Source organism: Colwellia aquaemaris (assembly GCF_057548755.1).
The window spans coordinates 1-57,671 of record NZ_BAAJLV010000011.1; the positions used below are offsets into that span (position 1 = coordinate 1).

General features: G+C 37.7%; 54 protein-coding genes, 1 pseudogene and 1 riboswitch (1 of these 56 running past the window's edge). Of the genes and pseudogenes, 37 read left to right on the top strand and 18 right to left on the bottom strand.

Annotation, left to right across the window (positions count from 1 at the left end):
* Positions 1-110: 110 nt before the first annotated feature.
* The 7 genes and pseudogenes from AC27HL_RS18500 (at position 111) to AC27HL_RS18530 (ending at position 3,853) form a co-directional block, all read left to right on the top strand.
* Positions 111-497, top strand: a complete 387-nt coding sequence (locus AC27HL_RS18500; protein ID WP_487082539.1) for a hypothetical protein — start codon at positions 111-113, stop codon at positions 495-497.
* A gap of 110 nt (positions 498-607) precedes the next feature.
* Positions 608-1,189, top strand: a complete 582-nt coding sequence (locus tag AC27HL_RS18505; RefSeq protein WP_487082540.1) for a hypothetical protein — start codon at positions 608-610, stop codon at positions 1,187-1,189.
* A gap of 119 nt (positions 1,190-1,308) precedes the next feature.
* The gene (locus AC27HL_RS18510) at positions 1,309-1,776 is read left to right on the top strand and encodes a hypothetical protein (protein ID WP_487082541.1); all 468 of its coding nucleotides are present in this window, start codon (positions 1,309-1,311) and stop codon (positions 1,774-1,776) included.
* A gap of 83 nt (positions 1,777-1,859) precedes the next feature.
* The gene (locus AC27HL_RS18515) at positions 1,860-2,489 is read left to right on the top strand and encodes a hypothetical protein (protein ID WP_487082542.1); all 630 of its coding nucleotides are present in this window, start codon (positions 1,860-1,862) and stop codon (positions 2,487-2,489) included.
* Positions 2,490-2,599: 110 nt separating this feature from the next.
* Complete coding sequence (locus tag AC27HL_RS18520) at positions 2,600-2,803, top strand: hypothetical protein (protein ID WP_487082543.1); 204 nt, start codon at positions 2,600-2,602, stop codon at positions 2,801-2,803.
* Between the two features lie 80 nt (positions 2,804-2,883).
* Positions 2,884-3,186, top strand: a pseudogene (locus tag AC27HL_RS18525) (transposase); the annotation flags it as partial.
* A 154-nt stretch (positions 3,187-3,340) separates the two neighbouring features.
* Positions 3,341-3,853: a GNAT family N-acetyltransferase gene (locus tag AC27HL_RS18530; protein WP_487082544.1), complete on the top strand. Its 513-nt coding sequence runs from the start codon at positions 3,341-3,343 to the stop codon at positions 3,851-3,853.
* A 148-nt stretch (positions 3,854-4,001) separates the two neighbouring features.
* Here the strand turns inward: AC27HL_RS18530 and AC27HL_RS18535 are convergent, their stop codons facing one another.
* The 5 genes from AC27HL_RS18535 to AC27HL_RS18555 form a co-directional block, all read right to left on the bottom strand.
* A complete protein-coding gene (locus AC27HL_RS18535) occupies positions 4,002-4,871 on the bottom strand; it encodes a cobalamin-binding protein (protein WP_487082545.1) in 870 nt (289 codons plus the stop codon).
* A gap of 49 nt (positions 4,872-4,920) precedes the next feature.
* Complete coding sequence (cobO, locus tag AC27HL_RS18540) at positions 4,921-5,526, bottom strand: cob(I)yrinic acid a,c-diamide adenosyltransferase (protein ID WP_487082546.1); 606 nt, start codon at positions 5,524-5,526, stop codon at positions 4,921-4,923.
* 6 nt (positions 5,527-5,532) lie between these two features.
* Positions 5,533-6,540 (bottom strand): FecCD family ABC transporter permease, encoded by a 1,008-nt coding sequence (locus AC27HL_RS18545; protein ID WP_487082547.1) that lies wholly within the window; start codon positions 6,538-6,540, stop codon positions 5,533-5,535.
* Positions 6,540-7,382, bottom strand: a complete 843-nt coding sequence (locus tag AC27HL_RS18550) for an ABC transporter ATP-binding protein (protein ID WP_487082548.1) — start codon at positions 7,380-7,382, stop codon at positions 6,540-6,542. Before AC27HL_RS18550 ends, AC27HL_RS18545 begins: the two co-directional genes overlap by 1 nt.
* A 249-nt stretch (positions 7,383-7,631) precedes the next feature.
* Positions 7,632-7,779, bottom strand: a riboswitch (cobalamin riboswitch).
* A 140-nt stretch (positions 7,780-7,919) separates the two neighbouring features.
* Positions 7,920-9,989 carry a M13 family metallopeptidase gene (locus tag AC27HL_RS18555; protein ID WP_487082549.1) on the bottom strand — a complete coding sequence of 690 codons (2,070 nt, stop codon included), beginning with the start codon at positions 9,987-9,989 and terminating at the stop codon, positions 7,920-7,922.
* Between the two features lie 349 nt (positions 9,990-10,338).
* On the opposite strand from AC27HL_RS18555, the gene AC27HL_RS18560 reads away from it, so the two are divergent.
* The 3 genes from AC27HL_RS18560 (at position 10,339) to lolE (ending at position 13,705) form a co-directional block, all read left to right on the top strand.
* Positions 10,339-11,616: a lipoprotein-releasing ABC transporter permease subunit gene (locus AC27HL_RS18560; protein ID WP_487082550.1), complete on the top strand. Its 1,278-nt coding sequence runs from the start codon at positions 10,339-10,341 to the stop codon at positions 11,614-11,616.
* Positions 11,617-11,716: 100 nt separating this feature from the next.
* Positions 11,717-12,436, top strand: a complete 720-nt coding sequence (gene lolD, locus AC27HL_RS18565; protein WP_487082605.1) for a lipoprotein-releasing ABC transporter ATP-binding protein LolD — start codon at positions 11,717-11,719, stop codon at positions 12,434-12,436.
* Positions 12,437-13,705 carry a lipoprotein-releasing ABC transporter permease subunit LolE gene (lolE, locus tag AC27HL_RS18570; RefSeq protein WP_487082551.1) on the top strand — a complete coding sequence of 423 codons (1,269 nt, stop codon included), beginning with the start codon at positions 12,437-12,439 and terminating at the stop codon, positions 13,703-13,705.
* Between the two features lie 79 nt (positions 13,706-13,784).
* Here the strand turns inward: lolE and AC27HL_RS18575 are convergent, their stop codons facing one another.
* On the bottom strand, positions 13,785-14,300 hold the full coding sequence (locus AC27HL_RS18575) for a DUF2062 domain-containing protein (RefSeq protein ID WP_487082552.1): 516 nt from the start codon (positions 14,298-14,300) through the stop codon (positions 13,785-13,787).
* Positions 14,301-14,342: 42 nt separating this feature from the next.
* Between AC27HL_RS18575 and AC27HL_RS18580 the strand changes: the two genes are divergently transcribed.
* The 5 genes from AC27HL_RS18580 to kdsB all read left to right on the top strand — a co-directional run bounded on the left by AC27HL_RS18580 (position 14,343) and on the right by kdsB (position 20,819).
* Positions 14,343-16,787, top strand: a complete 2,445-nt coding sequence (locus tag AC27HL_RS18580) for a DNA internalization-related competence protein ComEC/Rec2 (RefSeq protein ID WP_487082553.1) — start codon at positions 14,343-14,345, stop codon at positions 16,785-16,787.
* A 139-nt stretch (positions 16,788-16,926) separates the two neighbouring features.
* Positions 16,927-18,690: a lipid A export permease/ATP-binding protein MsbA gene (gene msbA / locus AC27HL_RS18585; protein WP_487082554.1), complete on the top strand. Its 1,764-nt coding sequence runs from the start codon at positions 16,927-16,929 to the stop codon at positions 18,688-18,690.
* Between the two features lie 50 nt (positions 18,691-18,740).
* Positions 18,741-19,790, top strand: a complete 1,050-nt coding sequence (gene lpxK / locus AC27HL_RS18590) for a tetraacyldisaccharide 4'-kinase (RefSeq protein WP_487082555.1) — start codon at positions 18,741-18,743, stop codon at positions 19,788-19,790.
* A 36-nt stretch (positions 19,791-19,826) separates the two neighbouring features.
* The gene (locus AC27HL_RS18595) at positions 19,827-20,009 is read left to right on the top strand and encodes a Trm112 family protein (RefSeq protein WP_487082556.1); all 183 of its coding nucleotides are present in this window, start codon (positions 19,827-19,829) and stop codon (positions 20,007-20,009) included.
* A 45-nt stretch (positions 20,010-20,054) separates the two neighbouring features.
* Positions 20,055-20,819, top strand: a complete 765-nt coding sequence (gene kdsB, locus AC27HL_RS18600; RefSeq protein ID WP_487082557.1) for a 3-deoxy-manno-octulosonate cytidylyltransferase — start codon at positions 20,055-20,057, stop codon at positions 20,817-20,819.
* A gap of 96 nt (positions 20,820-20,915) precedes the next feature.
* Here kdsB and AC27HL_RS18605 read toward each other — a convergent pair whose 3' ends face one another.
* Positions 20,916-21,473 carry a hypothetical protein gene (locus AC27HL_RS18605; protein ID WP_487082558.1) on the bottom strand — a complete coding sequence of 186 codons (558 nt, stop codon included), beginning with the start codon at positions 21,471-21,473 and terminating at the stop codon, positions 20,916-20,918.
* Positions 21,474-21,624: 151 nt separating this feature from the next.
* On the opposite strand from AC27HL_RS18605, the gene AC27HL_RS18610 reads away from it, so the two are divergent.
* From AC27HL_RS18610 to AC27HL_RS18620, 3 genes are all read left to right on the top strand, one after another.
* Positions 21,625-22,350: an AzlC family ABC transporter permease gene (locus AC27HL_RS18610; RefSeq protein WP_487082559.1), complete on the top strand. Its 726-nt coding sequence runs from the start codon at positions 21,625-21,627 to the stop codon at positions 22,348-22,350.
* The gene (locus tag AC27HL_RS18615) at positions 22,347-22,655 is read left to right on the top strand and encodes an AzlD domain-containing protein (protein WP_487082560.1); all 309 of its coding nucleotides are present in this window, start codon (positions 22,347-22,349) and stop codon (positions 22,653-22,655) included. Before AC27HL_RS18610 ends, AC27HL_RS18615 begins: the two co-directional genes overlap by 4 nt.
* 137 nt (positions 22,656-22,792) lie before the next feature.
* Positions 22,793-24,232: a zinc-binding metallopeptidase family protein gene (locus AC27HL_RS18620; protein WP_487082561.1), complete on the top strand. Its 1,440-nt coding sequence runs from the start codon at positions 22,793-22,795 to the stop codon at positions 24,230-24,232.
* A 63-nt stretch (positions 24,233-24,295) separates the two neighbouring features.
* Here the strand turns inward: AC27HL_RS18620 and AC27HL_RS18625 are convergent, their stop codons facing one another.
* Complete coding sequence (locus AC27HL_RS18625; protein WP_487082562.1) at positions 24,296-25,393, bottom strand: 1-acyl-sn-glycerol-3-phosphate acyltransferase; 1,098 nt, start codon at positions 25,391-25,393, stop codon at positions 24,296-24,298.
* A 557-nt stretch (positions 25,394-25,950) separates the two neighbouring features.
* Between AC27HL_RS18625 and hpf the strand changes: the two genes are divergently transcribed.
* From hpf to nudC, 4 genes are all read left to right on the top strand, one after another.
* Positions 25,951-26,307 (top strand): ribosome hibernation-promoting factor, HPF/YfiA family, encoded by a 357-nt coding sequence (gene hpf / locus AC27HL_RS18630; RefSeq protein ID WP_487082563.1) that lies wholly within the window; start codon positions 25,951-25,953, stop codon positions 26,305-26,307.
* A 263-nt stretch (positions 26,308-26,570) separates the two neighbouring features.
* The gene (arfB, locus tag AC27HL_RS18635; protein ID WP_487082564.1) at positions 26,571-26,984 is read left to right on the top strand and encodes an alternative ribosome rescue aminoacyl-tRNA hydrolase ArfB; all 414 of its coding nucleotides are present in this window, start codon (positions 26,571-26,573) and stop codon (positions 26,982-26,984) included.
* A gap of 131 nt (positions 26,985-27,115) precedes the next feature.
* On the top strand, positions 27,116-27,475 hold the full coding sequence (locus AC27HL_RS18640) for a winged helix-turn-helix transcriptional regulator (RefSeq protein WP_487082565.1): 360 nt from the start codon (positions 27,116-27,118) through the stop codon (positions 27,473-27,475).
* Entirely contained in the window at positions 27,468-28,466 is a 999-nt protein-coding gene (gene nudC / locus AC27HL_RS18645) for an NAD(+) diphosphatase (protein ID WP_487082566.1), read from the top strand. Before AC27HL_RS18640 ends, nudC begins: the two co-directional genes overlap by 8 nt.
* Positions 28,467-28,536: 70 nt before the next feature.
* Here the strand turns inward: nudC and AC27HL_RS18650 are convergent, their stop codons facing one another.
* Positions 28,537-29,316: a peptidylprolyl isomerase gene (locus tag AC27HL_RS18650; RefSeq protein ID WP_487082567.1), complete on the bottom strand. Its 780-nt coding sequence runs from the start codon at positions 29,314-29,316 to the stop codon at positions 28,537-28,539.
* Between the two features lie 264 nt (positions 29,317-29,580).
* Here AC27HL_RS18650 and AC27HL_RS18655 point away from each other — a divergent pair, with 264 nt between their 5' ends.
* Entirely contained in the window at positions 29,581-31,362 is a 1,782-nt protein-coding gene (locus AC27HL_RS18655) for a thiamine pyrophosphate-dependent enzyme (protein WP_487082568.1), read from the top strand.
* A 64-nt stretch (positions 31,363-31,426) separates the two neighbouring features.
* On the opposite strand, the gene lepB is transcribed toward AC27HL_RS18655, so the two are convergent.
* Positions 31,427-32,092, bottom strand: a complete 666-nt coding sequence (gene lepB / locus AC27HL_RS18660; RefSeq protein WP_487082569.1) for a signal peptidase I — start codon at positions 32,090-32,092, stop codon at positions 31,427-31,429.
* Between the two features lie 154 nt (positions 32,093-32,246).
* Positions 32,247-32,861, bottom strand: coding sequence for a hypothetical protein (locus AC27HL_RS18665; RefSeq protein WP_487082570.1), 615 nt, complete (start codon positions 32,859-32,861; stop codon positions 32,247-32,249).
* Between the two features lie 179 nt (positions 32,862-33,040).
* On the opposite strand from AC27HL_RS18665, the gene AC27HL_RS18670 reads away from it, so the two are divergent.
* The 6 genes from AC27HL_RS18670 to AC27HL_RS18695 all read left to right on the top strand — a co-directional run bounded on the left by AC27HL_RS18670 (position 33,041) and on the right by AC27HL_RS18695 (position 37,784).
* Entirely contained in the window at positions 33,041-33,553 is a 513-nt protein-coding gene (locus AC27HL_RS18670; RefSeq protein ID WP_487082571.1) for an RNA methyltransferase, read from the top strand.
* 296 nt (positions 33,554-33,849) lie between these two features.
* Positions 33,850-34,059: a cold-shock protein gene (locus AC27HL_RS18675; RefSeq protein WP_487082572.1), complete on the top strand. Its 210-nt coding sequence runs from the start codon at positions 33,850-33,852 to the stop codon at positions 34,057-34,059.
* Between the two features lie 96 nt (positions 34,060-34,155).
* On the top strand, positions 34,156-35,310 hold the full coding sequence (gene zapE, locus AC27HL_RS18680; protein WP_487082573.1) for a cell division protein ZapE: 1,155 nt from the start codon (positions 34,156-34,158) through the stop codon (positions 35,308-35,310).
* Between the two features lie 199 nt (positions 35,311-35,509).
* Entirely contained in the window at positions 35,510-36,313 is an 804-nt protein-coding gene (locus tag AC27HL_RS18685; RefSeq protein ID WP_487082574.1) for a DUF2884 family protein, read from the top strand.
* A 156-nt stretch (positions 36,314-36,469) separates the two neighbouring features.
* Positions 36,470-37,246: a tRNA-uridine aminocarboxypropyltransferase gene (locus AC27HL_RS18690; protein ID WP_487082575.1), complete on the top strand. Its 777-nt coding sequence runs from the start codon at positions 36,470-36,472 to the stop codon at positions 37,244-37,246.
* Between the two features lie 100 nt (positions 37,247-37,346).
* A complete protein-coding gene (locus tag AC27HL_RS18695; RefSeq protein WP_487082576.1) occupies positions 37,347-37,784 on the top strand; it encodes a DUF3010 family protein in 438 nt (145 codons plus the stop codon).
* 71 nt (positions 37,785-37,855) lie between these two features.
* Here the strand turns inward: AC27HL_RS18695 and AC27HL_RS18700 are convergent, their stop codons facing one another.
* Positions 37,856-40,006 carry a M3 family metallopeptidase gene (locus tag AC27HL_RS18700; RefSeq protein WP_487082577.1) on the bottom strand — a complete coding sequence of 717 codons (2,151 nt, stop codon included), beginning with the start codon at positions 40,004-40,006 and terminating at the stop codon, positions 37,856-37,858.
* A gap of 377 nt (positions 40,007-40,383) precedes the next feature.
* Between AC27HL_RS18700 and AC27HL_RS18705 the strand changes: the two genes are divergently transcribed.
* On the top strand, positions 40,384-41,532 hold the full coding sequence (locus AC27HL_RS18705) for a tetratricopeptide repeat protein (RefSeq protein ID WP_487082578.1): 1,149 nt from the start codon (positions 40,384-40,386) through the stop codon (positions 41,530-41,532).
* Here the strand turns inward: AC27HL_RS18705 and AC27HL_RS18710 are convergent.
* From AC27HL_RS18710 to rpsT, 6 genes are all read right to left on the bottom strand, one after another.
* Positions 41,525-42,061: a TlpA family protein disulfide reductase gene (locus AC27HL_RS18710; RefSeq protein WP_487082579.1), complete on the bottom strand. Its 537-nt coding sequence runs from the start codon at positions 42,059-42,061 to the stop codon at positions 41,525-41,527. The genes AC27HL_RS18705 and AC27HL_RS18710 overlap by 8 nt on opposite strands.
* A 91-nt stretch (positions 42,062-42,152) precedes the next feature.
* Positions 42,153-43,760, bottom strand: a complete 1,608-nt coding sequence (locus tag AC27HL_RS18715; protein WP_487082580.1) for a GMC family oxidoreductase — start codon at positions 43,758-43,760, stop codon at positions 42,153-42,155.
* A 93-nt stretch (positions 43,761-43,853) separates the two neighbouring features.
* Entirely contained in the window at positions 43,854-45,242 is a 1,389-nt protein-coding gene (locus AC27HL_RS18720) for a M16 family metallopeptidase (protein WP_487082581.1), read from the bottom strand.
* The gene (locus tag AC27HL_RS18725) at positions 45,229-46,569 is read right to left on the bottom strand and encodes a M16 family metallopeptidase (protein WP_487082606.1); all 1,341 of its coding nucleotides are present in this window, start codon (positions 46,567-46,569) and stop codon (positions 45,229-45,231) included. The genes AC27HL_RS18720 and AC27HL_RS18725 overlap by 14 nt, the downstream gene beginning before the upstream one ends.
* 250 nt (positions 46,570-46,819) lie before the next feature.
* The gene (locus AC27HL_RS18730) at positions 46,820-48,475 is read right to left on the bottom strand and encodes a dipeptidyl-peptidase 3 family protein (protein WP_487082582.1); all 1,656 of its coding nucleotides are present in this window, start codon (positions 48,473-48,475) and stop codon (positions 46,820-46,822) included.
* A 143-nt stretch (positions 48,476-48,618) separates the two neighbouring features.
* A complete protein-coding gene (rpsT, locus tag AC27HL_RS18735) occupies positions 48,619-48,879 on the bottom strand; it encodes a 30S ribosomal protein S20 (protein WP_487082583.1) in 261 nt (86 codons plus the stop codon).
* Between the two features lie 560 nt (positions 48,880-49,439).
* On the opposite strand from rpsT, the gene murJ reads away from it, so the two are divergent.
* From murJ to pilV, 7 genes are all read left to right on the top strand, one after another.
* Positions 49,440-51,014 (top strand): murein biosynthesis integral membrane protein MurJ, encoded by a 1,575-nt coding sequence (murJ, locus tag AC27HL_RS18740; protein ID WP_487082584.1) that lies wholly within the window; start codon positions 49,440-49,442, stop codon positions 51,012-51,014.
* 108 nt (positions 51,015-51,122) lie between these two features.
* A complete protein-coding gene (gene ribF / locus AC27HL_RS18745; RefSeq protein WP_487082585.1) occupies positions 51,123-52,064 on the top strand; it encodes a bifunctional riboflavin kinase/FAD synthetase in 942 nt (313 codons plus the stop codon).
* A 66-nt stretch (positions 52,065-52,130) separates the two neighbouring features.
* Positions 52,131-54,968: an isoleucine--tRNA ligase gene (ileS, locus tag AC27HL_RS18750; protein ID WP_487082586.1), complete on the top strand. Its 2,838-nt coding sequence runs from the start codon at positions 52,131-52,133 to the stop codon at positions 54,966-54,968.
* 123 nt (positions 54,969-55,091) lie between these two features.
* A complete protein-coding gene (lspA, locus tag AC27HL_RS18755; protein ID WP_487082607.1) occupies positions 55,092-55,604 on the top strand; it encodes a signal peptidase II in 513 nt (170 codons plus the stop codon).
* Positions 55,605-55,614: 10 nt separating this feature from the next.
* Positions 55,615-56,046 carry an FKBP-type peptidyl-prolyl cis-trans isomerase gene (gene fkpB / locus AC27HL_RS18760; RefSeq protein ID WP_487082587.1) on the top strand — a complete coding sequence of 144 codons (432 nt, stop codon included), beginning with the start codon at positions 55,615-55,617 and terminating at the stop codon, positions 56,044-56,046.
* A gap of 20 nt (positions 56,047-56,066) precedes the next feature.
* Positions 56,067-56,996: a 4-hydroxy-3-methylbut-2-enyl diphosphate reductase gene (ispH, locus tag AC27HL_RS18765; RefSeq protein ID WP_487082588.1), complete on the top strand. Its 930-nt coding sequence runs from the start codon at positions 56,067-56,069 to the stop codon at positions 56,994-56,996.
* Positions 56,997-57,327: 331 nt separating this feature from the next.
* Positions 57,328-57,671, top strand: the 5' portion of a protein-coding gene (gene pilV / locus AC27HL_RS18770) for a type IV pilus modification protein PilV (RefSeq protein WP_487082589.1). It continues 220 nt past the right edge of the window; the window shows 344 of its 564 coding nt (coding positions 1-344); the start codon lies at positions 57,328-57,330; the stop codon falls past the right edge of the window.

Sequence of the window (57,671 nt, forward strand, 5' to 3'; positions counted from 1 at the left end):
CCTTATAACAAGGCACTAAAGCAGGACAAATAACAGTTGGCTGTTTGCTCCTTCGTCGCTTATTTTAGCCAACCATTATTTGCCTCTTAGTGAGGCGTTAGGTTTCGCACATGTTTGGTAGTATTTTTCTAGCAAGTATTATTCAATTTGGTGAAGTGAAAGGATGTTCAGATCCCAGCATTGAGCTATTAGAAGAGTTTAAAACTGAAATTGTGTATTTAGAAAATACTCCTGAGCTATTTCCTAAAGGTACGATCAAAATTGCTGCTTCTATGCCACCAATCTGTCAAGTTGTTAACTCGCAGGTTGAAGTTGAGTTTGATATAGATAACCAAGGTCACATTGTTAATTATAAGGTTATATCTAACATTCCTAAGCGAGTTCACTCCAAGGCAATTAAAAAAGAACTCATGCGTACACCTGTGTATAAATCAGCTTGGGGCTTAAAGAATAACAAGGTACTTGTTAATTACATTCAGTATAAAAGCAAAACTTAGTATCAACTTTGAAGTGCGACAAATAACAGTTGGCTGGTTCCGCTTCGCTACACATTTTGGCAAACTATTAAAAAGCCCCTTAATTGGGCGTTAGGTTTTTAGGAGAAGTAGTGGAGCTTTATCTTGTAGGTATAATAATTATTTTAATAACTATTGGAAGACACACTATTCCAATTTTAAGAAATAAGTTTTATTTTAAAAAAATAGAAAAAGAGTTTAATAGTTCTCGTTTAAACATAGTAGAAGATAACTTTAAGATTTTAACCTTTGATTATATTAATGAAAACTCTCCAGAAGTTAGATTATTTGATCATGGAATCAATATTAATATTGTAGGTGATAAATCTACATTTTTTGAGTTTGAATACCAATTGAGTTTTAATTTCAAAGGTAAATGCTATCAAGTCGAACATAGTGCTGTTTTAGCAGATAATTTAACTAACAGTAAAATCTATGCTGATTACTTTAATTCTCAGGGCAATATTACGTATCAGGCTAGCGAAGATTGCAGGTCATTTTTTGATAATTATTTAGTCCTAATTAGATATATGGTTTTGAATAAGCTAGCTCATGAAATCACTAAAGTAACCAAAAGTTATCGTTTAACATCACATATAGTAGTTGGAAGGCATATTGAGCAATTATATGAATATCTCGGCACATTCGCAGAACTAAATTATCTTGATGTATAAAAACCTAACAAGTTACTCAAAAGGACAAATAACAGTTGGCTTTTGCTCCTTCGTCGCTTATTTTAGCCAACAATTATTCGCCTCTTAGTAAGGCGTTAGGTATACACGGAAGTCCGAGAATGATTCGAACATTGCCTTTCACATTGATTATTTTATCTTTTTCATTATTTGCAGATGAAGATGTTTTTGATATTGAAGTTTTCGATAGAAAAATATCATTACCAAAATCATGCCTATGGCAATTAAAAGATACTGTGGAACACGAAGAAACTGCGGTATTTAAATGTGACAAAGGTTTTGATCATGAAGTCAGTATAGTTATCCAGCCATTTGTATATGAAGATATTATGCACGTTAAAAATGCAATAGAAGTAACTTCAAATACCGAACATAAAATTGGAAACATTACTCATTTCCATATAGAGGCATCAATTGATACATCTCGTGGAGTCAGTAAAAACTTTATTGACGCATTTTGCGACCCAAAATACTGTTTATTAACACTAGGAGAAAATGGCTCTATTGGTCAAAACATCTTAGTTCAGTTAAAAAGTATACCTAACAAGGCGTTAAAGTCGGATTCGTAACAGTTGGCTCGGTTTCGCTCCGCTACACATTTTAGCCAACAATTTTTTGCCGCTTAGCGTGGCGTTAGCTTTCTTGGAGATATATGGATTATTCGAAGTATTCAGTCAATGAATTAATGGATTGCCTCAATAATATAGATAAAGATGCACATCCGGAAAATTATAAAAAATTATTGTTGGAAGTTGAAAACAGAAAGTCTGAAATTGAAGTTGCTCAAAAACAAGACCAAGAAGAATTTACTTTTTCAACTGAAAACAGGGTCAAACTATTGAGTTGGCTGCAAATAGCAACATGTGCTGGTTTTACTATTGTCTTTGTTAATGTGCTATTTGGTTCTAAGGAGTTACTAGACTTAATTGTTTATGGAGTCATTGCTGTTTTTAATGGGGTTGCCGGCTATAAACTCTTAAAAAGATCACGCTATGGATATGAGCTCTCATATCTTAATCAAATTTTTCAAATTTTGACTATAAACACAGGCACTTTGTTTTTTACCTATACTGGCTTAGGTAGCTTTTTGATTGGGATAGAAGGTGAATTATTTTTTAGGGCTAACATTTTAAGCACTGACTTCAGATTCTATACTGGTGAAAACTTAGGGCAATTTGGTATTGGCGTAGACTTAGTAGCCATTTTCTTCTTGAGTGTACTGCATTCATGTAGAGAGTTGGGGCTAGACACGAAAGCTAACAAGCCAATCAAGCGGGACTAAAAACAGTTTGCTCGGTTTCGCTCCGCTTCACATTTTAGCAAACTATTAATCAGCCCCTTATTGTGGGCGTTAGCAGTTTCGGAAGTATTGAGTTAATTAAAGGGAGTTAAATGTTAAAATTAATCATTTCATATATCACTCTAGTAGTTGTTATCTTTAGCATTGTTCATGACTTTTATACTGGTGAAATCAATATGAAAGGCAGTGTATTTCATTTAAATTCAGATCTACCATTATTTATTGGTTTTGGCGTTTTCAAACTAGCTATTGCGGTTAGTTTTGTGGTTTATTATAAAAAGCAGTTTCGTGATTAAACTGCTAACAAGGCATTCAAACGAACTGTGCTCTTGACCCGCTTTCGTGGACACCTCCTCATCACATTGAGGAGGCTACAATGTCTAGATATACCCAAGCTAAAAAGACATGGTTTTATTCTGTCGGTTTTAAAATTAAAGCAGTACAACTAAGCTTAAGAGACGACATTTCATCAAAGGATGTTGCTCAGGCACTCGATATTCATCCGTTCAGGCTTTTCCGTTGGCGAAAAGAGTATCGGGAAGGAAAGTTTAACAACAATCCACGCTATCAAAGCAACACAGAATTAATGATCAAAGTTCCTACAAAGAAAGAAATTAATAAAATCAAACAACTGCAAGAAGTGAATAAATGCTTAAAGCAGGAGAATAGCCTGCTAAAATGTGGCAAAGTTAAAACCAATGATTTTAATAAGTGGTATATGACCTTTCTTCAGTGATGATTAATTGAGGTGTTCATGGTGCATTTTTATCGATATGAGTTAAATGGCAAGTTCATATTATTCGTTAATTTTTTAGATTATATCGAGGTAATACATGTTATTAGATGTTAATGTTCGCTCTGAGCGTAGTCATGATGTAAAGCAAATTGAAAGTATCATTTCATCTGCTTTTGAAAAGCATCAATACAGTAATCATAAAGAGCAATTTATTGTTTCTCAACTGCGTGATGATTCAGCTTTATCTGTTTCTCTAGTGGCAGAATATAAAGAAAAAATCATAGGCCATATTGCTTTTTCGAACGTTAAGATAAACAACGTAGATTGTTCATGGTACGGATTAGCGCCAGTTTCAGTGTGCCCAGAATACCAAAACTCTGGCGTGGGCTCTCAACTTATATATGCTGGTTTAGAGGCTATTAAGAAGGCTGGAGCCAAAGGCTGTGTGCTACTTGGTGAACCAGCATACTATCAACGCTTTGGTTTTAAAGCGGTTGACGCTTTGATATTAGAGGGAGTGCCTGCTGAGTTCTTTCTGAGCTTGAATTTTGATGAGTTTACTCCTTCAGGCAAAGTTGAGTATCATCAAGCATTTCAAGATAATAGCTAACAGGTGCTTAAGAATATTCTAGCGGTAAAATAAAAGCAATTTTCAAAGCTTGCGATAAGCCGGTGTGAGGAGAGCTTTAGCTAAGCACTATGTTGCATATTATTGTCGCTAATAGTGCTTGCGCGTATGTTATATCAGTAGTTATGGATTAATCTATCTGTTTTTGTTGGTAGTAATTTCTACTTTTTGCTGCTTGCTCACATAAATCGGTCAGCGCATTTAAGCTACGAGTGGTCATGCGATGTACAACATCAGCATCCAATTTTATGATTTGTTGATGTTTAACGGCGGGGATCACAGGCCATTTTTGCCATGGGTAGCCTTCCTTGTCGACTTGGTTTTCAGATAATGGCTGAATAATAATATCGACATTTGCTTGTAGTACTTGCTCAATATTAACTTGTGGGTATCTAGCATTTGCCGAATAAAATGGGTTGCTAATATTACAAACGTTTAAAAACTGTTGTGGCCAGCTGCCGCTTGCAATAGTCGTAAGTGGCCTAGACCATACTTCGTAAAAACCTAATAACGGTTGTTTAGTTTGATAGCGATTTTTAATGACGCTTAAATCTGTAAGGAATTTTTGTGCTACTTTTTCAGCTTGCTCTGCATGGCCTGAAAGTTTACCAAATAGACGTAGCTCTTTTGCTACATCTTCAAAGGTATAAGGTTGAGAATAGACAACATTAAAACCAAGTTGCTTTATACGGGCTAAATCATCACTGGGGTTGCCACTTTTCCATGCAATAATTAGATCAGGCTGCAGTTCGATAACTCGCTCGAGTTGAATTCGCAATGAACTCCCAATTCTCGGTATTGTTTTTGCGCTCTCAGGATAGTCGGCATGCTCTGTGGTGGCAATAATCTGCTCACCAGCACCAATGTCAAAGAGCATTTCGACAATGTGCGGTGCCAGCGCAATAATACGAGGCTTGTCATTGTTATCAATTTTATCATTAGCACTTGCGGTGCAGATCAAGCTCATTAATGCGATAAGCAGATAGTGAGATAATTTCATGCCGTTTTCATATTCCTTGTGATGTGGGTTGCTGCAAAAGATGCTCGCTTTACCAGTCGATGCCTTTTTGTGCTTTTATGCCGTTGTCAAATGCATGCTTAGTTGGCTGAACTTCACTAACGGTATCTGCTAGTTCAATAATACTGCGATGACAAGCACGGCCGGTAATAATAACATGTTGCATAGCAGGGCGGTTAACTATGGCTTCAATAACCTCGTCTAAATCTAGGTATTTGTACGATACCATGTAGGTCAATTCATCTAGTAATACAACGTCAACACTTTCATCTTTTAATAGGCGTTTAGCTTCATTCCATACTTTGGTTGCTGCGGCAATATCTTTTGCTTTGTCTTGAGTATTCCAAGTAAAGCCTGTCGCCATAACATGAAATTCCACACCATTTCTCTCCAGTAGATTACGCTCGCCGCATTCCCAGTCACCTTTGATAAACTGTAATGCAGCCGCTTTGTAGCCATGACCAACTGCTCGGGTCAAGGTACCAAAACCTGAGGTTGATTTACCTTTGCCATTACCAGTGATAACTATCAGCAGGCCACGCTCTTCCTGTGCTGCGTTAATACGTGCGTCAACTTTATCTTTAATTCGTTGCATTCGCTCTTGATGTTTTTGATTTTTATCTGCGTCTGTTGTCATATCTATTTATCCTGATTTACGAGTGCGATACATGATCGCTAAAAAGAAAATACTACCAATGGCTGAGGTAATTATACCAATAGGAATTTCGACATTGCTCAGTGCACTGCGGGCAATAACGTCAACCCAAATTAAGAAACAACCACCCACTAAGGCTGAGCCTAAAATAAGTGGCATGGTTGTTACGCCCACTAATTGCCTTACAATATGTGGGATCATTAAACCAACAAAGCCAATACCACCACAATAGGCAACTATAGTTGCGGTAACGGCTGCGCATAAGGCTAATAAGATCAGCCGTAATTTATCAACGTTCACACCTAGGCTGGCGGCACTTTCATCGCCTAGCAGCAGGGCGTCTATATGTCGATGCAATGCGAAAATACTAATTATGGTGATAAACACCATGGCACTTATTAGGTAAAAATGAAACATTTCAACACGAGTTAAGCTACCCATTAACCAAAAAATAACGCGATTCGTGGCGAAAGGGTCACCAAGATAAAGAATAAAATGACTAATGGAGCCGAGCATAAATGAAACGGCAACGCCAGTTAGTAATAAATGGTTCATATTTCGCAGCAGTGTTGCGATACCAAAAACAATAACAACAGAGAATAAAGCGCCAAGAAAAGCGGCTAACGGTAACGCTAACATTTGTTCGTCTGACAACAAGAGTGTCGCAATTGTAGCCCCTAAACCGGCACCTGAAATAATGCCAAATAGGTAAGGATCTGCTAATGGGTTTCGAGTAACATTTTGCAAAATAGCGCCAGCGCAAGCCAAGCCCATTCCGGCAACTAAGCCCACTAATACTCGAGGTACACGAATTTGCCAAATCACCATGTCGTGCATAGGTGTCGCGCATTGGCTTATTACGCATTGCGCAATATCAAAGCTAGTAATTTGGGCAGGGCCAAAGGTAATGGCGGAGATAACCGAGAATATTGTGATCACCAATAAACTGCTAAATACCCAAGTGCTTTTACCTTTTACTACGGCAATTAAATTCATTAGTTTTTACCTATTAGCTTGCTTGCACTGGTTTTGACATCAGGATAAAAATGTACTCGAGGCACTGTACTACTAGTTGCACTCGTCTCGTTTTCATTTGTTGGTGCATGATAGGCGTAATCACGATAGCAAGGTAAGCCAAATACTTCGCTGAGTGTCGTTGGGTTTAAGGCATTGTCAACCTTGTCATTACATACCAGTTTCCCGTTATTGAGTAACAGCAAACGTGTGCAATATTGAGCGGCGAGGTTTAGATCATGAATGGTCATGATCACGGTTATTTTCAGTGCTTTCACTAACTGTAATATTTGATGTTGATAAAATATGTCTAAGTGGTTTGTTGGCTCATCTAACACCAGTATTTGAGCTTTTTGCACTAAGGCTTTAGCGATAAGAACACGCTGTTGCTCGCCACCGGATAGCGTATTGAAATATTTGTTTTCACTGGTTGCTAAGCCAACTTTCTCTAAGGCTAGCAAAATTTCTTTTTTATCAAGGTCGGTATCGCGGGCAAATAAAGCCTTATAGGGCAAAAGCCCCATACGCACTACGTCATAAACTTTTAAGTCAAATATTGGTGGTGACTTTTGTACAACCAGTGCGAAAATTTGCGCAAGATGATGAGGTTTATATTGCTTTATACTTTTATTTTTTAAGTTTATGTTGCCTTGCCAATTATTAGATTGATTAAGTAGACACTTTAACAGTGAAGTTTTACCTGCGCCGTTTGGGCCGATAATACCAAGAATATCGCCTTGCTTAACGTTGAATGAAATATCACTTAAAATTGCTTGATTGCCAACAGACCAAGAAACCGACTGCAGTGTTAATAGGTTTGTCATAATGTTCAGCTTAACTTTCTAAAAAGTATTTTAGTGCTAACACCAGTTTGGCTCTGATAATAAAAAACTGTTTTTAAAAGCGTCATTTTCTGCGATGTGCCTCAATTCAAATCAAATATTTGAATATGTTTCACTTATAGTGATTATATCTACAGAGAAGGAATTAAAGGTACGCGCGCCACAGTAGGCTGTGATGTTAGTAACTCTCGTGTATTCCCGCACGGCGTTAATCTACTAAGTATGTGTTAGTTGTGTTTGATACTAGGTGTCCTGACTTATAACTTAATTTTTCTACTTAAGTTACTTACAGTTGCGGGTACAGTCACGGATTTAAACCGTGTTCCCTATAAATCAGCGTTAAACCGTTTTGATAATAGCTGAAAGTATCATTTTATATTCGCTAGATTTTACGTGTATGTGCTTTGCTTTACAATGAAAACCAATAAGCTAGCTGGTCGCGAGATCAAATAAAGATTAAAAAAGGAGCCATAAGGCTCCCTTTGTATAAAGTTATAACGGTAAATTTAATTATATCAACTACCAAATTTTTACACGTTTTTCAGGTGCAATATACATAGCGTCACCTTCTTTTACGTCAAATGCTTCATAGAATTCAGGCATGTTAGATAATGAACCTAGTGCGCGGAATTCACCCGGAGAATGTGGGTCTGTTGCCACGCGGTTACGTAATGATTTTTCAACCATCTTGCCACGCCATACTTGTGCATAACCCATAAAGAAACGTTGATCACCGGTTAAACCGTCAATCACTTCAGCTTCTTTCCCATTTAATGATGCCTTATATGCTTTGTAGGCAATAGTAACACCAGATAAGTCACCAATATTTTCGCCTAAGGTTAGTTCACCGTTAACATTTAAGTCATCAAATACTGCATAGTTACTATATTGCTCAACGAGATTATCAGTGCGTACTTTAAAGGCAGCTAAATCTTCGTCAGTCCACCAGTTACGTAAGTTACCTTCGCCGTCATATTTACTACCTTGGTCGTCAAAACCGTGTCCCATTTCATGACCAATTACCGCGCCAATGCCACCGTAGTTTACAGCGTCATCAGCATTTAGGTTGAAAAATGGTGGTTGCAAAATCGCGGCTGGAAATACAATTTCATTTTTAGTTGGGTTGTAATAAGCATTCACTGTTTGCGGCGTCATACCCCATTCTTGTCGATCGATTGGGCCACCAAGCTTAGCAACTTCTTTTTGGTGAGAAACTTCACCTGAACGCATTATATTACCAACTAAGTCGTCACTTTTTATTGCTAATTTAGAGTAATCTTCCCACTTATTCGGGTAACCAATTTTAGGATCAAAGCTTGCTAGTTTAACCTGCGCTGCTTTTTTGGTTTCATCAGACATCCACTCTAATTCATCAATACTTGCGCCATAAGCACCACGTAAATTTTCTACTAGCTGTGTCATACGAGTTTTAGCTTCTGGTTTAAAGTGACGGCCAACGTATACTTTACCAATTACTTCACCTAAGTTACGGTTTACAATCGACACACCGCGTTTCCACATTGGACGCTGTTCTTTACGGCCACTTAATTGTTTTGAATAGAAATCAAAATTTTCATTATCTAAATCGGTTGTTAATGAACTAGCAAAGTTGCTTAGGGTGTGGAAAGTTAAAAATGTTTTCCAATCGTCAAGTGATGTTTCAGCGAATGTTTCGCCAAAACCTTTTACGAAAGAAGGTTGGTTAATGATTAAATCTTTTTGTGCTCCGGCACCTTGTGCTTCAAGGTAGGCTGTCCAGTTGAATGCATCAGTAACAGAGTTTAAATCAGCAACGTCAAATTTGTTGTAACGCTTTGTGCTGTCACGTGACTCAACTTTAGTCCAATGAAAACCAGCTAACTTAGTTTCAAGCGCCATAATTGTTTGTGCTGCTGCTTTACCGTTTTTAAAACCGGCTAAATCGAACATTTTTTCAATATGGGCAAGGTAGCCATCGCGTAATGCCACAAAACGATCGGCTTCGTTAAAGTAGTAGTCACGATCAGGTAAGCCTAAACCATTTTGCCATACGTGTGTTGCATAACGAGTTGAGTCTTTTGCATCAACGCTGATGTAAAAATATAGTGGGCTATTAAAGCCATATTTTTGATTTTCGCCAAAAAATGTCGCTAATTCATTCTTATCTTTTAGGTTATTAATGTTGTCAAAAATCGGTTGAATTGGCGCAATACCAGCTGCATCACGTGCTTCATTGTTCATAAATGAACGGAATAAATCGGCAACTTTTTGCTCGTCACTACCCATTTTTAAGTTTTCTGTGGCAGCTAGCTCTTCGATAATAGCTTTAACATTATCATCAGCTTCATCACGTAAGTCGTAAAATGAACCAATTGAGGTTTTGTCGCCAGGAATTTCATTGTTATTTAACCAAGCACCGTTTACATAGCGATAAAAGTTATCTTGTGGGCGAACGGTTAAGTCCATGTTGGCTTTATCAATACCAGAAGCTAGAGCTGTTTTTTGCATGACAGGCGCTTCAGTTGTTGTTGTTTGTGTTTTGGTGTCGTTGTTACAACCAGCAATAAACAACAAAGATGTGCATACTGCACTTGTTATTATAGTTTTCATTTAATACTCACAAATTTAAATAATTTTCAATTAACTCACCGATACTAAAGATTCTAAGTACAATTTACTAGTGAAATGAAACCTTTGTTTACATAATCTTAAACAACAGTCGTATTTTATAATTTACAGCTTGTTGGGTAGTGATTTTAAAAGCAATTAATTACTTGCTTAATAGCGGGGATAGTTTTTATTGGCTAGTAACTTGTGTTGATAAATTGAAAGGTAATTCAATGCTGTTTGTCTTTGATGCATGAGTTTTATTAACAGTTTTTATTTCTCCCAGTAAAGTTTCCACTAGAGCGGCGAAAAAGTTAATGAACAAGTCGCTCATATACAGTAAAGCTGTGGTATGCTCAGCAACGAAATTAATATTGGCGCTTTGCCATTCAAGATGAAGAAAGGATTAATGTTTCAACCCGTTAGTATCTATATTGGGCTAAGGTATAGCCGCAGTAATCATGGTAAAGGCTTTGTTTCCTTTATAACTTTTTTTTCAATTATTGGAATTGTGCTTGGTGTTGCCTCGTTAATTACCGTCGTTTCTGTCATGGATGGTTTAGAGCGTGAGCAAAAGCGCCGGGTTCTTGGGTTAGTGCCTCATATATTGATGTCTGCGCCACAAGAAAAAATGGAGAACTGGCAAGCACTACAAAAAAACATTACCGCCATGGCGGACGTAAAACATGTAACACCCTATCAGGAAAGTGAAGCATTAATTCAGTCTAGAACGGCATTACAAGGAGTTTTAGTGCACGGCATTATGCCTGAATTTGAACAGCACAATATCATAGAAACGGCTATGGAATATGGCAAGCTTTCAGCGTTATCAGATAAGCCTTTTGGTATTGTTTTAGGGCAAGCTTTAGCACGCAACTTGAAAGTCTCTCTTGGTGATACCGTAAGATTAACCTTGCCTAACAAAACACTTTTTACACCAATGGGACGTGTACCCGTTCATCGCACTTTTAACGTTGTTGGTATTTTTAATGTTGGCTCTCAGGTGGATGAGTCTATGGTTTATATCCATATTAAAGATGGCGCTAAATTGCATCGTCAAAAAGGCGATGGTGTTAATCAGCTAAGGTTGTATTTAAATGATGCTTTTAATGCACAAGTAGCGATAAAGCAATTAAAGCTCGATTATGGCAACTTTAATTATGTTAGCTGGCAAGAAAGCCAAGGAGCCTTGTTTGCGGCTGTTAGCATGGAAAAAAATATGATGTGGTTAATGTTAAGTTTAATCATCGCGGTAGCTGCATTTAATATAGTTTCTGCTTTGGTTATGGTGGTAATAGATAAGCAAGGGGAAATAAGTATTTTACAAACCTTAGGTTTAGATCGAAGTGGCATTATTAAAATATTTATTACACAAGGATTAACCAATGGCATTTGGGGTGTTGCAATTGGTGTACTGCTAGGCGTTACCCTAACTTTGAATTTAAACGCCGTATTTGAGTTTTTAGGGGTTAGCTTACTCGGTGGCGGTCAGAAACTACCAATAGCACTTGATGCCACGAATATTTTTATTATTGTTAGCTCTGCCTTGATAATGAGCTTTTTAGCTACACTTTATCCGGCATATCGAGCTGCGCAAACTCAGCCAGCACAGGTACTGAGAAATGAATAATAGAACCGTAAATGTAAAAGCAAGAAAAATGGAAAGTATTTTGAATACAGATAAGGCAAGTAGCCAAATAGATGCAATGAGTGTAGAGAAAAATAAAGAGATGGCGTTGGGCTTGGAGTGTCGGAATCTAAGCAAGGTTTATCAGCAAGGCTCAATAGAAACATCTGTATTAACCAATTTGAATTTAGCCGTCAAAGCGGGTGAATTAGTGGCCATTGTTGGTAGCTCAGGTTGTGGTAAAAGTACTTTTTTGCATTTAGCTGGCGCTTTAGATACACCCAGCGCCGGTGAAGTATTTATTAATGGTGTCGATATTCACCAATTATCTGAAAAACAAAGAGCTAAATTTCGCAATCAACATATAGGTTTTATTTACCAATTTCATCATTTAATGATGGAGTTTAGCGCAGAAGAAAATGTTGCTATGCCGTTATTGATTCGAGGCGATAAACCTAAAGATGCCTTGATACAAGCTAAAGCTATGTTAGAGCAAGTTGGCTTAGGGCATAGAGGGCATCATCGGCCGTCTGAATTATCTGGTGGTGAGCGACAACGTGTTGCCATTGCAAGAGCATTGGTAACTAAGCCTTCGTTAATTCTAGCCGACGAGCCAACGGGCAATTTAGACTTTGATACCGCTGAACAAATTTATCAATTGCTGCAAGAGTTAAATAAAGCTGTTAATACCAGTTTTGTGATTGTTACGCATGATTTAACCTTGGCGGCAAAAATGGATCGACAATTACGGTTAGATCACGGTCATTTAAAAGCACTTGAAAGTGATGTGAATCGCGCTGAGATTCAGAGTGAGGAAAAGTAAGTGATAAAACCGCTTAGCGTCTTTATTGGCTTACGTTACGTACGAAGCCGTCAAAATCGAGGTTTTTCTTCGTTTATCTCAGCGTCGTCGACGATAGGCATTGCCATAGGTGTTATGGTGCTTATTGTGGTGCTATCAGCCATGAACGGCTTCGAAAAAGCTTTATCAGAGCATTTATTGTCAATAGTGCCGCATGGTGAGGTTGTTGCCGTCAACAAGCCCATAAATAATTGGCCTGAAAACGTCGCACATATACAAAAGCATCCTCATATTATTGCCGCCGCACCTTTTATTAAAACGCAAGGCATGATGCAAAGTGGTAGCGAACTCAAAGGCATTGAAGTTCGAGGTGTAGATGTAAAGCTTGAACAGCAAGTATCAGCAATATCACGCTATATCACTGCGGGAAAATGGCAAAATTTATCACAAGAAAATAGTATTGTAATAGGAGCAGGCATTGCCGCTAAATTAGCGCTAAAAGTTGGCGATAAAGTGCAATTACTTTTACCGCCAGTTTCGCCTGAAAAAGCAAATAATGGTTCAACGCAACAAGCCTTTCCGGTACCAATTAAGCGACAAGCTAATGTGGTAGGAATATTTAAGTTTGGGGGAACAGTTGATGATAGCCAAAGCTTTATTAATTTGGCGATGGCGAGTGATTTACTCGGTTACCAGCCCGATGAAGTACAGGGAATTCGAGTAGCGGTAAACGATGTTTTTTCTGCACCACAAATAGTAAGAGATGTAGCGTTTAACTTTGATTTTTATGTTTATATGCTAGATTGGACGCGTAGCCATGGCCATTTATTTAACGATATTCAATTGGTACGTATGGTGATGTTTATTGTTTTAGTCTTAGTGATTGCAGTAGCCAGCTTTAATATAGTTTCTACCTTGATAATGGCAGTTAATGAAAAAAAATCAGATATCGCCATATTAAAAACCATGGGCGCAAAGCCCAGCACCATAATGACAAGTTTTATGTTTCAAGGCCTAATGAATGGCATTTTAGGTTGCACTTTAGGGGCTGCTTTAGGCATTTTGATTTCGTTAAATTTAACCGATATTATTCGTGCATTTGAAAGTATGTTCTCTGTAGAGTTTTTATCCGCAGATGTTTATTTTATTGATTACTTGCCAACTGTTTTACGTCAACAAGATGTAACAAATACGGTAATAACTGCCTTAATCATGAGCTTAGTTGCGACGGTTTACCCTGCTTGGCGAGCAACAAAAGTTGAACCGGCACAAGTATTAGGGCAAGCATAGCGCGTTATCAGCAAGTGTAGGTTTCGTTAATTAAAAAAATCAGACCTTAAGTCTGATTTTTTATGTCTACCTAGAAAGTTTACTTTCTAAGTGCTTGGCGTTTACGCCATTCTTTTGCGACAGAATAACGCCAAAGGCTATTAATAGTTATATAGCCTAATAATGCGAATATAGCTGCAAGAGCACCGCAACCAATAAGAAAGGCGGGTCCAATTGTTGAAACACTATCAACGACCCATTGCCAGCTTGCTTCAAACATAAATTCGCCGGCTGGTGCACCAATAATCCAGGTACCAACTAGGTAACAAAAATAAAAAATTGCTGGCATTGTCAATGGGTTAGTTATCCAAACCAAGGCAATAGATAATGGTAAGTTTGCATGTACTATAATTGCAATACCTGCAGATAAAACCATTTGAAATGGCACAGGAATAAAAGCAAAAAATAATCCAACCGCAAATGCTTTACTGACTGAGCGACGATTAAGGTGCCATAGGTTTGCGTTATGTAGTAAATCACCAAAAATTTGTAGGTGCTTATTGGTTTTAATCGTTTGATGATCAGGCATCAGGCGTTTAATTATTTTTTTCGGCATAAATTTACGTTACTTCAATTGGCTAAATGGAAATAGAACACTATGGAATGGTGGCTGCTTACATTTTTTCTTGGCGCTATTTTGTCATTATTCCTACCTATAGTGCCAGAGTTTTATTTGCTGATCTTGATCTTAGTGCTTGCGCTACTGTTATTGCGTATTAGGAAATATCAATACCTAGCGCTATTAATGTTAGGGGCCTGTTGGTTGTTGATATTTGCGAGCATAACAATAAACAAATTATCAAATAACGGCATAGAATTAGCTACACTGCACAAGCAAAACATTCTAGTTCGTGGCACCATCACAACGATTGTTAAGCAACAAAATAAAGCGTTTCGATATAACTTTATGGTAAGTCATTGGCAAAATGAAGCGCTTAGCAAGCCATTTTACATTCGTTTAAATTGGCAAAAACCATCAACTACACTTCTGCAAGGTCAAAAATGGCAATTCTTAGTTAGGTTAAAGCCAGCTCATGGTTTGGCCAATAGTGGCAGTTTTAACTATAAAACCTGGCTATTACATAATGAAATTGTTGCAACCGGCTATGTAAAACATGATGCGGCTCAAGATACTAAAAAAGGCATTCAACTGAGTAACCTACTCTTGAGTAATAGTACTACTTGGCGGCAAAAGATGTATTTGAAGATAAAAGCCTCGTTGGCAGATAAGCCTTTGGCTGGTTTACTTTTAGCGCTAGGTTTTGGTGAAAGAGGTGAGCTAACTAAACAGCAGTGGCATGTTTTACTATCTACAGCAACTATTCATTTAATTGCTATTTCAGGATTGCATATAGGTATTGTCGCTTTTTTTAGTTTAAAGCTGTTTCGTATATTTTTTGATATTTTACCATTACATGAAATTTTTACAGGTAAACAAACGAGTAAATTAATGCAGCTTAATATTTACTATCTTCCGGTATTTTTAAGTTGTATTTTGGCTTGGTATTATGCTTATTTAGCGGGATATTCTATTCCCACGTTACGAGCCTTAGTCATGTTATTTTTATATTGGCTTTTAAGAAGAAGCGCAAGCCAAGTTTCGTTAATTCGTTGGTTCTTTTTAACCATATTAGTCATTTTATTGTTATGGCCGCTTAGTCTGTTAAGTGCGAGTTTTTGGCTATCGGTTAGTGCCTTAACTATTATATTTCTGACATCGTCATATTTATTAAATACAGTTGAAAATAACAATGCTCAAGCAATCTATCAACGAGAACTAGCTGCAAATAATAGCAAGGTGAAGTTTTCAGTACTTGCTGTTTTGTTAAAAATTAAATCTCGAGTATTACAATGGGGTAAAACCTTATTGATTATACAACTTTCTTTAACTGTATGTATGCTGCCAATTGCAGCATTGCTTAATTATCAACTGCCTTTAGTTGCTTATTTCGCTAATGTTTTTGCTGTACCTATAATGAGTATTAGCACAATTCCATTAACGCTATTTTCTGTTATAGCCCTACCCATTAACGACACATTGAGTTTGTTCTTTCTACATCTAGCTAACACTAGCATGGAGCTTGTTTGGCAATGGTTATCTTATTTGTCTGAGATTGAATGGGCTCAGATAATGATTTCCCAAGCGCAATTATTGTTCATATTCTTACTTATTATTGTTAGCATTTTTATGGCGTATTGTCGCTTCAATAACACCATATCATTAACTTTAACTGGTTTTTTAGTCATATTGTACCTGCTGAACCAAGTTAAAGATGATGAAACAAAATGGCAATTGTCGGCATTAGATGTTGGTCACGGCTTAGCGGTGATCATAGAAAAAAATAAGCGTGTTTTTCTTTATGATACAGGAGCCAATTATCCAAGTGGTTTTAATATGGCAGAGGCTGCAATTGTACCTTACTTAAAGTCGAGAGGGGTTAATGCAATTGATGGCATTATTGCTAGCCATAATGATAATGACCACGTTGGAGGGTTAAGTGTATTACGCGAGCATTTTCCGATTAAGCGAGTTATTGCTAATGATTTTAATTTAATGCCTAATAGCTTTTGCTTGCCTGGAAGTAGTTTTACGTGGCAAGGACTGAGTTTTGACATGCTATCGCCACAAGGGTTGGTTGGGGATAAAAATGATGACTCTTGTGTTGTACTCCTCAGTGATGGCGTTCATCGAGTATTACTGCCAGGTGATATTTCTACAAAAGCCGAGCGTCGTCTAATAAGCCATGTCGATACAAAAAGTCGGTTGAAAAGTGATGTTTTAATTGCGCCACATCATGGTTCAAAATCATCATCAAGCGGGCGTTTTCTTGATGCCGTATCACCTCGTTACGCAATTTTTAGTGCCGGTTATTTAAATCAGTGGAATATGCCGTCAGAGCAAATATTGCAAAGGTATCAGTTGCAAGACATTATTACCTTCAATACTGCTGAATTAGGCATGGTTACTTTTGAATTTAGTGCATTGGCGATTGAGCCAGTAACATTTAAGGAGGATATCGAGCCTTATTGGTTTGTTAATTAAGCTCGGTTGATTGATTTTTGAAGATTCGATGCCACTATATTGAACAATAGCGCTTTATAAGTTGGTTGCAGGGCAAAATAACGTTAAAATGCTTCTGCAAATCAAAAATTTATCTTTTGGTAATTCATTGAGAATATACATGTCGACAAAATCATCGTCAGCGACAACAGAAAAACATAATGGGAAAAATTTCAGACGTTTACTAGCTTATGCTAAGGCTTATAAAGCTGCAGCCATAGTGTCAGTCTTAGGTATGCTAGGTTATGCCGCCATTGATAGTTTTGTATTTTCCCAACTTCAGCCATTAATTGACCATGGTTTAGACGGTCAAGATTCGACATTTATGAAGTGGGCTCCGATTTTTATTGTCGTAATGTTTATCTTACGTGGTATTTGCCATTTTGCAGGTAACTACACGTTGGCTTGGTTAGGTAACAATGTTGTAGCCAATATACGACAAGAATTGTTTGAGCATATTATGTCTATGCCAGTGTCTTATCACGACAAAGAGTCGACTGGCAGTTTAATTTCAAAGTTAACATTTGATACCGAGCAAGTGCTTAGCGCTGTATCTAAAGCCTTGTTAACCTTAGTGCAGCAAGGTGCGTTTGTCATTGGTTTATTGATTGTTATGTTTTATAACAGTTGGCAGTTAGCATCTATATTTCTTCTGATCACCCCTGTTATTGCGGGTATTGTTACTGTTGTTTCTCGACGATTTCGCAAAGTTAGCAAAAATATACAAGGCGCGATGGGGGAAGTTACATCGGCAGCAGAGCAAACATTTAATGGTCACAAGGTAGTATTAACGTTTGACGGCCAGCAGCGTGAATTTGAGCGTTTCTCTCATATCAATAAACACAATCGTCAGCAACGTATGAAACTGGTAGCGACTAAGGCTGCAAGTGTTCCTATTATTCAAATAATTGCATCATTTGCTTTAGCTTTTGTATTATACGTTGCCAACCTTGAGTCGATGCGGGCGGAAATTTCTGCCGGTGTTTTCATGACGGTACTTATGTGTATGGTGACCTTGCTAAGACCTCTAAAACTATTAACAACCGTTAATAGCGAATTTCAAAAAGGTATGGCAGCAAGTGTTAGCATTTTTGCGGTGCTTGACCAAAAAATAGAACAAGATACTGGAAGCCTCGCTTTAGATCGTGCAGAAGGAAAGTTAGCGTTTGAGCATGTAAGTTTTAGTTATAACGAACATGATGAAAAGCGAGCATTAACTGATTTAACTTTCACGGCAAATATTGGTGAAACCGTGGCCTTGGTAGGGCGCTCTGGTAGCGGTAAATCAACGGCTAGTGCACTATTGTTAAGATTTTATGATGCAACTTCGGGAAAAGTATTAGTAGACGGTGAGAATGTTGTTGACTACAAGTTGAAAGATCTACGTAAACAGTTTGCTTATGTTTCGCAGCAAGTCGTGTTATTTAACGACTCCATTGCCAATAATATTGCTTATGGCAAACCTGATGCGAGCCGAGAGGAAATTGAAGATGCAGCACGTAAAGCGCATGTAATAGAGTTTGTTAGTGGTTTACCTGAAGGTCTAGATACTAATATTGGTGATAATGGCGCTATGCTATCAGGAGGGCAGCGTCAACGTGTAGCGATTGCTAGAGCGCTATTGTGCGATGCACCATTTTTAATTTTAGATGAAGCAACAAGTGCTTTGGATACCGAGTCTGAACGTCATATTCAAGATGCATTAAGTGTTTTACAAAAAAATCGAACATGTATTGTAATCGCGCATCGCCTTTCTACCATTGAAAGTGCAGATAAAATTATTGTAATGGAACAAGGACAAATTAAAGAGCAAGGTGATCATCAGTCGTTATTAGCTCTTGATGGTGCCTACGCGCAACTGCATAAATTTCAATTTGGTGCATAGTGACTCTTAACATGGTCATGCACTTTATAATAATTAATGAGCATTAAAGTATGCGCCTAATAGAAAAAGTATGGTTTCAAAAGCATTATGCTAGGTGGTGGATGGTACCTTTATTGCTGCCATTTACCATAGTTTTTGCCATCGTTAGTGCTATTCGTCGATTGGCCTATCAAATGGGAATATTGAAGTCAGTAAAAATTCCTGTACCTGTATTGATTGTTGGTAATATTGGTGTTGGTGGTAATGGCAAAACGCCAGTATGTTTGTATTTAGTTGAAAAGTTAACGGCTAAAGGACTAAAAGTGGGCGTTGTGAGCCGAGGTTATGGCTCGCAGGCACCTCATTACCCATATCAGGTAAATAATTTAAGTACTGCTGAGCAAGCAGGGGATGAACCTCTACTTATTTATAAACGCACGAGTGTACCAGTTGTTATTGGTGCAGATCGGGTTAATGCTTGTCAGATGTTAGTTAAGCAAGGCTGTGAAATTATTATTGCCGATGACGGCTTGCAACATTATCGTTTAGCTCGAGATTTTGAATTTGTGGTTATTGACGGCAAACGTTTGTTTGGTAATGGTTTACTACTGCCCGCAGGGCCATTACGTGAGACAAAACAAAAGTTAGCACAAGTAGATTGTGTTATTGTTAATGGTGACAGTAGGGGCTTAACTCAAAATGAAAATTTCTCATGTCCGGTAGTAAATATGCGCTTGTCAGCATCGAAGCTGATAAATGTAAAAACGGGCGCTGAGGTATCATTATTGACCTTCATTGAGAGTGAATTGGCAGCGGAAAAATCGATAAACGCTATAGCAGGTATTGGCGACCCTAGTCGTTTTTTTAATACACTTGAAGAATATGGATTTAATATAGTTAAGCGTAAAGGCTTTGTTGATCACCAAGCCTTTACTTCGCATGACTTGCAAGAGTTTAGTCAGAGTATTCCTTTACTGATGACTGAGAAAGATGCGGTTAAATGTGCAAGCTTTGCAAATGATAACTACTGGTATTTACCAGTAGATGCTGAGTTTTTAGCGCTTTCGAAACATACAACTATTGATACTGTTATTGAAAGAGTTTCTAACTTAGCCAAGTAAATAGATTAATAAATTGCAGAATTAAGAGAGATTACAATGGCGTTTGATACTAAATTGATGGAAATACTAGCCTGCCCTGTGTGCAAGGGGAAACTAGAATATAACAAAGAACAGCAAGAGCTTATTTGTAAGTTCGACAGGCTTGCATATGCGATAGATAAAGATATTCCGGTATTACTGGAAAGTGAAGCTCGTCGTATTGTTGAGAGCGATGCTTAATACTCATACCAAGAGTACTGTTAAATAAAAAATAATGAGGTTTCTATGTCATTTGTGGTAGTGATCCCGGCAAGATTTGAATCGTCTCGATTACCAGGAAAAGTGTTGGCAGATATTGCTGGTAAACCGATGATCCAATGGGTTGTTGAAAAGGCACAGGCCAGCGGTGCAGACAAAGTTATTGTAGCAACAGACAACGATGAAGTTGCTCAAATTGTACAAAATTTTGGTGGTGAAGTATGTAAGACTCGCTCAGATCATCAGTCAGGTACCGAACGTTTGGCAGAGGTGATGGAAACTTATCAATTTTCTGACGAACAAGTCATTGTCAATGTTCAAGGAGATGAGCCTTTTATTCCTATTGAAAATATTGCACAAGTTGCCGCGAATTTAGCAAACCAAACGCAAGCTCGTATGGCGACGCTTGCAATGACTATTGATGATGTTGCTGAAGCATTAAACCCAAATGCTGTAAAAGTACTTTGTGATAAACATGGTTATGCGCTGTATTTTAGCCGAGCGACAATTCCATATGATAGAGAACGTTTTCTTAATAACGATAATATACGTGATATAGGTGATTTTTATTTGCGCCATATTGGCATATATGCCTACCAAGCAGGTTTTATTAAAGATTATGTCCGTTGGCCTGCGAGTCAATTAGAGCAAGTAGAGTCGTTAGAGCAACTACGCGTATTATGGCAAGGTGAAAAAATTCATGTTGCCGTAGCAAACACACGTTTAGCGGTTGAAGGCGTCGACACGCCCGAAGATTTGGAGAAAGCTCGAACTTATGCTGCCTCGTTATAATTTATAGAATTTTAGCGATATATTAACGAAATAAGAGGCGATTGAGCCTCTTTTTTCTTAAACTTTATTGGCCTTTTACTTTCTTTAGCTGAATTACTATTTAATAGCATCGTTAATTTCCACATTATCAATTAAAGTAAAAAAGCCTTCGTCATTACTAAGTTTAAGCTCAACAGTTATAAATAGTGCTTGTTGTTGCTGCTCATCGGATAAATCTTCATTTTTCTTTAATTTTGCATCTACTGAAAAGCCAAACTTGCTCTGTTGAGACGATTCCAGCTGCTGTTGCAATGTTTTAAAGTCATTAATTGCTGCTGGAGAAAGCTTTAGTAAGTAGGTTTGACTTGCTGGCGAAGAAAAAAATAACTGTTTTTTCTCTGGATTTTGTGTTTTTTCTAGTATTGTCAATGGAAATTCAAGCGCGAGTTGTCCTGAAGCATTTTCAATGTTCACGCCTAATTTGGTTCCCTCCAAATCGATATTAAGGAAACTGTTTAACGTTATTTTTGCTCTGATTTCAGTGGGCGTTAGTGTCGTTAAATGCTGTTCATCATAATTGGCAAATTTTAACATAGTTGACAGTGGTATACTGGAGCAGGCGTTAATAAGTAGTATAAGAAGTAAAACATAGAAAACCTTTATTTTTTTAAACATTATATATCCGTAATTGCTGTTAACTTTAAATATTTAACGAGTACAGTGTTAGCTAAAATGTATTCATAAGTTATTGCAAATTATATTGAAATTAATTACACGCACTATTGAAACATAGTAACAAAACTTTTCTAGGTGATGGACTTAGTTAATGACACTAAATAGAAAAACGGCAATGTGGCTAGCAATGCAAAAAGGCTTCTTAGATATGTTACCGCTAAATCTTGCGGTACTTCCTTGGGGAATTTTATGTGGCTCTTTAGCGATACAGCATGATTTTACTGTTGTTGAAGCCTTGTTAATGCCTTTGATTGTTTTTGCAGGTTCAGCGCAACTTGTCGCGATAGAACTCATTGCAAATAACGCTTCTTTGGCAACTATTTTGTTTACTACGTTTGTTATCAGTTCAAGGCATTTTTTGTATGGTTTAGCATTACGCAATAAGTTGACCGTGCTTACTAATAAGTGGCGTTATCCACTTGGTTTTTTATTAACAGACGAGTTATTTGCATTATCGGCTAGCCGTAAAGCGTTTGTGGGAAGACTAAGATTAATTTACGCTCTTATTGCTGGCGTAAGCTTTTATATCTTCTGGTTTTTATGGAATGTAACGGGAATTGTCGCAGGCAGTTTTTTACCTGATTTAACGACACTAGGTCTAGACTTTGCAATAGCGGTCACTTTTATCGCTTTAGTTATCCCTGCAATTAACAATTTACCTATGTTGGTTACTGTTGTTGTAGCGGCAACGTTATCAGTTTTATTTAAATTGCTGACATTTGAGTTAGACCTTGTTATTACCGCTGTTATAGCTATGTATTGCGGTTATTTAACTGAAAGCTGGCAAAGTAAAAAAATAAGCAAGGACAAATCGTGACACTTTTAACAATTTTCTTAATGGCTGTTATAACTTTTACTACTCGTTACTTGTTAATTCATCCTAAGTTACCTATTCGTTTAGGCCCTAAATTGAGTAAGTTTTTAGGTTATAGTGCCCCAGCTGTATTAACTGCAATTTGGGTGCCGATAATATTTGTACATGATGGGCAATTAAATGTATCGATAACAAATCCTTATTTTGTTGCTGCATTTATTGCTGTTATAACAGCTGCTAAGTATAAAAGTGTATACCTGACTATGCTGACAGGCTTGTTAAGCTTTATTTTGATGCGCGTAATTTAGTTACTATGCAAGAGAAATAGATTCAACATGGCACTGACAGCTTAAAAATGGCCAGTTATCGAATAATGCTTGTTAGTTGTTCTTAATAGCTTTTATGATAGCTATTGCCTTCAAATCGATTTCACTTTAAAAATATTATGACAAATTTTACGAAAACCCTTACCAGCCTAGCAATTGTCAGTGCTTTGACATTTTCCTGTATGACCTCAGTGCAAGCTGCTGACGCAAAGCCTAAAAAATCATCGCCATCAAGCTGGTTAAATTTAACGGCCACAGAATTAAAAGCCGTTGAGCGCTACGCAACTGAGTACAAAGACTATATTTATCAAGCGCCCACCGAATTAACTTTTGTTAGTGAAACAATTAAAAGAGTTGAAAAACAGGGGTTTAAAAAGCTAACAGAAAAAAGTGATTTAACGCCAGGAGCACGTTTTTATGATGTAAATCGTGATCGTACTATTACGTTAATGGTTATCGGTAAAAAGCCACTTGAGCAGGGGACCCGCATTGTAGGTGCTCATATTGATGCGCCACGTCTCGAATTAAAAGGCCGTCCGTTATTTGAAAAACAAAACTTTGCTATGTTTCAAACTTATATTCATGGTGGTATTAAAACGTATCAGTGGGTGAATATTCCACTAGCGTTAGTTGGGCGTGTTGATAAAAAAGATGGTTCAACAGTAAATATTTCTGTGGGTTTTGATGAAAATGATCCAATTTTTATGGTGACAGATTTAGCGCCACACGTTGACTCTCCTAATAGAAAACGTACTAGTCGTAATGTTATTGGCAAAGAAGAGCTTGATGTTATTGTTGCTGCCAAGCCAGAACTAGATAGAAAAATTAAAGATCAGGTGAGTGACTATCTGAAAGCGGAATATGGCATTTCAGTTGCTGATTTAGTCTCAGCTGAGCTTGCCTTAGTACCTGCAACAAAACCTAGAGATGTTGGTTTTGACCGCAGTATGGTAGCCGCATACGGCCAAGATGATAAAGCTTCTGCAATTGCTGCAGTTAAGGCAATTACTGAGCAGAAAACACCTGAATACACCTCGATAGCCTATTTAGTTGATAACGAAGAAGTCGGCAATATTAATAATACCGGTGCCAGTTCAAGTTACCTTGTTGATTTAATGAGCGGTTTGCTTTTCAATAAAATGGGTGGCAATTATAACGATTACCACTTACGTAAAGTGTTACGCAATACCAAAGTGATATCTGCTGATGTCAATCCTGGTGTTAACCCTACTTGGTCAAGTGTTTGGGAGCTTGGTAACGCACCAAGGCTAGGTAATGGTGTAAACTTAAAATTATATGGTGGTGGTTTTAATGCAAATTCAGAATATATGGCGTGGACAAGAAACTATTTAGATAATGCCAACATTAAATGGCAAACCTCTACCTATAAAGGTAAAGCATCAGGTGGAACCATAGGTAGTGATTTGTCTAATGATAATATGGATGTCGTAGATTTTGGTATCCCAATTTTATCAATTCATTCTCCTTATGCCGTAGGGTCAAAAGTTGACTTATATTCGTTATACAAGGCTATGTCGGCCTTCTATCAAGAAAAATAGCCATCATTAGAAATGAAAAAAAGCCGTATTGAAATACGGCTTTTTTAATTATTGCTATTAACATTATAGGGCTTGCTTGGCCGATACCGGGTTTGCATACATGGTTAATAGCCAATGTTTTTGCTCTGCCGTTAAGCTTTCCATTCGTTGATTCAATTGCTCGACAACTGAGCTGTCGGTTTTCTCTTTATTCAAAGTTGCATGTGCAGCTAAGTTACTGTCGTAAAGTTTGTAGTGACTAATAATTTCATGATCAATTGCTGCGGCAATCGCCTTACTATCGGCATAGTCGCCTTTAATTGCTTGGCAAAATTCAATATGAACTTGCCCTTTTTGTCCAACTAAGCCTTGGGTGATGCTTTTAAGATCTTCACCGTCTTTTTTTACATAGTTGCCAGTTGCTTCTTTTTCTGCAAGTTCAATAGCTTTGTCGTTATCACAAGGATCGAATTCATAAGAAATTGATACTGGTACAATGTTAAGTTGCTCTAAGTAGTCTGCAATAGTTGTTTGTTTATCTTTGTTTAACAACAGCATAGAAATAAGAGCTGCATTAGTTTTATCAATGCCATCTTTAGCTCGACCTTCACGTTGTGCAATCCAAATGTTTTGTTGGCGATTGGCGATTGTATCGTGAATATAAGCAGATAGTTGTTTAGACGCTTTTAGCATTGCGCGTTTATTTTCTTCGTTACGTTTAACAATAAAGCTTTTATTTATGCGCATTAAATCGGCGACCCAAGGCTGATGTAATAAATTATCACCAACTGCTGCTTCTACCGTATTAATGTCATTTTTATAAAGGGCTAAATTGACTAACGCGACATCTAAAACGATATCTCTGTGATTACTAATAAATAGTGCGGGTTTTGAAGTGTCTATGTTTTCAATACCGCTAAACGTAAAACCATCGGTACTTTTTTTGATTAAATGGTGCAGATACTTAGCAACTTCAATTTGAATTTGTTCGATGTTATGAAACTTTTGAACACGAAACTTTAATGACCATTTTACTATTGAACAGGCAAGGCTAGGTAAAAGTTGGTATAACTTTGGCAGTTTTAAACTAGCTATAGATGCTTGTAAGCCTTTCTCATTAATTAACTTTTCAATTACTGCAGCTACCTCATCATCACGATAAGGCCGTATATCATCAAACATTTAAGGGTCTCTTTAAATGGAACAAATTAAGCGTAAATGCATGCGTGGATTATAACCGAATCATGTTAAAAAATGCTCGTTTTGTTTTGCGCTTTTATTTAAAAATGCCGCAATGGTCGACTTTAAATAAAATTGGCTTTCATAGCCAAATTGCTATTTTACCGTGAGGTGGCAATTATGCTGAGCAACCAATGCTAATATTTTTAGCTTATAATTAATATGCAAAGGTTTTTAATTGCAGGAAAAATCTAGTGATTATGAAAGGAGCTTTTAAACGTACTCTAAGGAAAGTGTTTTATTGAACATTTTAGTTGCGTTATCATTTAGTTATGTGTGACTGCATGGATGCAGAAATGAGAGCAGCTCAGGAAACAAAGTCGAGAATACCCACATGGCTTAAGCTGAGTCTTGTAAAAATGTTCACTAAACTACTGCAAAAACATACCCAAATGTTCAACACGTCTTAAAATTAAATTTAAAAAATACTGCCTTTGACTTGCGTTTTTGCTCTTTAGACCCAAGTATTGATATGGAGTAACCAATAAAAAGGAATATCTATGAAAATAAATCTTTCAGGTCATCATGTCGACGTTACTGATTCTATCAAAGAACATATTCATGAAAAATTCTCGAAAATAGCGACACATTTTCCTACATTAATTTCTTTAGATGTCATTATATCCCAAGAACATAATAAGCATAGTGTTGAGTTACGTACTACCTATGAAGGTGGTCGAATTTCGGCATCGGCAAATGACGCGGTTATGTACCCTGCAATCGCAGCAGCAGCGAAAAAACTAGACGCGGCATTAAAACATAGAAAAGGTCTATTAAAAGCGAATTTACATAGTAAACCACTAACTACAGCCCCAGAGATTGCGCATGAGCGTGTTCAAGAAATGAACTTGAATTAAGCACCAACTATTTATAACAAGGAGGCTTATGCCTCCTTTTTTACTGTCATTTATTTACTGATGGTGAATGGCATATAATTGTATTTTATTTGCTTAAGTGCTTTGGATCGCAGATTAAAATCTCATGCTTGATATTTCAAATAGTATTACCCTTGCTGATTGGGAAATTAAATTGAATGCCATTCGCTCACAAGGCAATAGTGGGCAGCACGTTAATAACTTTTGCCTAAATAGACCTGTGCTATTAAAAAGGAGCTATTAAAGTGCTGGAAATTTCTAATAGCGTCTCTATTAGTGATTGGGAGGTAGAGCTAAGTGCTATACGTTCTCAGGGAAATGGAGGGCAACGAGTAAATAAAGTGGCTACTGCAATTCACTTGCGCTTTAATATTAAGCGCTCTACATTGCCAATGGTTTATAAAGAGCGTTTATTGAAACTACAAGACAGTCGTATTACTGCTGATGGCATTATCATAATCAAGGCGCAATCTTTTAGAACCCAAGATCAAAACAAAGATGATGCCCTTAATCGACTTAAAGAAATTATCTTGTCTGCGATGGTGGTACAGAAGCAACGTCGAGCAACCAAACCAACCCGTAATTCACAAAAACGCCGTGTAGAAAATAAAAAACGCAAGGGACAAACTAAATCGCTACGGGCAAAAGTTAATTTATAACGCCATAAGCTCTAGTTCTAACGCCATTATTTTTAAATGTTATGACTTGCTATTTAACTACATATTCTGTAGTTTGCTACATATTGTGTAGCTGGGCGTGTTTTGCTTGAAAATATATTTTGGAGACTTATATGTCATTACCTATTCCTGGAAACCCGGTGAGGGGCTCAAAATCAGGTAAACCTATAATGGCAACCCTTGATTTATTAGGTCGTACTTGGGCGTTAGGAATTATTTGGCAATTACGCCATGGCTCGCTAAGTTTTAGTGACTTACAGCAAAGCTGTGAAAATATTTCACCTACGTTATTAACTAATCGTTTAAAAGAATTACAACAAACCCATTTGGTTGAGAGAAATATCGACGGCTATCAGCTAACGGCTATCGGTTTAGAACTTTTTCAGGTGATTGCACCTTTAAGTCAATGGGCTAAACAATGGCAATTAACGTTTGTCGAGCGGCAAACTCAACAAGGGAATGAAAATGAATAGCGAATTAACATTTTGTAAAATGCCGCTAGAACGAGCAAGTCACTTAAGAAAGAACCGAGTTTGGCTCAATGATAAACTATCAGCTGATGATAGTTATTTTTACTTCTACTGGCGTGATAAATTTCTTTATATCGACTTAAAGCTTTTTACTTGTCATGTAAATAAACAGTCTATTCATAGTTTAGTTGTTGCAACATTGCATAAAAGTCAGTTTGATAATGTAACATTTTTGGGGTTAGAAAAAGACCGTGCTCATTTTGTTTATGACCTATCTAGGCTAAAAGAAAATGAGCTTGAGCAATGGCTTGAATGCTTATCCAAAAGATTAAAAGTTAAGAACATAAAATTTATTGATTTTAGACGTTCTCTTTCATTGCTCAGCCCTGAGCAGAGTGCAATACTTGGGTATGGGAAGTCACTAATACACTGGCATCAAAGTAGTGTTTACTGTGGAAGTTGTGGCCAAAAAACTGGCTCAATGGATGGTGGTCATCGACGTTTATGCATTAACGAATTATGTCAAAAAGAACAGTTTCCGCGTACCGACCCTGTAGTGATCATGTTAATCGAGTATCAGCCTGAAGCCGGCCCAGCCATGTGTCTATTAGCAGAACACCATAGAACACCTGAGCAAGTTTATTCAACTCTTGCGGGTTTTGTTGACCCTGGAGAGTCGTTATCGGAAGCCGTTAGCCGAGAGGTATTCGAAGAGGTGGGACTTAATGTGACGGAAGTGAGTTATATTGACTCTCAGCCATGGCCTTTCCCTAATTCGATCATGCTAGGTTTTTTGGCTCGTGCAAAAAGCCTTGATATTAACATTGAGCCAGAAGAATTGCGTAGCGCCGATTGGTTTACTGCCGAGCAAATAGCAACATTTAATAACTGGGGGGATGAAGTTGAAGGCCCTAAACTACCAAGAAAAGAGTCAATCGCAAGGCTTTTAATTGACTCATGGTGTGAAAAACAAGGTCAAATTGCATCAAAATAAAAAACAGCCTAAATGCAGGCTGTTTTTTACTCTAATTTTTTGCATATTACTTGTGATTATTACCTTTAGGCTACTTTTTTAAAAAGCGTCTAATTGATATCAATGCAGTAAAAATTAATCCAAACCAAGCCATTGAACCACCGCCACTGCTTGACTTAGGGGGCTCAGGTGTTGTTGGCGGTGTTGTTGGTAATGATGTGTTTTTAACGGCCGTTAAACTATCGGCAGTATTTACCGTTGGATCTGTAATATCAACTGAAATAATTGTCACAAAATTATCAGCGCCCGGAACAAAGCTGGTATCAGCGCACTGTTCAGCAGTAAAATTGGGCATAGGTACAGAACTACAAAGTGGTAAGCCAGAAATTGCTTCAACATTTTCCATACCTTCAATTACCTCGCCAAAAACAGTAAAGCCGCCATTTTGCACATCTAGCGCGGCGCTACCACCACTATTATCAGAAAGATTAATAAACCATTGGCTCGTGGCGCTATGTTCATTACCGCTGACTTTTGCCATTGCAATGGTTCCACGAACATTTGAATATACGGGCTCATTTTGAATTGCGCTATCGGTTGGGATCGCACTTAAGCTGCGAGAGCCTTCATATTTAAAGCCACCGGCCTGCATGACGAAGTCAGAAACGACACGATGAACAACTGTGTTATTGTAGTCGCCATCATTCACATATTTTAGAAAGTTGGTAACTGTAACTGGGGTAGTTTCGTCATGTAAGTTAACTTTAAAGTTACCATGTGAGGTAGTAAATTCTACAATGGTTGCGGAAGCGGACATGCTGGTAAAAGCGAATGCAGCGGCGGAAAATTTTAAAACCTTAGGTAAATTCATAAAATAAAATACGTTGTTGTTAGTTTATAAAGTGCATGGATGATAATTACTTTTAAAGAAAGCAACAAGAGTTAATATTAGAAAAAAGTAATATAAGGTTTATATTCTATGTTTGATAATTTTACATTTGTTGTAAACATCTTCTAACACTTAAGCTGTTGCGATATATGCAGAGTAGAGGATAAATATGATCTTGATCACTAGTTTGCATAATAAATGTTAGTACAGTCCTCGTTCTTTATTTAACAACCTTAAGGACTGTTTGTGTCGACTTCATATGAATTGAATTTGGGCAAAGCCTACAACGAAAGCTTGCTTAGTTTAGGCGATACAATAATCGATGTGATAAAGCTTTTCGGTGGCGAGCGTATTTATGGTGTTGGCGGTGATTTTGCTGCTAATTTAATTGCGGCAATTGCCCCTAAAATAGCTATTTGTCCTTCAAGTAATGAAATGCATGCTGGGTTTTCTGCTTGTGCACAGGCAGAAATTGACGGCATTGGTTTTTGTTTAACTACTTATATGGTTGGCAGTTTGCCTTGTACATCGGCGGCTGCACTTGCGGTAACTGAAGGCTTACCTGTTGTTTTTATTTCCGGTGCTCCAGCAGAAGCAGAAGTTGATGATTTAGCTATTCATCATACGTTACATCCTAACACAGCATGGAAAACAGAATACGATAATGCTTTAAATGCCTTTGCATCACTAGGAGTTAAAGTTGAGCGTTTGCAAGGTCAGCGAGCGCCAGGCCATCCAAATATAGCGGGTGAGCGCTTTTATCAATTAGTCGCTCATGCTTATAAAACTAAACAGCCGGTTTTTATAGAAATTCCACGTGACCAAGTTTTTCAAAAAACTCAACCTATTCAATTACCAAATACCATAGGTGAAATATGTGGTTGCGAACATGTGTTATCCGGCGCAGACTTAGTGGTAGATGCAATTATTGAAAAGCTTGCCAGCGCAGAGTTTCCTTTGCTGTATTTAGGCGACAAGTTAAAACACAATAAAGTGCTTCAAGAGCTGATATTAGCTTTTGCCAAGCAATTTAATATTCCCTATGCAACAAGTTGGTTTGCAAAAGGTATTCTTGATGAGTACCAACCACTATGCTTAGGCGCTTATAATGGTGTTTTTACACAAACATCTGGCCGAGAGTATATTGAAAGCAAGGTTGATTATGTTATTGATGTTGCTAGTAGTATTTTACCGCAAGATAGTAACATTGCTTTTGCAACCGGTACCCACAAAATTGAAACCTTTGGTAATAAAACCCTGCTAAAAGGTGGTACCTTACTTGAGCAAGACTTGATAGAAATTTTTCAAATACTTTTGCAGCGTAATGAAAAAAGCTTCGAATTTAATTTGCCATTAGCAAAACTTAAAGCGCTAAACCTTGATGATGAGGTCGATTTTAATAACTTGGCTGATACCTTAAACCAACTGCAAAGTGAAATTGTCACCTCTTTAGTTTACTTACCTGAAGTAGGAAATTCATACTTTTCTAGTTACAGCTTGCAAGTTAAACAGTCTTCAATAGGTCGAGGCTGGTTGACCAACCCTTGGTATGGCGCTATGGGTACAGCGCTGCCATATGCGCGAGTGGTGGCACAGCGTCTGCAAGATAATGCCTGTGATGAAAGGGCGGTGGTAATTATAGGTGATGGCGGTTTCCATTTTCAGCTTAATGAATTAATTCATTTTCTTAAAGACAAGACTGATGTCACCATTGTTTATATGCGTAACAATGTTTTTCATTTAGGAAAAAGTGGTAATGATGCAATATACCATTGCAATGATGAACGCTTTAATGTTCACCATCTTGTTAAAGGCTACGAAGGTCAATCGTCGACGGTGCGCACTTGCGGCGAGTTTATTCATGAGTTTAAATCAACCATACAACGCCCAGGCATCTCGTTAATTGAAGTTTTAGCTAAACCCATTGAAGAAAAACAATGCCATGAAATTCGTTTGCTAAATTTATATATAAAAGCAAAAAATGGCCATAGTGATGCCATAGTAAAATGGCAAAAATTAACCTGCTAACAGCGGTTTTTTTAATGTTGGATATTAAAGCCCAATATACTGGGCTTTAATAACAAGAATTACGCTAAATTGCTTTGAGAAAACGTTCGCTGCGTGGAAATAAGTAATTGTCGTAATTTAGTGAAAAGGCCACCTTATTTGAGCGACCAATAATTTCTTCTCTAGGTACTAAACCAATTGAGCGTGAATCGGCACTGTTATCTCTGTTATCGCCCATCATCAAATAAAACCCATCTGGTACTGTAAACTTTTTAAAGCTAGTGCGCGCGGAATAATTACGACTGCCAACTGGTAGTTTTGTGCGAATAACATGGCTTTGGCCATTGATGCTTTCCTGACTCAGTACGTAATTGTTATTACGGCTAATAACTTGATAACTAGCAGCTTCTTGATTCACTGTAAGCTGATTTTTATTCATAGAAACAGTATCTCCAGGTATGCCAATGACTCTTTTGACTAACCTTTTATCCGCTATTTTGGACTCAAAAATAACAATGTCATTGCGCTTAGGATCGGAAATTTTGATTAGGCTTTGTTGGCTAAAAGGTACTCTTAAATCGTAAGCCATTTTGTTCACAAAAATACGATCACCTTCAACAATGGTTGGTTTCATTGAACCTGTTGGTACGTCATTCCAGTCCGCAACAGCGCTACGAAATACCAGCATTAAGCTGATAAACAGCAGTAGTGATTTATTCTCTTTAAAAAAATTAGCGAAAGTAGCTTTCATTACATTTCCTTTTAAATACATAATAAAATAATGACTTAGCCTTGGACTAAGACATTATTTTATAGTTCAGTAATCATTGGTGATTTTAAATAGGATAGTTGTAAAAATTTATGTCGATTAATGAAAACCACAAGGTTTAGAATCGTTAGTCACCTTATTTGTCGCTATAACCCCATGGCGCTGGTGGAGGTGTTATTGCTTTTGTTAAATCAAAATCAACACGAAATTCCCGTCCTTGGCGTACTAAACGATAGCTAAACTTATCTGAATAAATAAACATTTGCCATGTGTTACCAACAGATTGAGGGATTCCAGTTTTCACAAACAATTGTTTGGAATATTCATCAGCAGGAAAAGACTGAGCTTGTGGCCAACCAGCATCATTAGTATGGCCACCATACATGGTTGTTTCATCAAAGCTGCCATCTTGATGACGGTGATCATGTTTGAGTGATAATCCTGAGCCTGTTTTAGTAATAATCCAAGTACGTGAGGCATCGTCACCTACAAAAAAAGGAATTTCTAATTTACTGTCAGAACAACGTCGAACATGCATAACGAGTTTTTTGTTGCTAAAGCTTCCACCATCAGCGTTATCTACCGTTACTTGGCCTTGGTATGCTTTACCGCAATGGGCTTTAATGCTACTAAAAAAACTATCATGGCTGGCAATTGAAACCAATGGCGCTTCACTAGCATTACTTGTATTTGAGAATAAAAAGAGTGGTGCAATGATTAAACTGGTTAAATATCTTGTTTTTATTGTCATTTTGAAACCTAAATAATGAGTAATTATGTTTGATGCTATCAGAAAGGAAAATAAATTACTTTTCAAACTTAACTTGCTAGAGCAAAGTTTTTTAGCACATTGTCAATAATTACTTGTAGTCTGGTGGCAGGCATCGCAAAATTGCCGCGAATAAATATTTCATGTCTAAGTATTGTAAAATGAAAAAAGAAAATGTTGTTATTGGTTTAACTGATCCTAAAAGCCCATCGAATGTTGGTGCGGTTATGCGGGCAGTCGGTTGTTATCAGGCTAATGAAGTACGTTATACTGGTGTGCGATATGCTAGAGCCGCAAAGTTTCACACAGACACTAAAGATGCATCGCGAAAAATCCCGTTAAATGCCGTTGAGTGTTTAATTGATGACATCTTGCCTAAGCAACAGGTTATTTGTGTTGATTTAGTTGAAGGTGCGACAGCACTACCTGAGTTTGAACACCCAGAAAATGCTATTTATATTTTCGGCCCTGAAGATGGCACAATTTCACAAGATGTTATTGACCGAGCCGATGCCGTTGTTTATGTACCTACCATTGGCTGTATGAATTTAGCAGCAAGTGTTAATGTGCTTTTATACGATCGTTTGGCTAAGTCATCACAAGTCATTAAAGGGGATGATTTAATAAAATCCAGCCGAGATACTAACAATAAAGTCAAGGTTAAGAACGATTAGAAAATGCTTCGAATTACTTATGTTTCTTGACTAAGTAGACAGGTATGAACCGCAAAATATCAAAATTATTCCAAGGGTGGGCTTTTTATATTGAGAATGGTGACTTTTATGCGAAACGGCTTGACTCTTGGCGGAAAGTCGATAGAATCCAACTCAGCTAGAAAGTAAGACCTATATTTATGTACAAAGTTTCGCAGTTATATCAGTAGCTCGTCCTGTTTAATAAGTAATAGCAACACTTCCTGGAAAACCGCCTTATAATAAGGCATCAATTACGAATAAATAGGATAATACAAATGTCTAATACAACTACTGGTACAGTAAAATGGTTCAACGAGTCTAAAGGTTTCGGTTTCATCGAGCAAGAATCTGGTCCAGATGTTTTTGCACACTTCTCTGCAATCTCTGGTGAAGGTTTCAAAACTCTTGCTGAAGGCCAAAAAGTACAGTTCACTGTAACTCAAGGTCAAAAAGGTCCTCAAGCTGAGAACATCGTAGCACTTTAATTAGTAATTTTAGCTGGTTTGACCGGCTAGATTATTACATAGTGTTGAAAGAGGGGAGACGAAAGTCTGCCCTTTTTTTATGCCTAAAATATTGTTATGTCGGTAACCTCTGAATATTCAAAACTACTTCACAGTAAAGCTTTGAAGCACGACCCTGAGCAATATCATGCCGTTTTAGCGCTAGATGCGTTAGCGATAAGGCTAAATTGCCGGCGAAAACGCTTATACTCACTAATTTCTCTTTTTAAAGCCGAAGCGCCAATCAGTGGCATTTATTTTCATGGTCGCGTTGGTAGAGGAAAAACCATGTTGATGGATTTATTCTATCAACAACTGCATACCACTCGTAAAAAACGCATACACTTTCATCGTTTTATGGAAAGTGTTCATACCATGTTAAATGATTTAAAAGGCTGTGAAGCGCCGCTACAACGAATAGCAAAATCTTGGGCTAAAGATGTTGATATACTTTGCTTTGATGAGTTTTTTGTTAATGATATTGCTGATGCTATGTTATTGGCTGGGCTACTGTCAGCCATGTTTGCGTTTGGTATTACTTTGATTGCTACATCGAATTGCGCACCATCTCAATTATACAACAATGGCCTGCAGCGCGAGCGTTTTCTGCCAACGATAAAATTAATAAATGAAAACTGCCAAGTGATCTCAATCGATGGCCCGGTTGATTATCGCTTGAGTGATGATGACAATATCAGCAGTCATCACCGAGATTATTTTATTAAAAACTTTGAACAAGGGGTAAGCGGTGGCATGCAAAGGCTCTTCCAAGTACTTGCAACCGGAGATGTTCAGCGGCAAAGTCGTATTATGGTGCACGGTAGACATATTACTTTTATTGCTAAAGCTGACAATGCCGTTTGGTTTGACTTTAGCGCAATATGCTCCGGTCCACGAAGTCAACGCGACTATATAAAGCTTGCCGATGACTATCAAGTTATTTTGGTGAGCAATGTACCGCAATTTTCAGGAGAGTTGCTCCCCGCTGTATTTTCAGGTGTTGAAGATGGCTATCAGCGCAGTAGTGTGGTGATGGGTGAGCTTAGGGCTTTAGATGATGAGGCTAGACGATTTATTGCCTTAGTGGATGAGTTATATGATAGAGGCATACGTTTAATTATTGAGGCAGAGGTTGATATTGCCGACTTATACCAAGGCCAGCAGTTAACATTTGAATTTGCTCGCTGCAAATCGCGATTATTTGAAATGCAAAGATTAAACTATCACGCTTGATAGACTCTAAAGTTGTTATTTTCACTAGTTTTTAAGTTATTTAACGAATTATTAGTTGTAAATATAGGTCTAAGTAAAGTGTTTGTTTTTAACTTGTTGATAAGTAAGGAGTAATTAATTGGCATCAGACTTGTAAACAAGAAGTATAACATTGAGAAACAATGCTCATTATTTGATTGGTTTATAAAGGATGGTAAATATGAAAACTTTGATTGCTTCTGCATTAATTATTGCAAGTTCTACAAGCTATGCTCACGATAATTCATTTTCTAGTAATTCATGTAACGTTGATCTAAATGGTGGCATTAAAATTAGCGCTGAAAAAATTACCTTCTCAAAAAATAAGTCACCGCTTTATAGCATTGTAAATAATGAGACATTAATCGTTAATGGTGAAAAAGTTAGTTTAACCAGAAGTCAACAATCCTTGCTAACGGAATACTCTAACAACATTCGTGGCGTTGTTCCGGAGGTTAAGAGTATCGCTTTAGACGCTATTGATTTAGCCATAGATGGCGTAAACCTTGCCTTCAATGAGTTATTGGGTGAGGGTAATGATGTAAGTGTTGATTTAACCACACAATTAACTTCAATTCGTACTGAAGTAGATAATGAGTTTGATAGTTCGAAAGATTTTTATATTGATGAAGATGGTTTTAAAGGTGACGACTTTTTCGGTGACGAGTTTGAGCAGCGTATAGAGTCGGCGGTTGAAACCACTATTCAAAACTCTATTGGTAGCTTGATGATTGCGGTAGGTCAAGAAATGTTATTTTCTGGTGGTAATATGGATGCATTTGAATCTCGTATGGAAAACTTTGGTCAACAAATAGAGCATGAAATGGAAGCGAGGGGCGAAGGCCTTGAAAAACGTGGTGAAGCCTTATGTCAGTCAGTGATCTTAATTGATGAAATGGAAGAGCAATTAAAAGGTGAAATAGATGAATTAGCGGATTTTAACTTTATCACTGCAAGCCATAAAAGTAGCCACAATGAAATTTAGTTATGTAATCTAGCTACTTGATAATTTGTCAACGATTCATCAAAGCGTTAAGGCTTATTCCTTAACGCTTTTTATTTTTATAATCGCTAATGTTTTTATTGCTAAGCGCTAAACTGCACGTTACAGTAGCGCCAAAATTTTTCTAGCCATTGATTTATGCACGCAGTTCAGAAACTTCATAAGTATCGACAAAGCTTAAGTACCACAACATACAAATCTAGAGGTCAGCGAGTTATTCGTTGTGACTTGTGTCGCTTAGCGAAACAGTTTTGTATTTGTGCATTGGTGCCAGAAGTTAGCTCAAATGCTGGATTCTTGCTGTTGATGTATGATACAGAGGTGCTAAAGCCTAGTAATACCGGGAAGCTAATTGCTGACTTAATCCCTGATACGTTTGCTTATTTATGGTCAAGAATAGAGGCGAATCCAGAGGTTTTAGCGATATTAGCGGATCCTAAATGGCAGCCTATGATTGTTTTTCCAAAAGCATATGCCGGTGAAAATAGAGAAATATATGATAATGAAGTGGCGGTTGAGTCAGGCAAACGGCCATTATTTATCATGCTAGATGGTAGTTGGCGTGAAGCGAAAAAGATTTTTCGTCGTAGCCCATATTTACAACATTTACCTGTGGTGTCATTTACGCCTCGCACACCAGGAAGTGGTTCAGCATTAAGTTCTCGTTATCAAATTCGATTAGCAGCAAATAATACTGAGCTAGCAACCGCAGAAGTTGCAGCACAAATTCTGGCCTTGGCAGGAGAGCAAACTAACGCCAATTTGTTAGATTTATGGTTTGATGTATTTAGTTATCAATATCAACGAGGTGTTTGCCAAGAAAATAAAGGTAACCCTAATGCTGTAGCTGATTATAAAGAGTTTGCTGCACTTCATGATATTTCAATTGCAGAAAATAGGCTAAAAGAAGAATAGTAGAGAAAACATAATTGAGGCTTATTTAAGTGCATGAAAAAACTGCAGCTTAGTTAAATCTAATTTATAATAACGAACACAATAGCGATGAGGTTAATTTATGAAAATATGTGGTGTTGAACTAAAAGGTAACGATGCAATTATCTGCATTATGTCAAAAGCAAACGGGTTGTACGACATACCAAAAACGCGTGTTCAAAAAATTAGCCTTGCTGATGCTAGTGACGCAGAGCAGGTTCAGGAGTTTCAATTTGCCTTTGCAAAGCTAATGGAAGATTATCAAGTTGATAAAGTGGTTATTAAAGGCCGAGCATTAAAAGGAAAGTTTGCAGGTGGCCCAGTTGGCTTTAAGTTAGAAGCCGCCATTCAATTGATTAAAGACTTACCGGTAGAAATATTGGCAGGTAGTTTTATTAAGAAATCGTTAACACGTAGTCAAATCGATATTGATTTTCGTGACACAGGTTTAAAGCAGTATCAACAACAGGCCTTTGAAACAGTGTTTGGCTTTTTTGAGGGTAGCTTATATTTACAGTAATGTAAGCTGTTAACTTTGATATGAAAAGGGTCGCTATAAGCGACCCTTTTTGATATTTCTTGCTGCAATGATTACTTGCTAGTAAGTCCGCGTCTTTCCAATAGTGGTTCAACTTTTGGGTCTTGACCACGGAAACGACGATACATTACCGTTGGGTCATCAGTGCCACCGCTTTCTAATACGTGCTTACGGTAAAGCTCTGCTGTTTTTTGATCAAAAATACCGTTTTCTTTAAATGCTAACCAAGTGTCAGCATCATAGATGTTAGACCAAATATAACCGTAATAACCCGCTGAATAACCGCCCGCAAAAATATGCGAGTAATAGCCCGTTTTATAACGAGGGGCAATTTGTTCAATTAAGCCTATTTCTTTGATGACGTTTTTCTCAAACTCATTGGCATCTTGCAAATCTGCTGTTTCTAATGAATGCCAGCTCATATCTAGTAATGCTGCAGCGAGATATTCCGTCGTACCAAAACCTTGATTAAATTTACCTGACGCTTGAATTTTCTCAACTAACACTTGAGGGATAACTTCACCGGTTTGATAATGTTTAGCAAAGTTTGCTAATACTTCAGGCTCAGTCATCCAATTTTCCATTACTTGTGACGGGTATTCAACATAATCACGTGGTAATGCGGTACCTGTTTGTGAGCGGTAGTAACCGTCTGACAATAAGCCTTGAATAGCATGACCAAACTCATGGAACAAGGTTGATGCTTGATCAAAGGTAAGTAGTGTTGGCTGGTCACCAATTGGGCGAGGGTAGTTTAATACGTTGTAGATAATTGGGGTAACGTCTTTACCATTCATGCGATATTGCTTACGGAAGCTGCTCATCCAAGCACCACCACGTTTACTTTCTCGTACGTAGTGATCAACCATGAAAATACCGATGTAACTACCGTCGCGGTCATAAACCTCAAAAGTACGTACATCTTCATGATACTTAGGTAGATCATCACGTTCTTTAAAGGTTACGCCCCAAAGTTTCTCCGCGGTATAAAAAACACCTTGCTGTGTTGCTTCTAGCGAGAAATATGGTTTAGTTTCTGATGCATCTATATCGTAACGTTGTTTACGAATTTTTTCAGAATAGTACCACCAATCCCAGGCCGCAACTTTAAACTTGCCACCCTCGGCATCGATCATTTTTTGAATGTCAGCGGCTTCTTCTTTAGCGCGCTCTAGCGATGCCGGCCAAACTTTGTTTAATAACTCAAAAACATTCTCAGGTGTTTTTGCCGTGGCATTTTCAAGCACGAAGTGAGCATGAGTTTTGTAGCCTAATAATTGTGCTTTTTGGAAACGAAGACTGGCCATTTCGCTAGCAATTGCTTGGTTATTATTGGCATTGTCATTATTGCCGCGCATGGTGTAACCCTTGTAGATGGTTTCACGTAATTTGCGGTTTGTTGAATAAGTTAAGAATGGGTTTTTACTTGGTCTATGGGTAGTAAATACCCATTTACCTTCATGGCCACGAGCTTTTGCAGTTTCTGCTGCAGCGGCGATGATATCTTCAGGTAAACCGTCAAGGTCGGCTTTATTGTCGATAACCATCTCAAAACTATTAGTTTCAGCTAACAAGTTTTCACCAAACTTTAAGCTGAGGCCGCTAAGTTTTTCGTTTAATTCACGTAGTTTCTGCTTATCTGCATCATTTAAATTAGCACCGCCGCGTACAAAACTTTTATAAGTTTTTTCTAATAGGCGCATTTGGTCTGTGCGTAATTCAAGTTGATCTTTTCGATCATAAACTTGTTTAACGCGTTGGAATAAAGCGTCGTTAAGGGCGATGTCATCTCCTAATGCTGAAAGTTTAGGCGATATTTCTTTCGCGATTGCACGCATTTCTTTATCAGACATTGAGCCTGTTAAACCATAGAAGGTATTGCTGACTTTATTTAGAAAGTCGCCAGACTTTTCCATAGCCACAATGGTGTTCTCAAATGTTGGACGAGAACGTACTTTAGTAATAGCATCTATTTCGAGTTTATTTTGTTCAATACCATGATAAAAAGCGGGTAAGTAGTCGCTTTTTTTAATTTTATCAAACGGTGGAATACCATAAGGGGTATCGTATTCAGCAAAGAAGGGGTTGTTGGCAGTACTAACTACTTTTTGTTCTACCTGAGCGACGTTTGCCGATGTGTTATTTTGTTGGCAGCCGGCTAAAGCAATGGCAATTGCTAGCGGTGCTAGATAACGAGTTTTCATTAAATGACCTCTTATTAGTATATCCATATTGGATTATAAGGTTTATTTGCAACAATACTTTAATAAAGCATTGGTTGTAAGCTGGTATCGATTCTATGTCGCGATAGGCCTTGGTACAAGAGTCGTTTGCTTAAATTGGGATGAGTTGTAGGTTATTGGCGTTAAGATATCATGACACTGAATCAGCATGTCTTAAATCAAGCTAAACTTATAGAGTGTTTAAAAATATGGACAAGATAAGTCTTTATTTTGTACATTGTATTACGATAGAGTTCGTATGTTGTAGTTGTAGTTGTAGTTGGAGTTTGACTACATAATTCAACATTTTCTTTGAGATTTATTGAAGTGTCTTTTGGCATAAGGGGGGGATGATGTTAATGAAACAACATTGGCTGTTAGCTATGTTTTTAGCCATGACCATAGGTTGTTCAAGCGTTGAGAAACCTATGGCAAAGAGTAAGGCTATTAACTTAAATACCACTTTATTTGCCTTTGAACCAGTAGCCTCAGAGCAAGAATTGTTTTCTTTAACAAAAGTGCAGCAACAAGAATTTTCGAGTTTTTATCAGCTAGAAACGTCAAAAGGCTATTTACCGCATGAAGTTATTGAACGGTTTTTACAAAATAATCTAAGTAATTTCACCTACTATGGTAAAACTTATATCGCTAGCAAGGCAATGCTAAATAACAGTGGTAATTGTATGAGTTTAGCTTTATTAACAACGGCATTTTCTCGCTTAGTTGGTGTTGAAATGGCTTATCGAAAAATGCACTCACTACCTATGTATGAAAAGCATGGTAATGTCATTTTATCATCAAGCCATGTGCAATCTCTTTTATATGATCCTAGTTTTATTCCAGAAGAAAACTATATTTATCTAAATCGTCCCGCTATTTTAATTGATTACTTTCCACAGGAAGGCAATATTCGTTCTAAAACAGTTAATACAACACGTTTTATTGCCATGTATTATATTAATAAAGCGGCAGAGTATTATATTGAAAGCGATTTAAACAAGGCTTTTGCTTATGCAAATCAGGCTTATCAATTAGATAACGAAAGCGCTTCTGCTATGAATTTATTGGCGCTACTTCATAAAAGACAGGGAGATGAAGTAACTGCAGAGCGTTTATACTTAGCGGCAATGGAAAGTTCTGATGTTAATATTAGTGTTTTAGATAACTATGTTAATTTATTAAGACAACAAGGACGTATCGCGGAAGTGCAGAAAATTAAGAAACAGATAGAAAATATCTATGATCCAAATCCATATCATTGGTTGGAAAAGACCCAGTTAGCTAGGTCTCAAAATGAACTAGATGAATCAGAGAAATTCTATCGCAAAGCTATCAAGCTTGCTCCTTATGTAAAGCAAGCTTATTTGGAACTACATGAAGTGTATTTACTTCAAGGTAGAAAGTCGTTGGCAATTTCAACATTGCAAGAGTCTTTACCTTGGCTACATGAGCCAAAGCAAAAACGACAATATAAGAAAAAGCTTTACCAACTAAGTGCAGCTATTTAGCGATTTCTTTTGTGGCAAGTTCTAAGCGGGGGTCAGTAACATCTGAGCTAGTTGACTTGAAAATTACTTGGTTATTTTTATTAATAAAAAATGTTGTCGGAGTGCCTTTTACGCCATAGCGCATTGCGACTTCATTGCCATTTACCGCCGTGATAAAGCCGTAGCCACGTGCGGTCAGTTCATCTTGGGGTAATGCTCCTTCATCCTCATTAAAACTTATGGCAACGATTTTAACGCCTTTTTCTCTATATTTTTCTTCAAGCTCGACTAATTTTGGTTGTAGCTTTTTACAATATGGGCACCAAGTTGCCCAAAAATGTAAAATAACGGCTTGTCCTTGAAATTGCGCTAAAGAAATCTCTTCCCCTGATTGAGTTTTTAGCTGCCAAGCTGGCGCAATTGGAGCGACTACTGCGTTACTTGATGTTTTAGCATTGACATTTTGTGATGCCAAAGTGAAAACAATTAGAAAGCTAGCACTGACAAAGTTTTTTATTTTTACAAGATTGCTATTTAAAAAGGTATTCAAAAAATTCACCATAAATAAATGATTGGATTAGTGAACTTGACCTGCCAATCATCTATCTGGTTTCAAATTTAATTAAATTTGTTTTTATTCTTTAATGCTTATTCGCGTCAGCTAATATTTTTTCTGCAGCTTTTGCGGCAATCATCATAGTCGGAGCATTGGTATTGCCACTGATAAGTGTAGGCATAATAGAGGCGTCTACAACTCTTAGTTTTTTAAGGCCATGGACTTTTAGTTTATCGTCAACAACAGCAAACTGGTCATTGCCCATTTTACAGGTGCCAACGGGGTGATAGATAGTATTACACTTTTCTTTTAGAAACTCATGAATTTCTTGATCCGACTGGCAGCTATCGTCTGGGAAAATATATTTAATATGAGTATTTGATAATGGCGGTGTCGAGAGGATTTTTTTGGCAATTTTTACGCCTTTAATCATAGTATCAATATCATCTTGATGGTCGAGCATATTTAGCTGAATACGCGGATGCTGACTAATGTTATTGCTATATAAAGTAACGCTACCGCGACTTTTTGGGCGCAGTAAACAAACATGAACCGCAATACCATAACTGCAAAGCAATTTATGATTTCGGCCATGGTCGTCCATTGCAGCAGGTACAAAATGCAATTGTAAATCAGGCTCTGTCAATGTCGGTTCAGACTTAATAAAACCTCCGGTTTCTGCAACCACAGTGGTCAGTAAGCCTGCGCGTTTAGTAAAGAATTTAATCGCTTCTTTTGCGCCCCACCATAACGCCTTAGGACGGTATGCTAATACTTCAGTACGCTGATGCTGAGCAACATTAAGAATATCAACATGATCTTGTAAATTTTTACCAACACCTTCAAGCTCATGAATGAGTGGAATATTATGTTTCTCTAATTCAGATTTGGGACCTACCCCTGAAAGCATAAGGATTTGTGGAGAATTGATGGCACCCGCACTTAATATAACTTCATTATTAGCAATAACTGTATTTAGTGTACCTTTATGTTTGTAACTAACACCAGTCGCAACATTATCTTCAATAAGAATTTTTTCAACTTGTGTTTGGGTTATTACCGTTAGGTTTTTTCGGTGCAGATTTGGTGTTAAAAATGCTTTTGCTGCGCTATGTCGTAAGCCATCTTTTTGTGTGACTTGAAAGTAGCCAATGCCTTCTTGTTCGGCGCCATTAAAATCTTCATTGGCGGGGTAGCCTGCAGCAATTGCCGATTGAATAAAGTCTTCATTAATTGTAGGCTTTGAAACTGAGTCGGCAACATTTAATGGCCCATTTATGCCATGATAATCGTTAGCACCACGTTCTTGATGTTCTAGTGCTTTAAAGTAAGGCAATACTTCTTCATAGCTCCAGCCTTGATTGCCTAAGCTATGCCAATGATCATAATCTTGTTTTTGTCCGCGAACATATAGCATGGCATTAATTGAACTACTGCCGCCGAGCGTTTTACCTCTTGGCGTAAATATCTCACGGTTATTTAAGGTTTTTTCTTGGTGGGAGTTAAAATGCCAATTTAATGTGTGGTCGCGCATTAAGCCAATAATGCCAATAGGCAAATGAATTAACCAGCTTTTGTCTTCTTTGCCTGCTTCAAGCAGGCAAACACTATAATTTCCACAGGCTGATAATTTATCGGCTAAAACACAGCCTGCAGAGCCGCCCCCAACAATGACATAATCAAACGTTTTCACACTAGTACCTTTATATTAACTTTTTATTATTATGGTCTTAACAAGTCTGACCACTATGATATAAAAGTACTATTTATTCAAGTGCGAAGCGGGTTAGTGATTATCGATATCTTTAATATTAATTTGTTTTACCTCACCATATTTGGCTGCTATAGCTTTTAACTCTGATGCTTTACCAATAATAACCGTTTGTAAGTTTTCTTTTGGAAAATACTGATTAATAAGTTGCTGAGTTTTGGCAAGGGTTAACGAATTAACTTGCTGTTCAAAAGTGTTGATATAACTTTCGTCAAAATTATAACTATACATTTGTCCCAGCAAGTGGCTTAAATCTTGAGATGTTTCAAATTTTGGTGGAAATTTACCTTTGACATAGGCTTTTGCAGAGGCAAGTGTTGCTTCGTCTATGCCTTTATCCCATAAGCGATGATACGTTTTCAATGCTAAGTCAATTGCTTCGCTTGTTGTCGCCGTTTTTGTGAAACTTGATATGGTAAAGCTGCCTGATTGACTATAATGAACAAAGTTACTTCTTGCGCCATAAGTTAAACCTGAATTTACCCGCAACTCATCATTTAACCAGGAAGTGAAACGACCGCCCAAAATCGTATTAATGACTGAAACTCCAACTAAGTCAGGTGTATTACGCGCAATACCTATACCGCTAATAGCAAATGTTGATTCAATAGCATCATCTTTATTCACTAATAATACTTTTGCAGAGGTTAGTGGCTTAGGCGGTACAACTGCATTGGGTGCTAGCGTAGAGTGGTTTGTCCAGCTTGAAAACAATGACTTTATTTGTTGTAGCATTTTTTTACTTTCAAAATCACCAACTACAACAATGGCACTATTGGCAGGCTGATACCACTTTTTGTGGAATGCTATTATATCGTTCACGTTAATTTGTGTGATTGAGTGAGTATTCCCTGTTGTTATTACATTGTAACTAGACTGTTCAAACACCATAGCTTTTACGTAATTGTTGATTACAGATTTTGGACTTTCTTTACTTTGCTCTAAGGCAAGCAAATGCTGCTTTTTCTTTTTTTCAAACTCATCAGCAGCGAATTTAGGATTGATGATGATGTTTTTAAGTAGTTTCAGCATAGCTTTTTGATCTTTCTTGGCAAAAGAGCTTTCTAGATAGGAAGACTCTGTGCCTGCTGTAGCAGACACAGTGGCGCCAATAAAGTCGATCGCGGCATTTATTTCCGCTTTCGATTGTTGTTTCGTGCCTAAAGGTAAATTTTCAGCAGTTAAATAAGCTAAACCTGACATAGAGTCATTAATTGCGCCCGCTTTAACAACAATGTTAACGTCGATAAGTGGCACTTCATGTTGCTCCATTAAATAAACAGTTAAACCATTATCTAAGGTAACTTTCTGATATTCTGGTAGGGTGTAACTCGCGTTGGCTTGTTTTGAAATAAATAGCAGACAAAAAGCTGCTAAGGTAGTTAAAATATTATAAATCCGCATCGTTACTGTCCTTTTCTGAAGATAAAATACCGACAGTGCGGTTTGATTTTATTAAATATTGTTTTGCGACTCGTTGAATATCAGCAACCGTGACTTTGTTATACTCTTCTGGTGCCGAAAATAACTGATGGTAATCACCAAAATATAATTCATATGAACCTAGCGTATTGGCTTTACCATTAATTGTCGCCATAGTGCGGTAAAAGTTTACTAGCTTGGTATTTTTCACTTTTTCAAGCTCTTGCGCGGTAACACCATTTTTTATAATGTTATTCACTTCTTTTATTACTGCCTTTTTCAGCGTATCTGCACTCACATCTTTGGCTGCTACTGCGTAAATATAGAATAAGTTTGGGTCAATACTTTCGGGTAGGTAAGTAAATAAATCACTGGCTATTTGCTGCTCGTCAATAAGAGATTTGTATAAGCGTGAACTTTGCCCTGTTGCTAAAATGTCATTTAAAATGTCTAACGCGTAATAATCTTGGTGCTGCGTATTTGGCACATGGTAAGCAAACATAATATTTGGCGTAGTTACTGATGCTTTATGAACATAGACAGTACGCTCACCTTTTTGTTCTGGCTCTACAGTGCGAACCTCTTGTGGTGCAGGCTGTGCAGGAATAGGTTCGAAATATTGCTTGGCAAGCTTTTTAACTTCTGCGGTTGTAACATCACCCGCAATAACGACTACTGCGTTATTTGGGGCGTAGTAGGTTGCATGGTATTTTTTTAAGTCATCGAGTGTCCAGCTTTCAATATCAGAGGCATGGCCAATGACTGACCAACTATAAGGGTGAGCTCTAAAAGCTGCGCCTTTTACTTCCTGCCAAATAGATCTAAAGTTCGAATTTTCAAGGCCTGTAGTTCTTTCAGAAGTTACTACGCCACGTTCGCTTTCAACACTAGCTTTTTCAATTGCTAAATTGGCGATACGGTCGGCTTCTAAATCAAAAATGGTCTCCATGGCTTCAGCTGGAAACCAATTGGTATAAACGGTTAAATTTTCGCTCGTATATGCATTGTTTGAACCACCTGCGGCTTCCATGGTGCGGTCAAACATTTTTGGCCCATATTTTTTTGCACCATTAAACATCATGTGTTCAAAAAAGTGTGATAGACCGGTGATGCCGGGTACTTCGTTTCGAGATCCTACTTTCCAAAATAAATACATATTTGCATTTGGAATAGAATTATCCTCCAGCACTATGATTTTCATGCCGTTTTTAAGAGTAAAGGTGTTTACATCATCGGCGGTTGTTATTGCGAAACTTGTACTAGAAAAACAAGAAATCAGTAGTATTAATTGTATTACTGCTGATTTCAATTTGGTTAGATACATAGGTTAACTCCAATTAGCCTATAGATAATTTTGAGTTGTTAATGCTATGTTAATAAGGTGGTGTGATCAAGAAGATTTGCAGGATGTAATTGTAAAAAAAGACTTTTATTATATTTGAAATGAATATGTTTAACTTTTAAACACAATACGCAAAAAAAGGCTAAACAGATGTTTAGCCTTTAGATGTTACATATATTTTTCTTTAAGCTGTTATCAAAGTAAGCAAAGTTTTTTTTTACTTTAAGCCCAGTACTTGTTTGCCTTGCTTGAATGTAATATCAACGGGGATATTTGCCTGTTCTAGGCTTGCAAGATCACTCGCTAAATCAGCTTTAATCACGCCGCTTTTAGCAACAAGTTTGTCAACGCCGTCGTAATCACCATTACCTTGTAAAGTTAATATCAATTCAGATAGCGAATTTATTGCTGCTGTCATTTTTTCAACGTTAATTTTATATAAACCTTGCTCATTACGAGCAAACGCACCTTGTTCAGCAAAGTAGTTGAATCTCACCATATTAGCTTTACCGTGTGCAGAGCTAGCACCAAAGCGCACAGAACGAAATATACCGGTTAAAAATGTCGTGTAATAATCTTCTAGAGTACCTTCAGTGATAACATTTTTAGCCAAAAGCTGACGAACCATATAAAGCCCTAAAATGTCAGCTTTGCCTTCTTCTAATGCAGAAGCATGTTCTTTTAATGATTGGCGCACGGTGCCTTTGTTATTAATAGTATTTTTAATACCTAAACCGTGAGCAACTTCATGGAACATGGTATTAGCAAAAAATGCGGTAAAGGTAACGTTTTTACGTTGTTCTGGCACAATTAACGTTTCAGCTATTGGTGTCATGATCGCATCAAACTTTGCGCGCATGGCATTTTTAAGCTGTAAACGACGTGTACCTTTTTTCAATTGTACTTCTTCATCGTTTGGTAAGTTAATGGCGATAGTTTTACCGCCGGCATTTGAATGGCCGGCATAGTATATTACGTCATAGGCATTTAAATCAGCATCAGAGCCAGGCACTTCAGCTTTATATTTTTTACTAACTGGTAAACCGCGTTGCAACTCAGGTAAGTATTCAGCATATTTTGCCAGTTTTTCGCTCCAAGACATATCTTTAATTAATACGTACGACTCAAATGCAGCACGATAACCAAATAATTGATCTTCATAGGTTTCAATAGGGCCAATCACGATATCAATAGGATTAGTTTTCATATCCATCCAAGCAAAGTCTGATGCTTGAAAGTCGTCGCTACGAATTGCTTTAGCGCGCATTTTAAGGTATTTGGAGAATTCTTTATTGTCGGCAAAGCTGGCCGCTTTTTCTAAAATTACCGCGATACGATTAATTTCATCAGCATATGCTTCTGAGAAAGCTATGCTGCTTAATTGTCCATTTTCATTGCGTTGAACAAGAGAATATAAACCATTCTTATCATGAAATGTTGCTTGTTCAAATTCCGCTTTCGTCATATCGCTAGGATAGAACTGGGCACCTGGGCTTTTTGCTTTAGTGTTGGTTAAAAATGCTTTGTCGCCATTTAAGCGATCCCAAGGGCCATAGTTTATGCGAGCAAACTCACGTACTTTTTCGTCACTAATAGACGCTAAAAAGCTAGTTTTGTCTTGGCCGAATGCTTGTTGCCAAAATAGGCCGTCTATGATGTCTGAAGCTTCAATAAGTAGGGATAACATTTGCTTTTGGTTGTCGGATAAATGAGACAAATCTGCAGTCAATGTTACGGTTTTGTATATGTCTAAACGATTTTGATATTCGGGAAGTAAGTTAACCGTTGAAGAGTTTGTTGGTTCATTATTGCCACCACAAGCTGAAAGTGTGCCTGTTATGAGCAGCAAAGATGCAATTTTTGAAAGTTTCATGTTTTGTTTCTCTTTTTAAATACCGGCTAGAGACTAACAAAATCACGGGTAAGCGCAAGGTCTTAGAACGATAAAATGAAGTTTGAGCAAATTTGAGGTATAAAAAAACCGGCAAAAGCCGGCTTTTTAATTCTTTACAAAAATTAAAGCGCTTTAATAGCAGCGTTTAAACGACTCTTGCTACGAGCAGCTTTATTTTTGTGAATAAGACCTTTGCTTGCATAACGATCGATAACCGGTGTTGCAGCAGCAAATTCTGTAGATGCTTTTTCTTTGTCACCGGCTTCGATAGCAGCAATTACTTTTTTAAGTAAAGTGCGCATCATTGAGCGACGGCTTGCATTGTGTTGACGGCGCTTTTCAGATTGTAATGCGCGCTTCTTAGCAGACTTTGAGTTAGCCAAGGTGAACTCCTAAAATTGAATAAATATAGCCTAAATTTAAGGCGACGAAATATGCCTGTTTTTAACTGGTTTGTCAAACAAATTACTGCTTTAATTTGACAGTTCGGATAATTACCCGTTTATGTATATAAAACCAATAGCCGTATTCTAAAGTTTTTAATTGGAAGTTGGAAGTAAAACTCTTGCCTTATTGTTATTAAATGCTTGTTTATCAAATCGTATAAGCCGCATAATATAACTTGCAACTAAAGGCTGTTGATCTTCGAGATTGTTTTTGTAGCTGTTTGGCGGTCATTTATGCAAGGTAGATAGAGTTCTTGCCATGTGCTTATTCCACACAAAAAAGCGAAAGCGCCGTAAAATGCCCGCAAATGCTGTTCGAAAATTCGGCTAAAAGCGTTTTACTCTTTGTTGATTAGTACTTGCTTAGAATGAATAGGCTGCCATTACTCACTACGATAAAAACGCTTTTATCGAGAACAAAGTTTAAATAAAAAAAACAACGTGCCCTAACTAATTACGCATGACTGCTAGTGTTTTGACAAATAGGATTGAGTCGATTGAGTAAAAAATTAATTAAATCAGGAGTTATTGTCAGTGCTATGACATTAATTTCGCGTGTTCTTGGCTTGGTGCGTGATGTTATTATCGCTAATGTTATGGGAGCTGGCGCATCAGCCGATGTATTTTTCTTTGCCAATAAAATACCAAACTTTTTCCGTCGTTTATTTGCTGAAGGTGCATTTGCACAAGCTTTTGTTCCGGTACTCAGTGAATATCATACTCTTGATGAAGAGCAGGGTAGAAATGATACCCGTAAACTTATTGCACAAGTATCAGGTACTTTAGGCGTAATAATCACTTTAGTAACATTATTTGGCATGATAGCGTCGCCAATTTTTGTGGCCTTATTTGGCTTTGGTTGGTTTTTAGATTGGTTGTCTGATGGGCCTTCTAGTGCTAAATTTGATCTAGCTAGCACCTTATTAAAAATAACTTTTCCTTATCTTTGGTTTGTCAGCATTACTGCCTTATCAGGTGCTATTTTAAATACTTATGGCCGCTTTGCTGTGTCAGCCTTTACACCAGTTCTACTCAATGTCGGTATTATCGCTTGTGCGATTTATTTAGCACCGTTAATGGACGACCCCGCTTTCGCTTTGGCTTGGGGGGTATTTTTAGGTGGCTTTATTCAATTTGCTTTTCAGATCCCTTTTCTTTATCGAGCTGGTGCTTTAGTTAAACCTAAGTGGGCATGGCATGCGCCGGGCGTTACTAAAATTCGTAAGCTGATTATTCCTGCTTTGTTTGGTGTCTCCGTTACGCAAATTAATCTATTACTCGATACTATTATTGCTAGTATGTTGGTAACTGGCTCTATCAGTTGGTTGTATTACGCTGACCGATTATTAGAATTCCCGCTAGGGCTATTTGGTATTGGTATTGCAACGGTCATACTACCTAGTCTATCAAAATTACATACTAAGAAAGATAACCAAGAATTTGGCGATACCATTGATTGGGGGCTGAGAATCGTTTCCTTGTTTGGTTGGCCTGCTTTAGCGGGGTTAATGGTGCTCGCTCAGCCAATTATTATGGTGCTATTTATGCGTGGTGCGTTTGATCAAGTTGAGGTGATACAAGTTTCGTATGCGTTATTTGCTTATCTTACTGGTTTATTGAGCTTTATGTTTATTAAGGTATTAGCACCAGCTTACTATTCGCGTCAAGATACTAAAACCCCAGTAAAAATAGCAATTAAAGCTATGGTTGCGAATATGGCATTTAATTTAATGCTAGCGCCATTTTTTGGCTATGTTGGCTTGGCAATAGCGACAACCTTGTCGGCGACGCTAAATGCTATGATGCTTTATCATGGGCTAAAAACTGCCAATGTTTTTCAATTATCGAAAAATACTTGGTGGTTTATTTTACGCCTAATTATGTCAGCTATGGTGATGGCTGCTGTGGTTTACTATTTGTCGCCAGCATTTGAATTTTGGCTAACGTTAAGTTTTGCCGAGCAAGTTTGGCAACTTATTATTTGTATCACCGTTGGAATGTTTAGCTACTTTGCTTGTTTGTTATTATTAGGTATTCGTATTTCTGATATAAAAATCGCGCAAAATAACTAACACTAAGGGCTGATTCTTACAGCTGACTGAGATATAATTTGTCGGTTTTTATTCTTTTATGAATTGTTCGATAGCAAATGAATGTCGGCAGTAGGGTTTAGTAGGTTCATGCAATTAACACGTGGCATTCACAATATGCAGATTAATGACGATAAAAGTCGTCAGGGATGTGTATTAACCATAGGCAATTTTGATGGGGTGCATTTAGGGCATCAGCAAGTGGTTTCAGCTCTTGTTAACAAAGCAAAAGAGCTAAATTGTGAGGCTGCTGTTCTTGTATTTGAGCCACAACCGCAAGAGTTATTTTCACCTGAAACTGCGCCGGCAAGGTTATGCCGACTACGTGATAAATATTCGCTATTAAAAAAGTTAGGGGTTGATAGATTAATTTGTATCAATTTCAATAAAAAATTTGCTAGTCTAAGCGCCGAAATATTTATTGAAGAATTACTGGTAAAGCGCCTCGCGATAAAACATTTAATTGTTGGCGACGACTTTCATTTTGGCAAAAATCGCCAAGGTAATTTTTCGATGTTAAAAACAGCGGGTGAAAAATTCGGCTTTTCCGTAACAGATACCGCTAGCCATAAACTTGCAGGCTGCAGAATAAGCAGCACCGCAATAAGAGAGAGATTAGAGCAAGACGATCTTACTGGCGCAGAGTCTATGTTAGGGCGCGCTTACTCTATTATTGGAAAAGTGTTTCATGGCGATAAACGTGGCCGTGAAATGGGTTTTCCTACCGCAAATATTAGATTAAAACGTCGTGTTTCGCCTGTTTCAGGTGTATATGCGGTGCAGGTTAAAAGCCAATTTGGTCACCATTTTGGTGTTGCTAACATTGGCTCTAGACCAACTGTTGCAGGAATTAGGCAACAATTAGAAGTACATATTTTTGATTTTGATAACAATTTGTACGGCGATGTTATTGAAGTAGTGATGTTAAATAAGTTACGTAGCGAACAAAAATTTAACTCGCTAGCTGAATTAACCCAGCAAATTGCAATAGATACAGAACAAGCTCGCACTTATGTGCAAAGCTTAACTTGAATAAGATTAAGTAAAGAAAAAAACTAACCGACGCTTTAGTGACTACGACAACGGATATTTATTTTAATGAGTGATTACAAACAAACCCTAAATTTGCCAGCAACTTCTTTTGCGATGAAAGGAAATATGGCGAATCGTGAACCGAATATGCTAAAAGAATGGGCTGAAAAAGATTTATACGGCCAAATTCGTGCGGCTAAAAAAGGTAAAAAATCATTTATTTTGCATGACGGCCCTCCGTATGCAAATGGCAATATTCATATTGGTCACGCGGTTAATAAAATCCTTAAAGACATCATCATTAAAGCGAAAACCTTATCTGACTTTAACGCACCCTATGTGCCAGGGTGGGATTGTCACGGCTTACCTATTGAATTAATGGTAGAGAAAAAAGTCGGTAAACCAGGGCATAAGGTATCGGCGAGTGTTTTTCGTGAAAAGTGTCGTGAATATGCTGCGAAACAAGTTGATGGCCAACGTGAAGACTTTAAGCGTTTAGGCGTTTTTGCAGATTGGGATAAGCCATATCGCACTATGGACTTTGACACTGAAGCTAATATTATCCGCTCACTAGGTAAAATTGCAGAAAATGGTCATTTACATCAAGGCTTTAAACCTGTGCATTGGTGTACGGATTGTGGCTCATCTTTAGCTGAAGCAGAAGTGGAATACAAAGATAAGCAATCACCAGCCATTGATGTGAAATTTACCGTTGTAGAGCAAAGTATTGCTGATAAGTTTGATCACCCAGAAAACCATCAAGGTGAAGGTGAAATTTCTGTTGTTATTTGGACGACAACGCCGTGGACTTTGCCAGCAAACCGTGCGGTTTCATTACATGCTGATGTTGAATATACCTTAGTACAATGTGAAACAGAACAGGGCAAAGAGCGCTTAATTTTAGCGTCAGATCTTGTTACTTCATGTATGGACCGTTTTGGTATTACGAAATATCACGCATTAGGTTTTTGTAAAGGTGCTGAATTAGATTTAGTACAACTTCAACACCCATTTTATGACTTTACCGTGCCGGTTATTCTAGGTGAGCATGTAACCACGGATTCAGGTACCGGTTGTGTACATACCGCACCTGGCCATGGTGTTGAAGATTTCGAGGTTGGCAAACTTTATAATTTAGAAGTGGCTAATCCTGTTGGTGCAAACGGTGTTTACCTAGAAAGCACAGAATTATTTGCTGGCCAGCATGTATTTAAAGCTAATGCCAATGTGGTTGAAACCTTAAAAGAACATGGCAAGCTAGCGCATCATCATGCACTAGAACATTCTTACCCACATTGCTGGCGCCATAAAACGCCACTAATTTTTCGTGCAACGCCTCAGTGGTTTATTAGCATGGACAACAAAGGCTTGCGTAAAGACTCGCTTAACGAAATTGAAAAAACACAGTGGATCCCAGATTGGGGTCAACGCCGTATTGAATCTATGGTTGAAGGTCGCCCTGATTGGTGTATTTCACGCCAGCGTACTTGGGGGGTACCTATGGCATTATTCATCCATAAAGATACCGGCGCATTGCATCCTCGCAGCATTGAGTTAATTGAAGTTGTAGCTAAGCGTGTTGAAGAGAAAGGCATTCAAGCATGGTTTGATTTAGAAGCAGCTGAGCTGATTGGTGATGATGCACAAGAATACGTTAAAGTGGCTGATACGCTTGATGTTTGGTTTGACTCAGGCACAACCCATTATTCTGTGGTTAATGCCCGTGAAGAATTTGACGGTATTGCTGATTTATACCTTGAAGGTTCAGATCAACATCGAGGTTGGTTTATGTCGTCAATGATCTCATCAGTGGCTATGACCAGCCAAGCACCATATAAGCAAGTGTTAACTCATGGTTTTGTGGTTGACGCTAAAGGTCATAAAATGTCTAAGTCATTAGGCAATGTTATCACGCCAAAAGAAATTACTAATACTTTAGGTGCTGATATTTTACGCTTGTGGACTGCTTCCGTGAATTATACGCAAGAAATTACCGCCGGTGATGAAATCTTTAAGCGTCAAGCCGATGCGTATCGTCGAATTCGTAATACTTCACGCTTTTTACTATCAAATCTTAATGGCTTTGATCCGAAAACAGATTCAATTGCTTTTGATGATATGGTGGCACTTGATCGTTGGGCAGTAGATAAAGCTGCACAATTACAAGCAGAGATTGTTGCCGCTTATGATGAGTATGAATTTCATGTTGTAGTACACAAGTTAATGAACTTCTGTACTACTGAGCTTGGTGGCTTTTACTTAGATATTATTAAAGACCGTCAATACACAGCGAAAGAAGACAGTGTTGCGCGACGTTCTTGTCAAACTGCTATGTATTTAATTGCAGAGGCAATGACACGTTGGATGGCACCTATTTTGTCGTTTACCGCTCAGGAAATTTGGCAAGCACTGCCAACACCAGCAGGAGAGGCGCGTGAAGAATTCGTTTTCACTGGTGTGTGGTTTGACGGTTTACCAAATACAGCAACTACCAGCGCTTTAGATAATGGCTACTGGAACGACATTTTACTTGTTCGTACAGAAGTAAACAAAGCGTTAGAAAACGCCCGTAAAGAAAAGCAAGTAGGTAAGGCGCTTGAAGCCGCAGTTACTTTATATGCTCGAGCTGAGTTGGCTGAAAAAATTCAACAATTAAGTGAAGAGTTACGTTTTGTACTGATCACTTCTAAAGCGACCGTTGAAATAGTTGAATGTGCACCAGCAGATACACTAACAACTGATGTTGAAGGTTTGTGGTTAACCGTTGCTCCAGCAGAAGGTGCTAAGTGTGATCGTTGTTGGCACGTTACTGAAGATATTGGTCAAAGTGAGCAACATCCAGAGCTTTGTGGTCGCTGTATTACTAACGTTGATGGCGAAGGCGAAGTACGGCAATTTGCTTAACACTGGTTGTGGTTAAAGAAGTAATAATAAAACGTGCAGCACTTGTCTAGAGTCTGCACGTTTTCTAGTTATTAGCAGAATAGAATGAGCGTTGAAGGCTTAGCAAAGAGAAGTTATATATTTATGAAGAGTTTATTTACGGAAACTGGATTACGTTGGCTTTGGTTAACGATTATTTGTTTAGTTGCCGACCAAGTAACAAAGCAATTCGTTGCCACCAACATGGACTTGTATCAATCTATTGATATATTGCCTTTTTTTAACATTACATATGTTCATAACCCGGGTGCTGCATTTAGCTTTTTAGCCGACCAAGGTGGTTGGCAACGTTGGTTTTTCACTGCCATTGCCGCCATTGCAAGTATTGTTTTTATTGTTTGGTTAGCTAAAACACCGAAGCAACAATCATTGTTATCGGTAGCATTCGCATTAATGCTAAGTGGTGCAGTTGGTAATTTGATCGATCGCGTATTATTTGGTTATGTTATCGACTTTCTAGATTTTTATGGTTTTGGTTATCACTTTCCAGCGTTTAATATTGCCGACTCGATGATTTTTATTGGTGCCGCTTTGATGATTTTCGATTCATTTAAAAATGGTGAGCCGAATAACAATGTAAAAAAGATTAATTCTTAAAGAGAACCTTATGACAAATTTAGTAACTACTTCTTCTGAAATTATTGCCCATATCACCATGAAGTTATCAGATGGCTCAGCTGCGGATAGCACCAAAGTAAATAAAAAACCGGCAAAAATCATTATGGGTGATGCTAGTATTTCTCCAGCATTTGAAGCGCAATTAGTTGGTATGAAAGCGGGTGACAGTAAAGAGTTTACATTGGCGGCAGCAGATGCATTTGGTGAACCTTTACCAGAAAATATCCACTATATGGATATCAGTAAGTTCAGTGAAGAAGCACCAGCAAAAGTGGGTAATATTATTACTTTTAGCCAACCAGGTGGCGAATTGCCAGGTATGATAAAAGATGTGACAGGTAGTTCGGTGACCGTTGACTTTAACCATCCTTTGGCTGGTCAAGAGGTTACTTTCGTCATAGATGTTATTGAAGTTAATTAGCGAATAACGGCAGGTATCAAATGGAAATTATTTTAGCGAATCCGCGTGGTTTTTGTGCCGGCGTTGACCGAGCCATAAGCATTGTTGACCGAGCACTTGATTTATTTGAAGCTCCGATTTACGTGCGTCATGAAGTGGTACATAACAAGTTTGTGGTAAACGGCCTAAAAGACCGTGGCGCGGTATTTGTCGATGAACTTGTCGAAGTGCCTGACGACAGCACGGTAATTTTTAGTGCTCATGGCGTTTCAAAGGCCGTGCGTAATGAAGCCAAAGAACGTGGCTTAAAAGTTTTTGATGCCACTTGCCCGTTAGTGACTAAAGTGCATATGGAAGTATCACGAACTAGTCGTAAAAATATTGAGTGTATTTTAATTGGCCATGCTGGCCATCCTGAAGTTGAAGGCACTATGGGGCAATATGAAAGTACGGACGGCGGAATTTACTTAGTTGAGTCGGCTGAGGATGTTTGCACACTAGAAGTGAAAAATCCGGAGAAACTTTACTATTGTAGCCAAACCACTTTATCGGTTGATGATACCAGTGATGTTATTGATGCACTGAGAAAGAAATTTCCAGAGATTCAAGGCCCACGTAAAGATGATATTTGTTATGCCACGCAAAATCGTCAAGATGCAGTAAGATCAATTGCTGAGCAAGTTGAGTTACTGTTAGTTGTTGGAGCTAAAAATAGCTCTAATTCAAATCGACTTCGAGAATTGGCGGAAAAAATAGGTACCACATCCTATTTGATAGATACTGCTGCAGATATTGATACCAAATGGTTAAATAACATTTCAAAAGTTGGTGTTACCGCAGGCGCTTCAGCCCCAGCTATATTGGTACAACAAGTCATTAGTGAATTAAAGTCACTTGGCGGTAAAGAAGTGGTTGAATACCCAGGGCGTGAAGAAAACACGGTATTTGCGGTGCCGATAGAATTGCGCTAATCTAAAGTAAAGCGATATTTGTAATTTACGATGTTCAACGAATCTTTTAATATGCGGAATTGACTAAGTTCACAAGTTTATCGATAAACTCTGCAGATAATAGTGCTTTTTAAGTAAAGTTATCTGTAGAAGTAATGAATAAGGTATGGGTTAATGCTGTTCACTCGGGTGATTTTTAACACATATAGAATAAATATTTATAGTGCTTATGGCATAGCATATAAGTGTGTCTTTTTGTTTATTGTTGCTTATTTATTTTTAATAAAAGCTGTTCAGTTGCTATTCTTGCCTAGCACTTATCTGTATTTAGTATTTAAAGGGAGATTAAATATTGAATAGATTATCCTCACTTAAAAACTCACAAAAGCCCAAATTTAATAAAGGGCTTACTTTTATAGAAGTTCTAGTCGCGGTATTTATTTTAGTTACTGGCATTCTTGGAGCGGTAGCAATGCAAGCATCAGCCAAAAAAGGCAGTTTTGATGCTATGCAACGCTCTGTTGCATCGGCTTTGGCGCAAGATATTATTGAGCGCATGCGTAGTAATGATTCAACAGCATTAGCCAGTTATGCGGGTACTGATTATGGTGAAACATTGAATGATGTACCAGATAAACGCTGTACTTCTGTAGCAGGAATATGCAGTGCTGTAGAGATGGTTATTAATGATCAATA

Bases quoted from the DNA above. Each gene is read 5' to 3' on its own strand.
- AC27HL_RS18500 (WP_487082539.1), top strand. From the start codon at position 111: ATGTTTGGTAGTATTTTTCTAGCAAGTATTATTCAATTTGGTGAAGTG.
- AC27HL_RS18510 (WP_487082541.1), top strand. From the start codon at position 1,309: ATGATTCGAACATTGCCTTTCACATTGATTATTTTATCTTTTTCATTA.
- AC27HL_RS18515 (WP_487082542.1), top strand. From the start codon at position 1,860: ATGGATTATTCGAAGTATTCAGTCAATGAATTAATGGATTGCCTCAAT.
- AC27HL_RS18520 (WP_487082543.1), top strand. From the start codon at position 2,600: ATGTTAAAATTAATCATTTCATATATCACTCTAGTAGTTGTTATCTTT.
- AC27HL_RS18530 (WP_487082544.1), top strand. From the start codon at position 3,341: ATGTTATTAGATGTTAATGTTCGCTCTGAGCGTAGTCATGATGTAAAG.
- AC27HL_RS18535 (WP_487082545.1), bottom strand. From the start codon at position 4,871: ATGAAATTATCTCACTATCTGCTTATCGCATTAATGAGCTTGATCTGC.
- cobO (WP_487082546.1), bottom strand. From the start codon at position 5,526: ATGACAACAGACGCAGATAAAAATCAAAAACATCAAGAGCGAATGCAA.
- AC27HL_RS18545 (WP_487082547.1), bottom strand. From the start codon at position 6,540: ATGAATTTAATTGCCGTAGTAAAAGGTAAAAGCACTTGGGTATTTAGC.
- AC27HL_RS18550 (WP_487082548.1), bottom strand. From the start codon at position 7,382: ATGACAAACCTATTAACACTGCAGTCGGTTTCTTGGTCTGTTGGCAAT.
- AC27HL_RS18555 (WP_487082549.1), bottom strand. From the start codon at position 9,989: ATGAAAACTATAATAACAAGTGCAGTATGCACATCTTTGTTGTTTATT.
- AC27HL_RS18560 (WP_487082550.1), top strand. From the start codon at position 10,339: ATGCTCAGCAACGAAATTAATATTGGCGCTTTGCCATTCAAGATGAAG.
- lolD (WP_487082605.1), top strand. From the start codon at position 11,717: ATGGCGTTGGGCTTGGAGTGTCGGAATCTAAGCAAGGTTTATCAGCAA.
- AC27HL_RS18575 (WP_487082552.1), bottom strand. From the start codon at position 14,300: ATGCCGAAAAAAATAATTAAACGCCTGATGCCTGATCATCAAACGATT.
- AC27HL_RS18580 (WP_487082553.1), top strand. From the start codon at position 14,343: ATGGAATGGTGGCTGCTTACATTTTTTCTTGGCGCTATTTTGTCATTA.
- msbA (WP_487082554.1), top strand. From the start codon at position 16,927: ATGTCGACAAAATCATCGTCAGCGACAACAGAAAAACATAATGGGAAA.
- lpxK (WP_487082555.1), top strand. From the start codon at position 18,741: ATGCGCCTAATAGAAAAAGTATGGTTTCAAAAGCATTATGCTAGGTGG.
- AC27HL_RS18595 (WP_487082556.1), top strand. From the start codon at position 19,827: ATGGCGTTTGATACTAAATTGATGGAAATACTAGCCTGCCCTGTGTGC.
- kdsB (WP_487082557.1), top strand. From the start codon at position 20,055: ATGTCATTTGTGGTAGTGATCCCGGCAAGATTTGAATCGTCTCGATTA.
- AC27HL_RS18605 (WP_487082558.1), bottom strand. From the start codon at position 21,473: ATGTTTAAAAAAATAAAGGTTTTCTATGTTTTACTTCTTATACTACTT.
- AC27HL_RS18610 (WP_487082559.1), top strand. From the start codon at position 21,625: ATGACACTAAATAGAAAAACGGCAATGTGGCTAGCAATGCAAAAAGGC.
- AC27HL_RS18620 (WP_487082561.1), top strand. From the start codon at position 22,793: ATGACAAATTTTACGAAAACCCTTACCAGCCTAGCAATTGTCAGTGCT.
- AC27HL_RS18625 (WP_487082562.1), bottom strand. From the start codon at position 25,393: ATGTTTGATGATATACGGCCTTATCGTGATGATGAGGTAGCTGCAGTA.
- hpf (WP_487082563.1), top strand. From the start codon at position 25,951: ATGAAAATAAATCTTTCAGGTCATCATGTCGACGTTACTGATTCTATC.
- AC27HL_RS18640 (WP_487082565.1), top strand. From the start codon at position 27,116: ATGTCATTACCTATTCCTGGAAACCCGGTGAGGGGCTCAAAATCAGGT.
- nudC (WP_487082566.1), top strand. From the start codon at position 27,468: ATGAATAGCGAATTAACATTTTGTAAAATGCCGCTAGAACGAGCAAGT.
- AC27HL_RS18650 (WP_487082567.1), bottom strand. From the start codon at position 29,316: ATGAATTTACCTAAGGTTTTAAAATTTTCCGCCGCTGCATTCGCTTTT.
- lepB (WP_487082569.1), bottom strand. From the start codon at position 32,092: ATGAAAGCTACTTTCGCTAATTTTTTTAAAGAGAATAAATCACTACTG.
- AC27HL_RS18665 (WP_487082570.1), bottom strand. From the start codon at position 32,861: ATGACAATAAAAACAAGATATTTAACCAGTTTAATCATTGCACCACTC.
- AC27HL_RS18670 (WP_487082571.1), top strand. From the start codon at position 33,041: ATGAAAAAAGAAAATGTTGTTATTGGTTTAACTGATCCTAAAAGCCCA.
- AC27HL_RS18675 (WP_487082572.1), top strand. From the start codon at position 33,850: ATGTCTAATACAACTACTGGTACAGTAAAATGGTTCAACGAGTCTAAA.
- zapE (WP_487082573.1), top strand. From the start codon at position 34,156: ATGTCGGTAACCTCTGAATATTCAAAACTACTTCACAGTAAAGCTTTG.
- AC27HL_RS18685 (WP_487082574.1), top strand. From the start codon at position 35,510: ATGAAAACTTTGATTGCTTCTGCATTAATTATTGCAAGTTCTACAAGC.
- AC27HL_RS18690 (WP_487082575.1), top strand. From the start codon at position 36,470: ATGCACGCAGTTCAGAAACTTCATAAGTATCGACAAAGCTTAAGTACC.
- AC27HL_RS18695 (WP_487082576.1), top strand. From the start codon at position 37,347: ATGAAAATATGTGGTGTTGAACTAAAAGGTAACGATGCAATTATCTGC.
- AC27HL_RS18700 (WP_487082577.1), bottom strand. From the start codon at position 40,006: ATGAAAACTCGTTATCTAGCACCGCTAGCAATTGCCATTGCTTTAGCC.
- AC27HL_RS18705 (WP_487082578.1), top strand. From the start codon at position 40,384: ATGAAACAACATTGGCTGTTAGCTATGTTTTTAGCCATGACCATAGGT.
- AC27HL_RS18720 (WP_487082581.1), bottom strand. From the start codon at position 45,242: ATGCGGATTTATAATATTTTAACTACCTTAGCAGCTTTTTGTCTGCTA.
- AC27HL_RS18730 (WP_487082582.1), bottom strand. From the start codon at position 48,475: ATGAAACTTTCAAAAATTGCATCTTTGCTGCTCATAACAGGCACACTT.
- ribF (WP_487082585.1), top strand. From the start codon at position 51,123: ATGCAATTAACACGTGGCATTCACAATATGCAGATTAATGACGATAAA.
- ileS (WP_487082586.1), top strand. From the start codon at position 52,131: ATGAGTGATTACAAACAAACCCTAAATTTGCCAGCAACTTCTTTTGCG.
- lspA (WP_487082607.1), top strand. From the start codon at position 55,092: ATGAAGAGTTTATTTACGGAAACTGGATTACGTTGGCTTTGGTTAACG.
- fkpB (WP_487082587.1), top strand. From the start codon at position 55,615: ATGACAAATTTAGTAACTACTTCTTCTGAAATTATTGCCCATATCACC.
- ispH (WP_487082588.1), top strand. From the start codon at position 56,067: ATGGAAATTATTTTAGCGAATCCGCGTGGTTTTTGTGCCGGCGTTGAC.